General features: G+C 72.2%; 53 protein-coding genes (2 of these 53 only partly in view). 23 read left to right on the top strand and 30 right to left on the bottom strand.

Annotated elements, in window-relative coordinates; genetic code table 11:
- The 3 genes from ACFYWX_RS31010 to ACFYWX_RS31000 all read right to left on the bottom strand — a co-directional run.
- A protein-coding gene (locus ACFYWX_RS31010) for a BTAD domain-containing putative transcriptional regulator (RefSeq protein WP_389427816.1) crosses the window boundary here: on the bottom strand, window positions 1-2,521 show its 5' portion. It extends 389 nt beyond the left edge of the window; only the first 2,521 of its 2,910 coding nucleotides appear in the window; it begins with the start codon at window positions 2,519-2,521; its stop codon lies off the left edge, out of view.
- 171 nt (window positions 2,522-2,692) lie between these two features.
- Complete coding sequence (locus ACFYWX_RS31005; protein ID WP_389427700.1) at window positions 2,693-2,929, bottom strand: hypothetical protein; 237 nt, start codon at window positions 2,927-2,929, stop codon at window positions 2,693-2,695.
- Window positions 2,930-2,962: 33 nt separating this feature from the next.
- Window positions 2,963-3,769 (bottom strand): SDR family oxidoreductase, encoded by an 807-nt coding sequence (locus ACFYWX_RS31000; protein ID WP_389427814.1) that lies wholly within the window; start codon window positions 3,767-3,769, stop codon window positions 2,963-2,965.
- A 162-nt stretch (window positions 3,770-3,931) separates the two neighbouring features.
- Here ACFYWX_RS31000 and ACFYWX_RS30995 point away from each other — a divergent pair, with 162 nt between their 5' ends.
- The 5 genes from ACFYWX_RS30995 (at window position 3,932) to ACFYWX_RS30975 (ending at window position 9,290) form a co-directional block, all read left to right on the top strand.
- Window positions 3,932-4,969 (top strand): PHP domain-containing protein, encoded by a 1,038-nt coding sequence (locus ACFYWX_RS30995; RefSeq protein ID WP_389427699.1) that lies wholly within the window; start codon window positions 3,932-3,934, stop codon window positions 4,967-4,969.
- Between the two features lie 52 nt (window positions 4,970-5,021).
- Window positions 5,022-5,678: an HAD family hydrolase gene (locus tag ACFYWX_RS30990; protein ID WP_389427812.1), complete on the top strand. Its 657-nt coding sequence runs from the start codon at window positions 5,022-5,024 to the stop codon at window positions 5,676-5,678.
- A 30-nt stretch (window positions 5,679-5,708) separates the two neighbouring features.
- A complete protein-coding gene (locus tag ACFYWX_RS30985; protein WP_389427698.1) occupies window positions 5,709-6,890 on the top strand; it encodes an aromatic acid exporter family protein in 1,182 nt (393 codons plus the stop codon).
- 283 nt (window positions 6,891-7,173) lie between these two features.
- Window positions 7,174-8,157: an SDR family NAD(P)-dependent oxidoreductase gene (locus ACFYWX_RS30980; protein ID WP_389427697.1), complete on the top strand. Its 984-nt coding sequence runs from the start codon at window positions 7,174-7,176 to the stop codon at window positions 8,155-8,157.
- 104 nt (window positions 8,158-8,261) lie between these two features.
- Complete coding sequence (locus ACFYWX_RS30975; RefSeq protein ID WP_389427696.1) at window positions 8,262-9,290, top strand: SDR family oxidoreductase; 1,029 nt, start codon at window positions 8,262-8,264, stop codon at window positions 9,288-9,290.
- Between the two features lie 147 nt (window positions 9,291-9,437).
- Here the strand turns inward: ACFYWX_RS30975 and ACFYWX_RS30970 are convergent, their stop codons facing one another.
- The 3 genes from ACFYWX_RS30970 to ACFYWX_RS30960 all read right to left on the bottom strand — a co-directional run bounded on the left by ACFYWX_RS30970 (window position 9,438) and on the right by ACFYWX_RS30960 (window position 13,997).
- A complete protein-coding gene (locus ACFYWX_RS30970; RefSeq protein WP_389427694.1) occupies window positions 9,438-9,707 on the bottom strand; it encodes a hypothetical protein in 270 nt (89 codons plus the stop codon).
- 116 nt (window positions 9,708-9,823) lie between these two features.
- Complete coding sequence (locus tag ACFYWX_RS30965; protein WP_389427692.1) at window positions 9,824-10,786, bottom strand: phosphotransferase family protein; 963 nt, start codon at window positions 10,784-10,786, stop codon at window positions 9,824-9,826.
- 37 nt (window positions 10,787-10,823) lie between these two features.
- Entirely contained in the window at window positions 10,824-13,997 is a 3,174-nt protein-coding gene (locus ACFYWX_RS30960; protein ID WP_389427690.1) for a cytochrome P450, read from the bottom strand.
- A gap of 162 nt (window positions 13,998-14,159) precedes the next feature.
- On the opposite strand from ACFYWX_RS30960, the gene ACFYWX_RS30955 reads away from it, so the two are divergent.
- Both ACFYWX_RS30955 and ACFYWX_RS30950 read left to right on the top strand, forming a co-directional pair.
- Entirely contained in the window at window positions 14,160-14,756 is a 597-nt protein-coding gene (locus tag ACFYWX_RS30955) for an HD domain-containing protein (RefSeq protein ID WP_389427688.1), read from the top strand.
- Complete coding sequence (locus ACFYWX_RS30950; protein ID WP_389427686.1) at window positions 14,749-15,435, top strand: PAS domain S-box protein; 687 nt, start codon at window positions 14,749-14,751, stop codon at window positions 15,433-15,435. The genes ACFYWX_RS30955 and ACFYWX_RS30950 overlap by 8 nt, the downstream gene beginning before the upstream one ends.
- On the opposite strand, the gene ACFYWX_RS30945 is transcribed toward ACFYWX_RS30950, so the two are convergent.
- Window positions 15,357-16,289, bottom strand: a complete 933-nt coding sequence (locus ACFYWX_RS30945; protein WP_389427684.1) for a DUF3626 domain-containing protein — start codon at window positions 16,287-16,289, stop codon at window positions 15,357-15,359. The genes ACFYWX_RS30950 and ACFYWX_RS30945 overlap by 79 nt on opposite strands.
- 85 nt (window positions 16,290-16,374) lie before the next feature.
- On the opposite strand from ACFYWX_RS30945, the gene ACFYWX_RS30940 reads away from it, so the two are divergent.
- Window positions 16,375-16,869: an FBP domain-containing protein gene (locus tag ACFYWX_RS30940; RefSeq protein WP_389427682.1), complete on the top strand. Its 495-nt coding sequence runs from the start codon at window positions 16,375-16,377 to the stop codon at window positions 16,867-16,869.
- Window positions 16,870-16,879: 10 nt separating this feature from the next.
- On the opposite strand, the gene ACFYWX_RS30935 is transcribed toward ACFYWX_RS30940, so the two are convergent.
- Window positions 16,880-18,202: an erythromycin esterase family protein gene (locus tag ACFYWX_RS30935; protein ID WP_389427680.1), complete on the bottom strand. Its 1,323-nt coding sequence runs from the start codon at window positions 18,200-18,202 to the stop codon at window positions 16,880-16,882.
- Between the two features lie 164 nt (window positions 18,203-18,366).
- On the opposite strand from ACFYWX_RS30935, the gene ACFYWX_RS30930 reads away from it, so the two are divergent.
- From ACFYWX_RS30930 to ACFYWX_RS30920, 3 genes are all read left to right on the top strand, one after another.
- On the top strand, window positions 18,367-19,605 hold the full coding sequence (locus ACFYWX_RS30930) for an FUSC family protein (RefSeq protein WP_389427678.1): 1,239 nt from the start codon (window positions 18,367-18,369) through the stop codon (window positions 19,603-19,605).
- 62 nt (window positions 19,606-19,667) lie between these two features.
- Entirely contained in the window at window positions 19,668-20,708 is a 1,041-nt protein-coding gene (locus tag ACFYWX_RS30925) for a hypothetical protein (RefSeq protein ID WP_389427676.1), read from the top strand.
- A 113-nt stretch (window positions 20,709-20,821) separates the two neighbouring features.
- Window positions 20,822-22,054: a lactonase family protein gene (locus ACFYWX_RS30920; protein WP_389427674.1), complete on the top strand. Its 1,233-nt coding sequence runs from the start codon at window positions 20,822-20,824 to the stop codon at window positions 22,052-22,054.
- Here the strand turns inward: ACFYWX_RS30920 and ACFYWX_RS30915 are convergent.
- Together ACFYWX_RS30915 and ACFYWX_RS30910 are read right to left on the bottom strand one after the other, a co-directional pair.
- Complete coding sequence (locus ACFYWX_RS30915) at window positions 22,022-22,747, bottom strand: DUF2470 domain-containing protein (RefSeq protein ID WP_389427672.1); 726 nt, start codon at window positions 22,745-22,747, stop codon at window positions 22,022-22,024. The two genes, ACFYWX_RS30920 and ACFYWX_RS30915, sit on opposite strands and share 33 nt — an antisense overlap.
- 97 nt (window positions 22,748-22,844) lie before the next feature.
- Window positions 22,845-23,447 (bottom strand): TetR/AcrR family transcriptional regulator, encoded by a 603-nt coding sequence (locus ACFYWX_RS30910; protein WP_389427670.1) that lies wholly within the window; start codon window positions 23,445-23,447, stop codon window positions 22,845-22,847.
- A 143-nt stretch (window positions 23,448-23,590) separates the two neighbouring features.
- On the opposite strand from ACFYWX_RS30910, the gene ACFYWX_RS30905 reads away from it, so the two are divergent.
- On the top strand, window positions 23,591-25,108 hold the full coding sequence (locus tag ACFYWX_RS30905) for a cytochrome P450 (RefSeq protein WP_389427668.1): 1,518 nt from the start codon (window positions 23,591-23,593) through the stop codon (window positions 25,106-25,108).
- Here ACFYWX_RS30905 and ACFYWX_RS30900 read toward each other — a convergent pair.
- The 10 genes from ACFYWX_RS30900 to ACFYWX_RS30855 form a co-directional block, all read right to left on the bottom strand.
- Window positions 25,070-25,900, bottom strand: coding sequence for a pentapeptide repeat-containing protein (locus tag ACFYWX_RS30900; protein WP_389427666.1), 831 nt, complete (start codon window positions 25,898-25,900; stop codon window positions 25,070-25,072). The two genes, ACFYWX_RS30905 and ACFYWX_RS30900, sit on opposite strands and share 39 nt — an antisense overlap.
- 53 nt (window positions 25,901-25,953) lie before the next feature.
- Window positions 25,954-26,697 carry a PIG-L deacetylase family protein gene (locus ACFYWX_RS30895; RefSeq protein WP_389427665.1) on the bottom strand — a complete coding sequence of 248 codons (744 nt, stop codon included), beginning with the start codon at window positions 26,695-26,697 and terminating at the stop codon, window positions 25,954-25,956.
- A gap of 26 nt (window positions 26,698-26,723) precedes the next feature.
- A complete protein-coding gene (locus ACFYWX_RS30890) occupies window positions 26,724-28,025 on the bottom strand; it encodes an alpha/beta fold hydrolase (protein ID WP_389427663.1) in 1,302 nt (433 codons plus the stop codon).
- A 157-nt stretch (window positions 28,026-28,182) separates the two neighbouring features.
- A complete protein-coding gene (locus ACFYWX_RS30885) occupies window positions 28,183-29,217 on the bottom strand; it encodes a LacI family DNA-binding transcriptional regulator (protein ID WP_389427661.1) in 1,035 nt (344 codons plus the stop codon).
- A gap of 79 nt (window positions 29,218-29,296) precedes the next feature.
- A complete protein-coding gene (locus ACFYWX_RS30880; protein ID WP_389427659.1) occupies window positions 29,297-30,721 on the bottom strand; it encodes a BNR repeat-containing protein in 1,425 nt (474 codons plus the stop codon).
- A 16-nt stretch (window positions 30,722-30,737) separates the two neighbouring features.
- Window positions 30,738-31,058: an L-rhamnose mutarotase gene (locus ACFYWX_RS30875; RefSeq protein WP_389427657.1), complete on the bottom strand. Its 321-nt coding sequence runs from the start codon at window positions 31,056-31,058 to the stop codon at window positions 30,738-30,740.
- 17 nt (window positions 31,059-31,075) lie between these two features.
- Window positions 31,076-32,161, bottom strand: a complete 1,086-nt coding sequence (rhaS, locus tag ACFYWX_RS30870; protein ID WP_389427655.1) for a rhamnose ABC transporter substrate-binding protein — start codon at window positions 32,159-32,161, stop codon at window positions 31,076-31,078.
- A gap of 124 nt (window positions 32,162-32,285) precedes the next feature.
- Window positions 32,286-33,272: an ABC transporter permease gene (locus ACFYWX_RS30865; RefSeq protein WP_389427653.1), complete on the bottom strand. Its 987-nt coding sequence runs from the start codon at window positions 33,270-33,272 to the stop codon at window positions 32,286-32,288.
- Entirely contained in the window at window positions 33,265-34,305 is a 1,041-nt protein-coding gene (locus ACFYWX_RS30860; RefSeq protein ID WP_389427651.1) for an ABC transporter permease, read from the bottom strand. Before ACFYWX_RS30860 ends, ACFYWX_RS30865 begins: the two co-directional genes overlap by 8 nt.
- On the bottom strand, window positions 34,302-35,819 hold the full coding sequence (locus ACFYWX_RS30855) for a sugar ABC transporter ATP-binding protein (RefSeq protein WP_389427649.1): 1,518 nt from the start codon (window positions 35,817-35,819) through the stop codon (window positions 34,302-34,304). The genes ACFYWX_RS30860 and ACFYWX_RS30855 overlap by 4 nt, the downstream gene beginning before the upstream one ends.
- 261 nt (window positions 35,820-36,080) lie before the next feature.
- On the opposite strand from ACFYWX_RS30855, the gene rhaI reads away from it, so the two are divergent.
- The 6 genes from rhaI to ACFYWX_RS30825 all read left to right on the top strand — a co-directional run bounded on the left by rhaI (window position 36,081) and on the right by ACFYWX_RS30825 (window position 43,875).
- Window positions 36,081-37,241, top strand: coding sequence for an L-rhamnose isomerase (gene rhaI, locus ACFYWX_RS30850; RefSeq protein WP_389427647.1), 1,161 nt, complete (start codon window positions 36,081-36,083; stop codon window positions 37,239-37,241).
- Between the two features lie 143 nt (window positions 37,242-37,384).
- Window positions 37,385-39,424, top strand: a complete 2,040-nt coding sequence (locus ACFYWX_RS30845) for a bifunctional aldolase/short-chain dehydrogenase (protein ID WP_389427645.1) — start codon at window positions 37,385-37,387, stop codon at window positions 39,422-39,424.
- 5 nt (window positions 39,425-39,429) lie between these two features.
- Window positions 39,430-40,866: a rhamnulokinase family protein gene (locus tag ACFYWX_RS30840; protein ID WP_389427810.1), complete on the top strand. Its 1,437-nt coding sequence runs from the start codon at window positions 39,430-39,432 to the stop codon at window positions 40,864-40,866.
- Window positions 40,867-40,938: 72 nt separating this feature from the next.
- On the top strand, window positions 40,939-41,694 hold the full coding sequence (locus ACFYWX_RS30835) for a (Fe-S)-binding protein (RefSeq protein WP_389427643.1): 756 nt from the start codon (window positions 40,939-40,941) through the stop codon (window positions 41,692-41,694).
- A complete protein-coding gene (locus tag ACFYWX_RS30830; protein ID WP_389427641.1) occupies window positions 41,691-43,169 on the top strand; it encodes a LutB/LldF family L-lactate oxidation iron-sulfur protein in 1,479 nt (492 codons plus the stop codon). Before ACFYWX_RS30835 ends, ACFYWX_RS30830 begins: the two co-directional genes overlap by 4 nt.
- A gap of 58 nt (window positions 43,170-43,227) precedes the next feature.
- Window positions 43,228-43,875 (top strand): lactate utilization protein C, encoded by a 648-nt coding sequence (locus ACFYWX_RS30825; protein ID WP_389427639.1) that lies wholly within the window; start codon window positions 43,228-43,230, stop codon window positions 43,873-43,875.
- A gap of 24 nt (window positions 43,876-43,899) precedes the next feature.
- Here ACFYWX_RS30825 and ACFYWX_RS30820 read toward each other — a convergent pair whose 3' ends face one another.
- The gene (locus ACFYWX_RS30820; RefSeq protein ID WP_389427637.1) at window positions 43,900-44,280 is read right to left on the bottom strand and encodes a winged helix-turn-helix transcriptional regulator; all 381 of its coding nucleotides are present in this window, start codon (window positions 44,278-44,280) and stop codon (window positions 43,900-43,902) included.
- A 115-nt stretch (window positions 44,281-44,395) separates the two neighbouring features.
- Here ACFYWX_RS30820 and ACFYWX_RS30815 point away from each other — a divergent pair, with 115 nt between their 5' ends.
- The 3 genes from ACFYWX_RS30815 (at window position 44,396) to ACFYWX_RS30805 (ending at window position 47,615) form a co-directional block, all read left to right on the top strand.
- Window positions 44,396-45,268: an SDR family oxidoreductase gene (locus tag ACFYWX_RS30815; RefSeq protein ID WP_389427635.1), complete on the top strand. Its 873-nt coding sequence runs from the start codon at window positions 44,396-44,398 to the stop codon at window positions 45,266-45,268.
- A 122-nt stretch (window positions 45,269-45,390) separates the two neighbouring features.
- Window positions 45,391-46,248 carry an AAA family ATPase gene (locus tag ACFYWX_RS30810; protein WP_389427633.1) on the top strand — a complete coding sequence of 286 codons (858 nt, stop codon included), beginning with the start codon at window positions 45,391-45,393 and terminating at the stop codon, window positions 46,246-46,248.
- Window positions 46,245-47,615 (top strand): VWA domain-containing protein, encoded by a 1,371-nt coding sequence (locus ACFYWX_RS30805; RefSeq protein ID WP_389427631.1) that lies wholly within the window; start codon window positions 46,245-46,247, stop codon window positions 47,613-47,615. The genes ACFYWX_RS30810 and ACFYWX_RS30805 overlap by 4 nt, the downstream gene beginning before the upstream one ends.
- 64 nt (window positions 47,616-47,679) lie before the next feature.
- Here ACFYWX_RS30805 and ACFYWX_RS30800 read toward each other — a convergent pair whose 3' ends face one another.
- The 8 genes from ACFYWX_RS30800 to ACFYWX_RS30765 all read right to left on the bottom strand — a co-directional run bounded on the left by ACFYWX_RS30800 (window position 47,680) and on the right by ACFYWX_RS30765 (window position 52,974).
- The gene (locus ACFYWX_RS30800) at window positions 47,680-48,045 is read right to left on the bottom strand and encodes a cupin domain-containing protein (RefSeq protein WP_389427629.1); all 366 of its coding nucleotides are present in this window, start codon (window positions 48,043-48,045) and stop codon (window positions 47,680-47,682) included.
- A 139-nt stretch (window positions 48,046-48,184) separates the two neighbouring features.
- Window positions 48,185-49,162 (bottom strand): threo-3-hydroxy-L-aspartate ammonia-lyase, encoded by a 978-nt coding sequence (locus ACFYWX_RS30795; RefSeq protein ID WP_389427627.1) that lies wholly within the window; start codon window positions 49,160-49,162, stop codon window positions 48,185-48,187.
- Entirely contained in the window at window positions 49,159-49,851 is a 693-nt protein-coding gene (locus ACFYWX_RS30790; RefSeq protein ID WP_389427625.1) for a transcriptional regulator, read from the bottom strand. Before ACFYWX_RS30790 ends, ACFYWX_RS30795 begins: the two co-directional genes overlap by 4 nt.
- A 91-nt stretch (window positions 49,852-49,942) precedes the next feature.
- Entirely contained in the window at window positions 49,943-50,989 is a 1,047-nt protein-coding gene (locus ACFYWX_RS30785; RefSeq protein WP_389427623.1) for an iron-containing redox enzyme family protein, read from the bottom strand.
- A complete protein-coding gene (locus tag ACFYWX_RS30780) occupies window positions 50,989-51,264 on the bottom strand; it encodes a CDGSH iron-sulfur domain-containing protein (RefSeq protein WP_389427621.1) in 276 nt (91 codons plus the stop codon). The genes ACFYWX_RS30785 and ACFYWX_RS30780 overlap by 1 nt, the downstream gene beginning before the upstream one ends.
- A complete protein-coding gene (locus tag ACFYWX_RS30775; RefSeq protein WP_389427619.1) occupies window positions 51,248-51,925 on the bottom strand; it encodes a HemK2/MTQ2 family protein methyltransferase in 678 nt (225 codons plus the stop codon). Before ACFYWX_RS30775 ends, ACFYWX_RS30780 begins: the two co-directional genes overlap by 17 nt.
- A gap of 346 nt (window positions 51,926-52,271) precedes the next feature.
- A complete protein-coding gene (locus tag ACFYWX_RS30770) occupies window positions 52,272-52,451 on the bottom strand; it encodes a hypothetical protein (RefSeq protein ID WP_389427618.1) in 180 nt (59 codons plus the stop codon).
- A gap of 151 nt (window positions 52,452-52,602) precedes the next feature.
- Window positions 52,603-52,974 carry a DUF6479 family protein gene (locus tag ACFYWX_RS30765; protein ID WP_389427616.1) on the bottom strand — a complete coding sequence of 124 codons (372 nt, stop codon included), beginning with the start codon at window positions 52,972-52,974 and terminating at the stop codon, window positions 52,603-52,605.
- A gap of 166 nt (window positions 52,975-53,140) precedes the next feature.
- Between ACFYWX_RS30765 and ctaD the strand changes: the two genes are divergently transcribed.
- Window positions 53,141-54,820 carry a cytochrome c oxidase subunit I gene (gene ctaD / locus ACFYWX_RS30760; RefSeq protein ID WP_389427614.1) on the top strand — a complete coding sequence of 560 codons (1,680 nt, stop codon included), beginning with the start codon at window positions 53,141-53,143 and terminating at the stop codon, window positions 54,818-54,820.
- Window positions 54,810-55,214 carry a cytochrome c oxidase subunit 4 gene (locus ACFYWX_RS30755; RefSeq protein ID WP_389427612.1) on the top strand — a complete coding sequence of 135 codons (405 nt, stop codon included), beginning with the start codon at window positions 54,810-54,812 and terminating at the stop codon, window positions 55,212-55,214. The genes ctaD and ACFYWX_RS30755 overlap by 11 nt, the downstream gene beginning before the upstream one ends.
- On the opposite strand, the gene ACFYWX_RS30750 is transcribed toward ACFYWX_RS30755, so the two are convergent.
- A protein-coding gene (locus ACFYWX_RS30750) for a cytochrome bc complex cytochrome b subunit (protein WP_389427808.1) crosses the window boundary here: on the bottom strand, window positions 55,132-55,762 show its 3' portion. 803 nt of this gene lie beyond the right edge of the window; only the last 631 of its 1,434 coding nucleotides appear in the window; the start codon falls outside the window, past its right edge; its stop codon occupies window positions 55,132-55,134. The two genes, ACFYWX_RS30755 and ACFYWX_RS30750, sit on opposite strands and share 83 nt — an antisense overlap.

Below are 55,762 nucleotides of genomic sequence, written 5' to 3'. Positions count from 1 at the left end.
CCCCGAGCGTGGCGTGCGACCAGCCGACCGCGTTGAGGGCGGAGGCCTGCGCGGCTCGTCCGCCGACGGCTCGCAGCAGGTCGAGCGCCAGCTGGTCGTGCCGGAGCGCGCCGTGGAGGTCACCGCGCTGCTCGGATTCCCAGGCGAGGCTGCGGTGCACGGTGGCCCGCCCGACGTCGTCCCCCAGCTCGGTGAAGGCTTCCAGGGCCCGTTCGAGGTGGGCGGCGGCTTCGTCGTGCAGGCCCAGTCGGCCTTCCACCCGGGCGAGCCCGCGAAGGCCGTGGGCTTCCATGACGGGGTCGGACAGCCGCAGGGCGGCGTCGAGCGCGGTCCGCTGGGCGGCCGCCCAGTGGTGCCAGTGCCCCTGTCGGTCGAAGAACCGCTCCAGGGACGAGACGAGCAGGCAGGCGAGGCGGTCCCGGCCGGAGGTGGCGGCCGCGTCGACGACGGCGAGCAGCACGGCGTACTCGGCCGTGAGCCAGGCCAGAGCCCGCTCGTCGTCGGCGAGCGGCTGGGGGCAGGTCCCCTCCGGGGCCGGCGCGAGCGGCATCGCGTCCGCGTAGGGCGCGATCAGCAGACCGGCGGCGTGCGCCGTGTACAGGTAGTGGTCGAACAGCCGGTTGACGGCGTCACGGCGCTCGGCGTCGCCGTGCCGGCTGTGCGCCAGTTCGGCGGCGTGGGCGCGGAGCAGGTCGTGGAAGGCGTAGCGGCCGGGGACGTGCTCGTTGACGAGGTGGACGCCGGAGAGCTCCGTCAGCAGCAGTCTTGTCTCGCGTACCGCGAGCCCGGCGAGGGCGGCCGCGGCCGGTGCGGTGAAGTCCGGGCCCGGATGCAGGCCGAGCAGTCGGAAGAGGCGGGCGGCGGCGGGCGAGAGGGCGCGGGAGGTCCAGGAGAAGACGGCGCCGACGTCGGCGGAGGTGTCGGCCCTGGTGAACGCGTCGAGGCTGCCGTGGGCTTCGCGCAGTTCGGCCGCGATGGCCGACAGTGTGAAGTGCGGGTGGGTGGCCGCGCGGGCGGCGACGCAGGCAAGGGCCAGCGGCAGTCCGGCGCACAGTGCGGTGATCTCCGCGACCGCCTCCGGCTCGGCGGAGACCCGCTCGGCCCCCAGGCGGCGGACGAGGAGTTCTCGTGCCTCGGCGGTGCCGAGCTGACGCAGCGTGAGGGAGTGGGCCCCGTGGGCCGCCACCAGGCCGGGGAGCTGGTTGCGGCTGGTGACGATCGTGAGACAGCCGGGCGTGCCGTGCAGCAGCGGCCGTACGTGGTCGGCGTCCCGTGCGTTGTCGAGCAGGACGAGGAACCGGCGCCCGGCCAGCATGCTGCGGTAGAGCGCGGCCTGTGCGTCCAGTCCGCGTGGGACGCGTTCCGGCGGCACCCCCAGCGTGTCCAGGAATCCGCGGACGGCTTCGTCGGGGCTCATGACCGCGCCCGACGGGTCGAAGCCCCGCAGGTTGACGTAGAGCTGCCCGTCGGGGAACCGGTCGGCGACGCGGTGGGCCCAGTGCACGGCGAGCGTCGTCTTGCCGACCCCGGCCATGCCGCCGATGGCGCTGATCATCACTGTCTCGGCGGGTCGGGCGTCGCCCGACAGCAGCGCGAGCACCTCGTCCAGTTCGGCCCGCCGTCCGGTGAACGTCGGCAGGTCGTACGGCAGTTGCGTGGGGACGGGAAGCGAGGCCGCTCGCACGCCGGCGGGGTCCGCCGAACCGGGCAAGATCACCGGGGCCGCCGTGTCGCCCAGCACCGTCCGGTGGGCGTCGCGCAGCTCCGGGCCCGGATCGATGCCCAACTCGTCGGCGAGACGGGCCGACACGGCCTCGTACGTGCGCAGCGCCTCGGTCCCCCTGCCGGTGGCCGCGAGCGCGAGAATCAGCCTGGCCAGCAGCGGTTCGTCCAGCGGGCAGTTGACGGCTGCCTCCCGCAGCCGGGGCAGGGCCACGTCCGGGACGCCGGCGCGCAGCGCGACGTCGGCGCTCTCCTTCACGGCCGCGAGGCGTTCGTCGTCGAGTGAGCCGAACGCCGCGTGGGCGCGCGCCTGCGCGGGGATCTGGGAGGCGACCGGGCCCTGCCACAACGACAGCGCCTCGGTGAGGAGTTCCACGGCCCGTGCGGGCGCCCCGTCCGAGGCGGCACGCTGTGCCTCGTCCCGCAACGCGCGAAAGCGCAGCAGGTCCAGGGAGTCGCCGTCGGTCGCCAGCCGGTATCCGCCTCCGCCCCGCAGCAGCCAGTGGCCGGTCGCCCGGGTGGGCAGGCCGGGCTCCAGCAGGCGGCGCAGTGACCCGACGTGCCGACGGACCACGTTGACCGCGCTGTCCGGAGGACGCCGGCCCCACAGGACGTCGACGATCTCGCTCACGGCGACGGGTTGACCGGCCCGTACCAACAGCAGCGCCAGCAGGGCTCTTTCCTGCGGTCGTCCGAGTTCCAGCTCCGCCCCCGCCCGCCAGACCCGAACCGGTCCCAGGACCGCGAAGCGCACCGGCTCCGGCGCCACCGTTCCCCCTCTGGTCTCCCACCCCGGCATGCACCCTACGTCATGCGGCAAATGACCCTGGGTCACAAGGTCGCCGCCCTGTCCGCCGTACTCGACGGGTGTGGACCCGATGCCGGTGACGACGAGCGGCTCGGCGACCGGCGCACCGACCAGGAGCCTCACCCCGGCGAACGGCTCCCGGCTGCAGATTCGGACCGTCGGTCAGTGGCGGGTCCAGGTGAACTTGTCTCCGCCGACCCAGCGGACCACGTCCGGATCGTCCAGGTCGTGGACGGTGATGCCGAAGGCTGCGGCCGCCTCCAGCACGTCGGTGACGGCCTTCGCCTCACCGACCACCTGGCCGTCGATCTCCACGATCCGAAACGGCGGCGTGCCGGGCTGTACCCCGAGCACCAGGATCCGCGGGTTGGCGATGTACGGGCTGGCGATTTCGGTCATGAGTAGAGCGTAGAGCGCAAAGCGCGCGAGGGCTCAGGGGCGTCGCCAGTCGTCCCGTTCCAGGTGCGAGCCCGCCTGGGGGCCCATGCGCAGCATGCCGCCGTCGACGGACCAGGAGGCGCCGGTGACGTACGAGGCGTCGGGGCCGGCCAGGAAGGCGATCACGGCGGCAACCTCGCGGGCGTCCCCGGGGCGGCCGAGCGGCACGCCGGGGCGGGGCTTCGAATCCACGTCGACGTTCTCCTGTCCGGTCATGGGCGTGGCGATCTCGCCGGGCGCGACCGCGTTGACGGTGATGCCGTACTCGGCGAGCTCCAGGGCCATGACCTGGGTGAGCAGGCCGAGCCCGCCCTTGGCCGCGCAGTACGGGGCGGCGCCGACGCGCGGCTGATGCTCGTGGACGGAGGTGACGTTGACGATCCGGCCGCCGTCGCCCTGCGCGATCATGTGCCGCGCGGCCTTCTGCCCGCACAGGAAGGGGCCGACGAGGTCGACGTCGAGGACCTCGCGCACGGTGTCGAGCTCCAGGTCGACGAAGGGCGTCATGGTGCCCGTACCGGCGTTGTTGACGAGGACGTCGAGGCGGCCGAGGCGGTCGCACAGCTCGTCGACGGTGCCCGCGGCGACGGGCAGCCGGGTGAGGTCCATCTGGGCCACGACGGCCCGCTGACCGTGGGCGCGGACCTCGTCGGCGGTCTCCTCGGCGCCCTTGAGGTCGCGGTGCCAGGTGATACCCACGTCCATCCCCGCCCGGGCCAGTCGGACGGCGGTGGCGCGGCCGATGCCGGAGTCGGCTCCGGTGACCACGGCCACCTGGGTGCGTGCGGTGGGGACGGACACCGAGGACACGGCCTACCTCCTCATGGAGACACGGAAGGGGACGACGCTTCGCAGTACCCGAGTGCGTACCGGACAAACCGCGCGCTCGTCGTGCGTGCCGGGCGGGACTGGGGAACTCTGGAGCCTGAGGAGCGCCCGCTGAGATCGAAGTCGGAGGTGGCGATGGACCCCGTCCGGGCCCTGGACCGGATCGCCTTCCTGCTGGAGCGGTCCCTGGCGCCGACGTACCGCGTCCAGGCCTTCCGCACCGCGGCCCGCGTGCTGACGCGGCTGCCGGAGGGCGAGATGGAGGAGCGGGCGCGGGCAGGCACGCTGGAGTCGCTCAAGGGGGTCGGTCCGAAGACGGCGCAGGTGGTGCGCGAGGCGCTGGAGGGGCGGGTCCCCGCCTACCTGGAGAAGCTGGAGGGCGAGGCCGGGGGCCCGCTCGCGCAGGGCGGCGAGGAGCTGCGCGGGCTGCTGCGCGGGGACTGCCATCTGCACTCCGACTGGTCGGACGGCGGCAGCCCGATCGAGGAGATGGGCCGGGCGGCGGCCGCGCTCGGGCACGAGTGGGCGGTGCTGACCGACCACTCCCCGCGGCTGACGGTGGCCCGCGGCCTGTCGGCGGAGCGGCTGCGGGAGCAGCTGGACGTGGTGGAGCGGCTCAACGCGACCTGGGCGCCGTTCCGGCTGCTGACCGGCATCGAGTGCGACATCCTCGACGACGGCTCCCTCGACCAGGACCCGGAGCTGCTCGAACGGCTCGACGTCGTGGTGGTGTCGGTCCACTCCAAGCTGCGCATGGAGGCGCGGGCGATGACCCGCCGCATGGTGGCCGCCGTGCGCAATCCGCACGCCGACGTCCTCGGGCACTGCACGGGACGGCTGGTCAGCGGGCGGGGACGGCCCGAGTCGGAGTTCGACGCGGACGAGGTGTTCGCCGCGTGCGCCGAGTCGGGCACCGCCGTGGAGATCAACAGCCGCCCGGAGCGCCTCGACCCGCCGAAGCGGCTGCTGCGCCGGGCCGTGGCCGCGGGCGCGCTGTTCTCGGTCGACACCGACGCGCACGCGCCCGGCCAGCTGGACTGGCAGGTTCACGGGTGCGCGCGGGCCGAGGAGTGCGGGGTGCCGGCCGAGCGGGTGGTCACCACGTGGTCGGCGGACGAACTGCTGGCCTGGACACGGGACGGTCGTACACCGGCCGGAGTGACCGGGCACTGACGTGGTACTCGGCGGACGCGCGACAGGAAGGGGAACTTCGACCATGCCGACCATGCGGCGGGCCGCCGTGTTCGATGTCGACGGGACGCTCGTCGACACCAACCACCTCCATGTGACCACCTGGTGGGAGGCCTTCCGGCAGGCGGGCCACCGAGTGCCGATGCACGCCGTCCACCGGGCGGTGGGACTCGGCTCGACGGACCTGATCGCCCACCTGCTGGGCGACGACCGCGACGAGGACGGCGATGCGGAGCTCAGCGCCGCCCACAAGGCCCTCTACGGGCAGTACTTCGACCGGCTGCCCGCGCTGCGCGACGCCGGGCCGCTGCTGCGGCGCCTGCACAAGGACGGCTGGCAGGTGGTGCTGGCGACCTCCGCGAGCGGTGCGGAGCTGTCGGCGCTGCGGCGGGCCATCGACGCCGACGACGTCATCGCGGCGACGGCGAGCGCGGACGACGTCGAGCGGGGCAAACCCGCGCCGGAGCCCGTCGAGCACGCCCTGGAGCTGGCCGGGGTGCCCGCCGAGCGGGCCGTGTTCGTCGGCGACACCGTGTGGGACATGCGGGCCGGCCGCCGGGCCGGGGTGCGCTGCGTCGGCGTCCTGTGCGGTGGCATCCCGCGCGCCGACCTGGAGGAGGCCGGCGCGGAGGTGGTCTACGACGACCCCGCCCACCTGCTGGCGTCCCTGGCGGACAGCCCCCTCGCATGACCTACCGAAAGCTGGGGACACCGGCAGCCCATGACGCGTGTGAGTGATGAGGTACGGCTGTGGGGACGCCCCCTGAGCGGTTCCCGGCCGGTCGACTTCGTACGGCGGGAGGCACGCGCCGTCGGCCAGGCGGTCCGGTCCGCCTGGGCCGGGCCGGGCCGGGAGCGCGACCTGGTCGTGCAGTCGCTGAAGGCGTCGGGTGCCGCGCTGCTCGCCTGGTACGTGGCGGGCGTCCTGCTGGGCGACCCGCTGGCGCTGATGGCGCCCTGGGTCGCGCTGGTGCTGGTGCAGGCCACCGTGTACAGCTCGCTGCGGCAGGCGGCACAGCAGTTCACGGCGATCTGCGGCGGGGCGCTGCTCGCCTCGGCCGCTCAGGCGGTCGCCGGCGACACGATGGGCGCGCTGGCGCTGTGCGTACCGCCCCTGATGCTGCTGGCGAACTGGCACCGCTTCGGGGACCAGGGGGTCTACGCGGCGACCACGGCCGTGTTCACGCTCGCCTCGGGCACGGCGGTCACCACGTCCGCGGTGACGCACCGGGTGGGGCAGGCGCTGCTCGGCGCGGTGATCGGCATCGCCGTCAACGCGCTCGTCCTGCCGCCCGTGCACCTGCGGGACGTCCGGGAGAACCTGGCGGCGCTCGCCCGGGAGACCGGTGACGTGCTGCACACGGTCGCCGACGGGTTGCGGGAGGGCGAGTGGGACGCGGCGACGGCCGCCGACTGGTCGCGTGCGGCCTCCCGGCTGGAGCGCCGGCGCGACGGGCTGCGCTCGGCCCGCGCCTGGAGCCGGGAGAGCCTGCGTCTGACGGCGGTCCCGCTGCGCGCGTTGCACCGGGGGCCCCTGGATGTGCCGCCCGAGACGGAGGACGAGCGCTGGAGCCGTGTCACCGCCCAGGTGGCGGCGCTGACGCGCGCCCTCGCGGTCGGCGTCGACGACGACCGCTCCCCCGCCCTGCCCGACGGCCCGGCGCTGCGGGAGTACGCCCGTCTGCTGGAGCTGATCGGAGACGCCTGCCACGCGTCCGCCGAGAGTGGGCCGACGGCGGCGCTGGAGGAGCTGCGGGACCTGCACGGCCGTCTGCAGCGCACTCTGCGGCACCACGCCGGGCAGGAGCAGGGGGGCGCGGCCCGTACGGCGGTGCTGGGCACGCTGTTGCTGGAGGCGGAGAACATCTGGTCGGAGGTCGCTCCGCGGGGAAACGAGGGGTGACACGGATCACGGCACCGGGGCGGCAGGGCGAGGAACACGCATCAGTGGTTCTCCGTTGAACCAGCCGTGGGTACGGATGGGACAGTGTCCCCGGGCCTCACCTTTTGCCCACAGGGACGATCGTTCGGCTGAAGCCCTGTGGAGCCTTTCGCCGAGAGGCGACCGCCATCCGTACCCACCCTTGGCCGCCCCGACCGGAATCCCCCGTCCGGTCGGGGCTCTTTTCTGCCCCGGTCGGTCGGCCCTTGACTTGGAGAGCACTCCAATTCGTAGCGTTCCGGGCATGACCTACAGCACCACGGCACAGCACAAGATCGGCTCGGGCTTCGGCGCCCACAGCACCGCCGACGACGTCCTCGACGGCGTCGACCTCACCGGACGGCTCGCCCTCGTCACCGGCGGCTACTCCGGCCTCGGCCTGGAGACCACGCGCGCTCTGGTCGGGGCCGGCGCCCGGGTCGTCGTCCCCGCCCGCCGCCCGGACACCGCGACGCAGGCCCTGCAGGGCCTCACCGGTGTCGAGGTGGACGAACTCGACCTCGGCGACCTCGACAGCGTGCGCGCCTTCGCCGAGCGGTTCCTCGCCTCCGGCCGCACCCTCGACATCGTGATCAACAACGCCGGGATCATGGCATGCCCCGAGACCCGGGTCGGGCCCGGCTGGGAGGCGCAGTTCGCGACGAACCACCTCGGCCACTTCGCCCTGGTGAACCGCCTGTGGCCGGCGATCGAGCCGGGCGGCGCCCGCGTGGTCTCCGTCTCCTCCCGCGCCCACCACTTCTCCGGGGTCCGCTGGAACGACCTCGACCGGCGGGACGGCTACGACAAGTGGCAGGCGTACGGGCAGGCGAAGACGTCGAACGTCCTGTTCGCCGTCCATCTCGACCGGCTGGCCCAGGACCGTGGCGTACGGGCCTTCTCCCTCCACCCCGGCGGCATCATCACGCCGCTCCAGCGGCACCTGCCCAAGGAGGAGATGATCGAGCGCGGCTGGATCGACGAGGCGGGCAACGTGCTCAACCCCGGGGGCTTCAAGAGCCCGCAGGAGGGCGCCGCGACCCAGGTGTGGGCCGCGACCTCGCCCCAGCTGGCCGGCCTGGGCGGCGTCTACCTGGAGGACTGCGACATCGCCGAGACCGCCCTGTCCGACGACGCGACCACCGGCGTCAGGCCCTGGGCGATCGACCCGGACCAGGCGGCCCGCCTGTGGCAGCTGTCGGCCGAGCGGACGGGGGTCGACGCGTTCGGCGGCCGGAACGTGTCTTAGGGGTCCTTGCACTATGACCCCTCAGTGCGCGTCTGCGCGGTGGTTCGCCCGTGACCCGGGTACTCGGTCCGTTCCCCGAGCGGAGCTGCCGAGAGGAGTCGAAGGTGAGCAGCGAAACGGGCATGAGGATCGTCGTCACGGGCGCCACCGGCAACGTCGGCACCAGTGTGGTGCGCCTGCTCGCGGAGGATCTGGGGGTGGGGTCCGTGCTGGGCCTGGCCCGGCGGATTCCGGAGTGGACGCCGCCGGGGACGGAGTGGGCGGCGGTCGACCTGGCGTCCGAGCGGACCGACGCGGCCGAGTACTTCGAGGGGGCCGACGCCGTGATCCATCTGGCGTGGGCGTTCCAGCCGACGCACGATCCCGCGCGGACCTGGCGCACCAACGTCCTGGGCAGCATCAGGGTGTTCGAGGCGGTGGCGGCGACGGAGGTGCCGGTCCTGGTGCACGCGTCGTCGGTGGGCGCGTACTCACCGGGACCGAAGGACCGCGCCGTGGACGAGTCCTGGCCGACGCACGGCTGGCCGGACGCCGCGTACTGCCGCGAGAAGGCCTACCTGGAACGGGCGCTGGACACGTTCGAGCGCGACCATCCCACGATCCGGGTGGTGCGGATGCGGCCCGCGTTCCTCTTCAAGCGGGAGTCGGCGAGCGAGCAGCGCCGCATCTTCGGCGGGCGCTTCCTGCCGGGGCCGCTGGCGAGGCCGGAGCTGCTGCGCTTCCTGCCCGACGTGCCGGGGCTGCGGGTGCAGGCGCTGCACACGGACGACGCGGCCGAGGCGTACCGGCTCGCGGTGACCTCCGAGGTGCGCGGCGCCTTCAATTTGGCGGCCGATCCGCCGGTCGACGCGGAGCTGCTGGGCGAGATGTTCAACGCCCGCCCGGTCCGCCTGCCCCGTACGGCGGCCCGCTCGGCGATCGCCGCCGCGTGGGGGCTGCACCTGCTGCCGACCTCGCCGCACCTGTTCGACGCGGTGCTCAGGCTCCCGCTGATGGACGCCACGCGCGCGCGTACCGAGCTCGGCTGGCATCCGCAGCACACCTCTACCGAGGTCCTGGAGGAGTTCCTGCTGGGGATGCAGCGCGGCGAGGGCGCGGAGACGGAGCCGATGGAGGGCCGCAAGGTCGGCTGAGGCGCTGAGGGGCTGAGGCGCTGAGGCGCTGAGGGGTTGAGGGGTTGAGGGGTTGAGGGGCTGAGGGGCTGAGGGGCTGAGGGGCTGAGGGGCGCTGAGGCCGGGGCAGGCGCGAGCCCGCCCCGGCCTCAGCGCGTCGTCATGCCGTCATGCCGGCGGCTCGTCCGGTACGGGGTGCTCGGGGTGGACGGTGGCTCCCTGCGGGGCGCCCTGCCGGCCCGTGCCCGCCTCGTCCGTGTCGGGTACGCCCTCGGTGGAGCCGTCCGGCTCCTCGGCGTCGGCCGCCTCGGCTTCCGCGTCAGCGCGGGCGGGGTCGCCCTCCCAGGGGTCCTCGCCGTCGCGCGCCTGCTGGTCCGGCAGGTCCCGCGGCACGGGCCCGTCGCTCTGACCCTGTCCTTCGACGCGATGCTCGGTCATGGCGTACTCCTTCCCGTCATCGGGGTTCCCGTCGTCGAAAGACACGCGAGTACCTCCGCCGCGACCTGCGAAACCTCGGCGCGGGGATCGCGAGCCAGGAGCGAGCCAGGAGCGAGCTAGGAGCTCTGCAGGTTCTTGATCTCGGTCAGCGCGGCGAGGAGTTCGGGGTCGACCGCCTTGCGTACCCAGTCGGCGTGGTCCTCGCCGGCCGCCCGCGGGATCGTCTCGGTGATCATGATCAGGTAGAGGTAGGCACGGTAGAGGGCGAGCCGCAGTCGCGCGGGCCGGTCGAACTCGGCGCGGCCGCCGGCCTCCCGGTAGCCCGCGAGGAACGCCTCGTCCTTGGTGATGTCCCCGAGCAGCGCCAGGGAGACGAAGTCGGCGAGCGGGTCGCCCCAGAACATGCGCTCCCCGTCGATGAGCCCGCCGATGCGGGCCTCGCCCGCCGTGCGGTCGACCAGGATGTTGCCCCGCCACAGGTCGAAGTGGACGAGGCGGGGGACGGTGACCTCGTCGAGGGCGTCGTAGGCGGCCGCGGCGCAGCGGGCCACCTCGTCGGCCGGGAGGGGCAGCGGGGCGCGGTACTGGCGGGCGTCGTCGAGGACGGCGTCGAACATCGCGGTGAACGCCGTCCTCCAGTCGGGGGCGAGCGGCCCGAGGGCGCCGGACGGATAGCCGAAACCGGGCCCGGTCACCGTGTGCAGCCGGGCCACCTGCCGTCCCAGCTCCCCGCGCAAATCGGCCTGTTCGGCTTCCGTGAGCGAGCCGTCCCAGGGGGCGCCCGGGCACACCGTCATCAGCAGGTGCCGACCGTCGAGGGCCAGGACGTGCGGCGCGGGTACGTCCGCCTGGGCGGCCGCGCGGTAGAACTCCGCCTCGGAGACGAGCAGCCGGTTCTCGTGCCGCAGGCCCGCCGCGGTCGGCGCGGTCTTCAGCACGTAGCGGCTGCCGTCGGTGAGGCGGAGTTCGTCGACGGCGTTGTACGTTCCGCCGCCGAGCGGCGCGAGGTGGGCGAGGCGGTCGGGCCGCAGGCCCGCCTCCGCGAGGATCCGCCGGGCCTGTTCCCAGGAGTCCGCCACCGTGCGCCCACCTTCCCGTCGGTCAGCCCGCTGTCGCTCAGCCCGCCGCGTACACGTCCTCGACGTAGCGCCCGGCCGCGATCAGCCCGTCGAGCCACTGCTCGGCGTCCGCCTCGCCGGAGTCCGGCGTACGGTCCCGGTAGAGCATACGGAACGCGTCCCGCACACCGGGCGCCATCCGTGAACCGTCGCCGCAGACGTACACGCGGGCACCGGAGTTCAGCAGGTCCCAGACCTCGTCGGCTTCGGCGGCTATGCGGTGCTGCACGAAGGTCACCTCCCCCTCCGGGGCGGCGCTGAAGGCCGGGCGCAGGGAGACCGCGCCGACGGCTTCGGCGGCGCGCAACTCCTCGGCGTGCAGGAAGTCGGCGTCGGGGGCGTCGCAGCCGAAGTAGCAGAGGGCGGGGGCGAGTTCGGCGCCGGACGCGAGGGCCGCCGTACGGTCGGCGACGGCTCCGCGGAACGGGGCGAGACCGGTGCCCGCGGCGACCATGACCACCGGTGCGGTGCCGTCGATCCGGAAGGCCTCGCGGCACGGCTGGACGCGGGCGTGGATCGTGTCGCCGGGTTCGATGTCCACGAGGTGACCGGAGCCGGTACCCCGGTACACGCCGTTGCCCGAGCGGGCCGGGGCCTCCAGCAGCGACACCATCAGGTCCGCGTGGCCGGGGTCGACCGCCGGAGAGGAGGAGATCGAGTAGTGCCGGGGACGCAGCGGGGTGAGCAGGTCGAGCAGGTGCGGCCAGTCCAGGGCGCCGCGCAGCGCCGGGAAGTCCTCGATCACCTCGACGAGGGTGCGCGGGTCGCCGGTGAGGGCGGCCAGGGCCATGCGCTCCGGCGGGCAGGGGTTGGCGGCGGACAGCACGGCGAGCTGGGCCGCGGTCGGGCGCTCCTGCAACTCGACGTGGTGGGTGAGCAGCTGACGCGCCGTCAAGGGACGGTCGACGGCGAGTCCGTCCCGGCGGGGGCGGGTGGGCCGGATGTCCAGGACGGTGTCGAGGTCGACGCCGAGTGCGGTGGCGGCGCGCTCGACGAGGGCCGGGGCGTTGGCGGGCAGGACGGTGAGGTGGTCGGCGGTGCGGTAGGTGGTGCCCTCGGGCAGGGCGACGCGGACGAAGCGCTTGCGGCGCGGGTGGCCGGGGGCGGTGAGGTCGTACGCCTCGGTGACCGTCATGGGGACGAGTCCGTGCCGGTCGGCGAGGGCGTCGAGCGGGCCGCCGGTGAGCGCGCGGACCTCGTAGGCGGCCGTGGGCTCGTCGCCGGGGGCGGTGGCGTCCGGGTCGCCGTACTGCTCGAGGAGGGCGGTGCGCATCCGTGCCGTGAACGCACGGACCGCGCCGGTCAGGTCGCCGGAGGCGTCGGCGGCGGTGCGGTCGGTGAGGCGGGTGGCGCCGAGTTCGGCGAGGCGTTCGTCGACGTGGGTCGGGACGTGCTGGTAGGTGGCGGCCCAGTTGCGGTCGCCGACGCCCAGGACGGCGTAGGTCACCCCGGACAGGTCGTGGGTGTCCTCCAGCCAGGCCGCGAAGGCGGTGGCGTCGTCGGTGGGGCGGCCGTTGTAGGAGGCGGCCGTGATGACGACGGGGCGGTCGGTGGGCAGGCCTTCGGCGAAGTCGTCGAGGGCGGCGACCTGGGTTTCGCAGCCGATCGCGGCGGCCTCGTCGGCGAGTTGGGCGGCGAACTCGCGGCAGGTGCCGTAGTTGCTGCCGTGCAGGAAGAGGGCGCCGGTGCCGGGGCGGACGCGGGTGGGCAGGGCCGCGGTGTCGACCGACTCGCCGACCTGAACGGGGACGGCTCCCGGGAGGGGCGCGTGGGTGCGGTCGGCCGCGGTGCGCGGGGCAAGGGTCAGGGTGAAGCCCTCGGGCTTGAGGGTGAGGGTCTCCTTCACCGTGAGCCGGTAGTCGGCGTGGTCGCTGGGCCGGTAGCGGTGGACGAGCATCGCCAGCAGCATGGTCGCCTCGTGCAGCGCGAACTGCCGTCCGATGCAGGCGCGTTCACCGGTGCCGAAGGGCTTGAAGGCGTGCGCCGAGCGGGCCGCCTCCGCCTCCGGGGTGAAGCGGGAGGGGTCGAACAGCTCGGGGTTGTCGCCCCACACCGGCTGCCGGTGCAGCATCGGCGCGAGCACGGTGACGGCCTGCCCGGCGCTCAGCGGGATCCGCCCGCCGAGGAGGGTGTCCTGAAGGGCGTGGCGGCTGAAGGCGGCGGCCGTCGGCCACAGCCGCAGCGCCTCGTTGAGGACCTGCCGGGTGTAGGTGAGCCGGCCGACCTCGTCGTACGTCGGCTCGGGGTCGGCGGTGTCGCCCCACAGGGCGTCGACCTCGCGCTGGACGAGCCGGAGCGCGGTGGGGTGCTTGGCGAGGTGGTACAGGGCGAAGGACATCGCGCCGGAGGTCGTCTCGTGCCCGGCGATCAGGAAGGTGATGACCTGGTTGCGGATGTTGGCGGGGTCCAGCGTGGTGCCGTCGGCGGGGTGCTCGGCGCTGAGCATGAGGCCGAGGAGGTCCTCGGCGCCGCTCTGGTCGGTGCCGGTGCGGGAGGCGATGACGTCGTCGACGACCTGGGCGAGGTAGTCGGCGTCGGCGCGGAAGGACGCGTCGGCCGCCGAGTGGTCCTGGCCCGGGACACGGGCGAGGCGGGTCATGGCCCACTCCAGGCAGCGGACCATCGACTCGACGAAGGGGTGGGGTTCGTCGCGCTCGAAGGAGCCGAAGTCGTAGTCGAATCCGGCGAGTCCGATGGTGTCGAGGGTCATGCGGGTCATGTCGTCGGGCACGTTCACCGGCACCCCGGCACGGGCGGCGCGGTCCCAGGACTCGATGAGCCGGTGCGCCACCTTCAGCATCACGGGGTGGTAGGTGCGCATCGAGCCGAGCGCGAAGGCCGGCATGAGGATGTCGTGCGCCTTGGCCCAGTTGGGCTCGTCGTTGTAGGCGGTGAACAGGCCGTCGGTGGTGAACTCGCGGACGTTCTCCAGCGCGGGTCCGACGTGCTTGGCGAACCGCCGCTCGTCGGCGAGGTCGCTCACGAGGTCGAGGTCGGACACGAACAGGGCGTCCCGGCCGTGCAGCCGCCGCACGAGCACCGGGCCGTGCTCGCGCATCAGGTCCATGACCTGCTGGATCGGGGTGAGGCCGGGGCCGGTGGCGGAGATGTCGACGACGGGAACGCCGGGGAGGGTGTCTGCGGACTGCGGGTGCACTGCGGTGGGGGGCATGGCGCGACAACTGCCTTTCGCGGTACGGAAGTACTGCGATCCAGCGTGATCCACTCCGCGAGACGCCCAGGCCCTCGGGACTGCACGATCGTGTAGTCAAGAACGGACAAGGGGACTTGTGCACTCCGCTGCCATCCGCAAGACGCGGTCTACCCTGGCGCGATGACCACCGCGAACGTGCTGTCGATCGCTCTGGACGACACCGGGGACCCACCACTGCGGCCGCTTCCCGCGAGGGCGGCCGAGCTGCTGGGCCGGCTGGACGCTCCCCCGCGCCTCGTCGCCCATCTGCGGGCCGTCCACGATGTCGCCGCGCAGCTCGTCGACTGGGTGGAGCGGCACTGTCCCGCGCTGGCCGTGGACCGGGAGGCGGTGCTTTTCGGCGCCGCCACGCACGACGTGGGCAAGGCCCTGCACGTCGCGGAGCTCTCCGGGCCCGGTTCGGCGCACGAGGAGGCGGGGCGGGACCTCCTGCTGGCGCACGGCGTGGAGCCGCGGGCGGCCCGCTTCGCCGCCGGCCACGCCTCCTGGGGCGCCCCGGGCGCCGGCGTCGACGACCTGCTGGTGAGCCTCGCCGACAAGGTCTGGAAGAACAAGCGCGTGGCCGATCTGGAGGACCTCGTGGTGGCGGAGCTCTGCCGCGCCGGGGGCCGGCCGGTCTGGCAGGAGTTCATGGCCCTGGACGAGTTCCTGACCGGGGTCGGCGAGGGGGCCGACCGCAGGCTGGCCTACCAGAACGCCCACCCGGTGCATGGGTGATGATGGACGGCGGGAGGTGCTGGTGGAAGCGGGTCGGCGGGAGGCCGTGGTCTGGCGCAATCGTGCGCTGATGCTGTTCGACCGGGTCGCGGTGCCGGTCGCGGTGTGCGACGTGTACGGCGATGTCCTGCTCGCCAATCCGGCGATGGCGACGGAGTGCGGTACGACGCCGGGGCGGCTGCGGGGCCGGGACGTGCTGGAGCTGTTCCGTCCGCAGGAGGCGACGCAGGTCGAGCGGATCGCGCAGGCGCTGCGGCTGCGGCACCGGTCGCGCTACCAGGTGTCGGTGGTCTGGCGGGCGCCCGACGGCCGGGAGCGGTACGGGGAGCTGACCGCGGACCCGGTGAGCGACCGCGTGGAGGAGACGCCCGCCCTGCTGGTGATGCTGCGCGTCCTGGGAGAGCGCGAGCCCCGCCCCGAGGAGCCGACGGCGAAGGTCACGCCGGTCGAGGCCACCATCCTCGCGCTGCTCGCCGGGGGCGCGACCACGGCCCGCGCCGCCCGCGAGACCGGCCTCACCGGGGACGGCGTGACCTACCACCTGCGCCGCCTGTCCGCGCGCTGGGGCGCCGCGAACCGCACGGAACTGGTCGCCCGCGCCTACGCACTGGGCGTGCTGGCCACGGGGGTGTGGCCCCCTTCGGCCGCCGACGCCGCCGGCACCTCCACCGCCGAGTAGGCCGTGCCCGCGCCCTCCGGCGCCCCGAAGCGGGCGAGCGTGTGCCACACCATCTTCAGGTCCTGGATCTCGTGGCGGCCGCTGCGGGCGGCGTCGCCGATGACGCGGGGGTCGACGCGGCCGTCCTCGGCGATCCGGGCGCCCAGGTCGGTGTACTGCTCGCCCCGGTAGTCGGCGTGGCGCCGCAGCTCGGCCACGGTGAGCCGGTAGCCGGGGTGCCACTCGACGGGGACGGGCAGCAGGCGGGCCGCGGCCTCGACGGGGGTGCCCCTGTAGCTCGCGTCCAGGACGAGGGCCTCCACGTCCCGGGCGAGGTCGACGCCACCGTGGATCTGGGCCTCTATGTAGTCGTTGAGGGCGTCCTGCTCGTCGGCCTCGGCCAACGCGATGAGGGACATGCCGGCGGCCACGCCGAAGTCACCGGGCTCGGCGGCGCTGTCCGGGTAGCAGAATGTGGCTCGGCTGAGTGCCGCACTCGTCAGCCGGAAGTGGGAGGAGCCGAACCTGGGGGCGGCACCCACCACCTGGCGCCGGAAGTCGAGCGCACCGTACACCGGCCGCTCGTGCGCGGGTGCGTCGTCGTACGCCGCGCCGAAGATCCGGCTCTCCCAGCGCCAGCGGTCGCCGCCGGCGTGGGCGGTCAGGCCGCCGTTGCCGGTGCCGGTGACGAACTGCGAGTGGTACGAGCCGTCCCGGGCCAGCGCCCGGAGAATGGGCAGACCGCGGGCCGGCCGGTCCGGGTGGAAGTTCAGCGTGATCCGCAGGGCGGGGTCGACGGCCGGTCCCGCCGAACGGGCCGCGACATGGCGCAGCGCGGCCTGGGCACGTGGTGAGGCTACGTCACGGAAATCCACTGGCTCCCCCTCGCCGAGACTATTTACCCTAGGCCGAAACCTAGTCCCCCTAGGTTTCGAAACATCGACGCCCAGGAGGCACTCCATGAGATCACTCACCGAGCAGGACATCCGCAACTCATTCGTCAACTGCTCCAAGGGCGAGGCCAAACGCCTGGCTGTTCCGCGCGATCTCGACCAACGCCCCTGGGACGATCTGGACTTCCTCGGCTGGCGTGATCCGGGAGCGCCCGACCGCAGCTATCTGGTCACCGAACGGAAGGACGGGCTCGTCGGCGTGACCCTCCGTTTCCCGCCCTCGCAGCGCGGCTTCCTGCACCGCAGCATGTGCTCCCTGTGTCTGACCACCCACCCGGGCGGCGGTGTCTCCCTGATGACCGCCCGCAAGGCGGGCCCGGCCGGCCGCGAGGGCAACTCGGTCGGCCTGTACATGTGCACCGACCTGGCCTGTTCGCTGTACGTGCGCGGCAAGAAGTCCCCGGAGTCCGGGAGCCGCTTCGAGGAGAGCCTCACCCTGGAGGAGCAGATCGCCCGCACGACGGGCAATCTGACCTCCTTCCTCGACAAGCTGTACGTCTGAACCGGGGCACTCACCGGTCCCTCAGTCGCGCCTCCTCCACCTGGTGCAGGTGGATCAGGATGTCGTAGGTGCGGGCGAGGGCTATGTCGTACTCCCGGTCGGGGTGGACCGTGCCGATGTTGCGGGTCGGACGGGCCCGCTCCAGCCAGTCGCGGGCGGGTTCCGGCACGGTCCGCAGGTCGACGACGTAGTCCCGGAGACCGACGCGGTCGAGGGTGTGCTCGTTGAGGCCGTCACCGGCCGCGCCGACGGTGAAGCGCCGCACCTTGCCGTCCGGCCCGGTCGAGTTGAACGAGCCCCGGTCGAAGGTGAAGCCCACGCTCACGTAGGCGTCCTTCAGCCGGTCGCGCAGGAACGCGCCCTGCATCCTGGGGTAGTTGGCCGGGTCAGGGGTGTCGTAGCCGACGTGGGCGTTGTGCGCCGACAGCAGGACCTTGGTGCCCGTGTGCTCCTGCCACCAGGCCGTGTTGTCCGCCATGGCCTGGTCGCGGTAGCGCATGGCGTCCGCGTTCTGGGTCTGGTCGTCGAAGGAGTAGAAGCGCGCGACCTGGTCGATCGCCGTCGCGTTGCGCACCGCCCAGTCGTACGCCGTCCCCGTCGCCGACTGCTTGCGCAGCAGCTCCAGCGCTTCCCCGGTGCGGGCGGCCATCTCCCGGCGCTCGGCGAGCGGCCGGTTCATGTACTGCTCCATGTACGGGCCGGTCGGCACGGTGGGCCGCAGGCCGCGGTACAGCTCGGTGAAGCGGGCCAGCAGGTCGGGGTGGGCGCCGGCCACGTAGTCGGTGACCTTGTCGTACAGCTCGGGTCCGGCCCAGCCGAGGTCGTCGCCCATGAAGCGGACGGGATCGTTCGGGTGCTGCCGGTTGTGGGCGCGCATCCACTCGACGAGCGCCAGGTAGTCGGTGTTGTTCCACCAGAGGTAGGTGCCCTGGAACTCCTCCCGCATGATGCGGCGCGGGTCCCCCTTCCCGTACAGGACGTAGTCGTTGAGGCGCAGGCCGGTGCTCCAGCTGCCCTCCAGGCCGAAGGTGCGGAAGCCCTTCTCCTCGACGAGGTGGCGGAAGACGCGATGCTTCATCGCGAAGAAGTCGTGCGAGCTGTGCGTGGCCTCACCGACACCGACGACCTTCGCGTCACCGATCATCCGGTCGAGGGCGCGCAGGTCGCGGGTGTCGGCGCCGGGCTCGACGGTGCGTAACGGCTGGGCGGCGCGGTCGAGGGCGGCCACGACGGAGCCCTCCGCGGTGGCGGTGGCGGTCTGCGGCACCGTCAGCGCCGCGCCGGCGAGGCCGATGATCAGGGTGAGGACGATTTTGGTGCGATGCGTTTTCATGGTCCAAGGCTCGCGTCCCGCACGGGCGTCGCCCATCCGGCCGACCTCCGCGTCCGGCCGCGGAAAACCACTGGTCGAGACGGGGGTTTCCCATACCCCTAGGACAGTTACAGTCCCCCCCTGAGCACGTTCGATGCGCCTCAGGAAGGGGAACAGGCCAGAAGATGCAAGACGTACGTGAGTGGCGGTCGTCCCTCGTGGGGTTGGTGAAGCGGCACCGGGACCCCGTGGTCGTCCAGACGCTGCGGTCGGCGGGCGCCGCGACGATCGCCTACGTCATCGCGCTGCGCCTGAGCCCCGAGCCAGCGCCGCTGACCGCTCCCCTGACCGCGCTGCTGGTCGTCCAGGTCACCCTGTACGCCACGCTCACCAACGGCATCCGCCGGGTGAACGCCGTGGTGGCGGGGGTGCTGGTCGCCATCGCCTTCAGTCTGCTGGTGGGTCTGACGTGGTGGAGCCTCGCCCTGCTGATCGTGGCCGCACTGGCGGTCGGGCGGCTGGTGCGGGTGGACGAGTACGTACCCGAGGTGGCGATCAGCGCCATGCTGGTGCTGGGCGTGACCACGGTCGGGGACACGGCCTGGGCGCGGGTGGTGGAGACCCTGATCGGCGCGGTGGTGGGGCTGGGCTTCAATCTGCTGCTCGCCCCGCCGGTGTGGGTGGGCGAGGCGGGTGAGTCGATCGAGGGGCTGGCACGCCGGGTACGGCAGTTGATGCTGCGCGTCGGCGAGGAGGCGGCCGGCCGCACTCCCGTGGAGGAGGCGGTGGCGCGGCTGCACGAGGCACGTCGGCTCGACCACGACATCGTGGAGGTGGACGCGGCCCTGCGGCAGGCCGAGGACAGCCTGCGGCTGAATCCGCGGGTGCGGGAGGGGCTGCTGCACCGGGTGGTGCTGCGCACCGGACTCGACACGCTGGAGATCTGCACGGTGGTCCTGCGCGTCCTGGCGCGCACGCTCACCGACCTGGCCAAGGCCCGCGAGCCGAAGCCGCTGTTCGCGTCGGAGACGGGCGCCGCGGTGGAGCAGTTGCTGTCCGAGATCGCCGACGCCGTGGTGAGCTTCGCGGTGCTGGTGACCACCCACCTCAGCGAGAGCGCCGAGTCGGCGGAGGCGCGGCTGACCGCGGAGCTGCGCACGGCCGCGGGCACGCGCGACAAGCTGGCCCTGCTGCTGCGCGAGGAGTCCGCACACGAGAGCCGGCACTGGCAGCTGCTCGGCGCCGTCCTGACGGAGGTGGACCGGATCCTCGACGAGCTCGACACCGAGCACCGCTCGCGCCGTCTGCTGGAGGAACTGGACCGCGTGTCGCGGGAACAGCGCGAACGGATGCCGCGCCTGACCCGGCTGCGCGAGCGCCTGGGCGTTCAGGAGCAGCTGTGGCGGAACCGTACGGGGATCTGAGGGCGTTCTCTCGTGGGGAGCGCCGGGACAGGGCCGGCGCGGGAACGAGGGGGAGCGCGCCGATGGCCGACACGACTGTACGGATCGACGGGAACACCTTGCGGCTGCCGGGCGCAGTGGCGGTGCGGTTCGTGCGCACACTGCGGCTGCCCGAGACCGGCACGCACCCGCTGCCGCCCGGCCTCGGCGAGTTCCCGGTCCGCCGGGTCGCCGACCACCCGGACACCGTGCCGGAGCAGTGGCTGGCGCGCGGCGGCGTGATGCTCCCGGTGTACCTGCGCGAGGCGATGTGGCTGAGCTTCACGGGCACGACCGAGCCCGCCGCCCTCCAGGTCGGGGTGGGCAAGGTGTGCGCGGTCTCGGGAAAGCCGTGGAGCGACCGGCTCTCCCGGAAACCCCAGAACTACGTCGTGCTGCCCCGCCAGCCCTGGCTGGACGGCATCAACTCGGGCAAGGGCACCGTCCGCCAGTTCGTGGCGGTGCCGCTGGGCCTGGGCGCGACCGTGGAGGGCCAGGTCACGGGCGAGGAGGTCTGGGGCGGCGTACAGCTGCAGTCCTTCCCGCTGAGGGACGAGGCGCTGGCCGTGTGGCGCGAGGAGGAGCGGCGCAGGGCTGAGCGGACGCGGTCCGTGAAGACGGCCGGGGGCTACGGGACCGCGATGCCCATGGCCGCCCCGATGGCGCCGGGCGCCGCCCCCGCGGCCGCTCCGGCGGGCCGGCCGCGGGCCGCCGCGGCCATGGGCCTCGGGGTCGGCGGTTCGATGCGCCAGGAGGTCTACCGGGACGAGCGGCCGGCGACGGACTGGGCCGAGCGGCCCGCCGGGCGGGTCTTCGTCCATCTGGTGACGCCTCCGGAGTGGCGCCGCATCACCGGCGAGGCGCCCCCGCCGTCGCCGGTGGACCGCGCGGCGTACACGCGCGCGGGTCTGCCCTGGTACGACTACTACGACGCGGACGCCGACGATCTCGCCCCCACGGACTCCCTCGGGGCGGTCAAGCCGGTCGGCGACTGGCTCGGCGACGACCTCGACGCCTGGCAGGAGCCCGCGCCCTCCCAGGTGCAGCAGCTCAAGGGCGAGCCGGTCGAGGACGGCGACTGGTAGCCACCGTACGCGTTGCGCCCCGCGCAACACGCCGCGCTTCTTTTGCACCGGACGGGTGATGCACGCGAAGGTGGCTGTGACGACCGGGGCAACCGAAGACCTGAGGTGCGGACATGGGCAGTGGTACGGAAGCGTCGCACGGCTACTGGAGCAGGCGCCGTTTCGTGGCCGCCCTCGGCGGGGCGGCCACGCTCCCCGTCCTCGCCGCCTGCGGGAACTCCTCGGATTCGAACACCGCACGGCCGCAGGAGGCCGGCACCTCACCGGTGCCCGAGGGCGCCACCGCACCCTCGCCGCCACCGACCCCCAAGCCCTCCGGCCCCCGACCGCTCTACATCGGCACGTACACCTCGGTCGAGGGCGGCGGCACCGGCATCGGCGTGGCCGCCTACGACCCCGGCACCGGCCGTGTCACCGGCGGCGACACCGTCACCGGCGTCGCCGACCCGTCGTATCTCGCGGTGCACCCGGACGGGCGGACGCTGTACGCGGTGAACGAGCGCGAGCGGGGAACCGTGACCGCCGTGCGGCTCGCCGACCGGAAGGTCCTGGGCAGCCGTCCCACGGGCGGCGCGCAGCCCTGCCATCTGTCGGTCCATCCGAGCGGGCGGTGGCTGCTGAGCGCCGACTACGGCTCGGGCAGTGTGGCCGTGCACCCGATCGAGGCGTCCGGCGGCCTCGGCGAGCGCACGGACGAGGTCACCCACACGAAGCCCTCCCCGGGGCCGGGCCAGGAGGGCCCGCACGCCCATCAGTTCATCACCGCTCCGGGCGGCGGCCATGTCCTCGCCGTCGACCTCGGCACGGACACCGTGTACACCTACCGCCTGGACGACAAGGCGGGCACGCTCACCGAGACCGCGCAGGCGCACACCCGGCCGGGCGCCGGGCCGCGCCACCTCACCTTCCATCCCGGCGGCCGGTACGCCTACCTGGCCAACGAGGCCGACGACACCGTCGCGGTCTGCTCCTACGATCCCCCGAGCGGCCGCCTGACCATCGGCGAGCCGCAGTCCACCGGGAGCGGGAAGGGCACCAACTACCCGGCGCAGATCCTGGTGACGTCCAACGGCGCGTACGCGTTCCTCGCCAACCGGGGCGACAACAGCATCGCGCGGTACGCGGTGGAGGCGGACGGCGCCCGGCTGCGGCTGCTCGGCACGGTGCCGGTGGAAGGGGACTTCCCCCGGCAGATCGCCTTCTCGCCGGACGGCGGGCTGCTGTTCGCGGCGAACCAGAGGTCGAGCACGGTCAGCGTCTTCCACGTGGACGCGAGGAGCGGCGAACTGCGCCTCGCGGGCAGGCCGTTGGCCTCACCCGTCGCCGTCTGTGCGCTGCCGCTGTAGGGCGCGCGGGCAGGAGGCCGCGCTCGCCTGCGCCAGCAGGACGTGCACCCGCTCGGTGAGCTGCGAGACGTCGTCCGCGGGCGTGTGGAACGGCAGGCGTACGTCGCCGTGGGCGCGGGCGCGTTCGATGCGCAGCGTCATCCCGTGCCGGTCGACGGCAAGCGGCTGGACGCGGACGGCACCGTGCAGGCTGTCGGGTTCGACGAGCCGGGTGAGCCGCTCGACGGCGTCGGCGTGGCAGTCGGCGAGGTGGGTCAGCAGCCGCGCCTCCGCGGTGGCCAGCGGGTCGGGCTCGGCGGCGGCGAACTCGTCGAGGTCGACGACCACCGCGGCGGACGGCTCTTTGAGGACGATGCGGGTGGCCGTGAAGGCGAGGTGTCCGTCGTCGGGGGCGAACCAGCCGGCGAGCCAGAGCCGGGCACGGATCCGGCTGCGCATGGGGACGGGCGCGACGTCGGCGAACTCCAGCACGGCGGACGGCTCGCCGCGCGGCGCGCAGATCGCGGCCGTGAGCAGGGCACTGTCCTCGGGCACGTGCAGCAGCACCCGGCCGTCGTCGGCGACACTGTGCGCGCCGACGAACTCCTCGCGCCCGCCGTCCGCGGTCACCGCGCAGGACCAAGCGGTGGCGAGCATCGAACGCGCCCGCTGTGCCGCGGCGGGCGCGGCCGTCCAGCTCTGACTGTCACGCATCCCAAACCTCCTTAGGTAAGCCTTGCCTAACCTATCGAAGATCGGGGCGAACGCCAACCACCGGCCCCCGCTCTTCGGGGGAAGTCCACGACGATGTTCAGAGGACGCCCAGCAACGCCCGGGCGCACAACTCCCGCACCTGCTGACGCGACAGGTCCGAACGACGCAGCCACTCCAGGCAGACCGCCGTGATGAACGCCAGCCAGCCCCGCACCGCCAGGCCCACCTCGGGGCGCTCCTCGAAGGCCGGGCCGAACTCGGGGTCCGCCGCGAGGGCGGCCAGGATCTGGCGCTCCTGCGCGGCCAGGGCCCGCCGGTAGACCCGGCGCACGGTCTGGTCTCCGGCCGCGTCGGCGCGATGGAAGGCGCGGTAGCCGTGGGCGTGCGTGCGCACGTACTCCAGGTAGGTGTCGAGGCCGGCGGTGAGCTGTTCGCGCACCGGGACACCGGGCACGGCCGCCGTCATCCGCAGCATCCGCTCGCTCTCCCGCTCGACCACCGCGGCGAAGAAGTCCCGCTTGGTCGGGAAGTAGTGATACAGCAGCCCCCGGGAGACCCCGGCGATCTCGGCGACCTGCTCGATCCACACGTCGTCGTACGGGCTCTCCGAGAACAGCCGCGCCCCCACCGACAGCAGTTGTTCCCGGCGCTCCGAGGTGCTGAGCCGACGGCGTGTGCGCGCTCCGTGGTTCGCGGCCATCCCCGCACCTTACTTGACGCCGGTTCAACAACGGGTCGAGACTGACCGCGTTATTGACCTCACGTACAACACGCAGTCCCACACGCACGTCACGCGCACGTCCTACACGCTCAACCTGCCGCTGACTCAAGGGAGATCGCGTCATGGCGACGACGACGGGGGCCGTACCGACGAAGGGGCCGCGCGGCGCCGCGCAGGGCTGGCCCGAGCTGCACCGCATTCCGCATCCGCCGTACCGGCTGCCCTGGCTCGGCGACCTCGTGGGCGTCAGCAAGGACACGCCCCTGCAGGACAACATCCGGTTCGCCCGCCGACTGGGCCCGATCTTCCGGCGCAAGGGGTTCGGCAGGGAGTTCGTGTTCGTGGGAGGTGCCGACCTCGCCGCCGACCTCGCGGACGAGGCCCGCTTCGCCAAACACGTCGGGCTCGGCATAGCCAACCTGCGGCCCGTCGCCGGGGACGCGCTGTTCACGGCGTACAACCACGAGCCCAACTGGCAGCTGGCGCACGACGTCCTGGCGCCGGGCTTCAGCCGGGAGGCCATGGCGGCCTACCACCCGATGATGCTGGCCGTGGCCGAGCAGCTCACCGCCCACTGGGACCGGGCGCAGGCGGCGGGCCGGTCCGTCGACGTGCCCGGCGACATGACGAAGCTGACGCTGGAGACCATCGCGCGCACCGGGTTCGGGCACGACTTCGGCTCCTTCGAGCGCACCCGCCCCCACCCCTTCGTCTCCGCGATGGTGGGCACCCTCACCTACGCGCTGCTCCTCGACACCGTGCCGTCACGGCTGCTGCTGCGGCGCGCCGCGCGCCGCAACGAGGCCGACATCGCCTACCTCAGCCGCACCGTCGACGGCCTCGTGCACGCCCGCCGCGGCTCGAGCGGGAACGGCGACCTGCTGGACCGGATGCTGGAGACCGCCCACCCGGAGACCGGCGAACGGCTGTCCGCGGAGAACGTGCGCCAACAGGTCATCACCTTCCTGATCGCCGGTCACGAGACGACGTCGGGCGCGCTCTCCTTCGCCCTGCACTACCTCTCCCGGCACCCCGACATCGCGGCCCGCGCCCGCGCCGAGGTCGACCGGGTGTGGGGCGACGCCGCCGTCCCGGCCTACGACCAGGTGGCCAGGCTGCGGTACGTGCGCCGGGTGCTGGACGAGGCACTGCGGCTGTGGCCGACCGCGCCGGCCTTCGCCCGCGAGGCCCTTGAGGACACGGAGCTGGCCGGCGACCATCCCATGCGGCGGGGCGCCTGGGCCCTGGTGCTCACCCCGATGCTGCACCGGGACCCCGCGGTGTGGGGCGCCGACGCCGACCGGTTCGACCCGGACCGCTTCGACGCCCAGGCGGTACGCGCGCGTGCCCCGCACACCTACAAGCCGTGGGGAACCGGGGCGCGGGCGTGCATCGGCCGCCAGTTCGCGCTCCACGAGTCCATGCTGGTCCTCGGGCTGCTGCTGCGCCGTTACGAGCTGGTCCCGGACCCGGCCTACCGGCTGCGCGTCACCGAGCGACTGACCCTGATGCCGGACGGCCTGCGCCTGCACCTGAAACGGCGCCACGCCACCGCCTCCCCCGCGGCCCCGGTCGACGTCGACGTCGACGAGGAGCCCTCGTCAGAGCCGCGCTGCCCAGTGCACGGGGTGGGTGACTGAGTCCGGCAGACGGGTACCGGTGCTGCCGCGGGCGGCGTTGAGCTGGGGCTGGGTCAGGAAGAGCGCGCCGGTCAGATCGGCGTCGGTGAGGTCGGTGTCGCGGAGGTCGGCGCCTATCAGGTCGGCGCCGCGCAGGTCGGCGCCGGTCAGGTCGGCGGCGATCAGATAGGCGCCCCTCAGGTTGGCTCCGCGCAGGTCGGCGCCCTTGAGGCGGGCGCCCATCAGGTCGGCGCCCCGGCGGTCCTTCCTGCGGCCGCGCGTGCCGGCCCGGGCCAGTTCGCTGGTCCTGAGCAGCAGCACGTTGACCTCCTGGCGGTGGGCGCCCACGTCCAGCGCGGCGAGTTCCTCGGGGGTCTGCCGGGTGAGCCGCTCGGTCCGCTCCAGGGCCCGGCGCAGGTCGGGGTGGATCGGGCGGGCGGCGGGCAGGGAGAGGGCCTCGGTGAGGTACCAGAGCAGCTCATGCAGGTGCCGGACGACCGGGAACACGTCGACCATGCGGCGGGCGTGCTCGCGCGACCCGGTGCGCCAGTCCTGGCCGCCGAAGACGACCTGCGAGACCTTCTGTCCGGCGCCGAAGCAGTCGTAGACCGTGCAGCCGCTGAACCCCTTCTGACGCAGCTTCGCGTGGATGCCGCACCGGTGGTCGCCCTGGAGGTTGGGGCAGGGTTTGCCCGCGTCCTTGTCGAGGGCGAAGTCCGCGGAGGCGGCGAAGGGCAGGGCCACGCAGCACAGGCCGAAGCACTGCGCGCAGTCACCGCGCAGCGCGGCCCGGTCGGCTGTTCGATCTGACATACGACCAGCCTACGTGCGCCCCGGGACCGCCCCTGCCCTTGCCGTCGCCGCCGCTACCTGCTGAACAGCTCGAACGACACGGCCGGCCGCCCGCCGAACCGCTCCCCCGTGGCGTTCGCGCTGCGCGCCAGGAACTCCCGTACGTGCGTCTCCGGGTCCTCGTCCGTCAACGCCTCGATGTACGTGCGGTGTTCGAGCAGCGAGCGCACCGCGCGCTCCAGGCCCGGCGTGGCGTCCACGGCGTGGGTGGGCGAGGCGGATCCGGCGACGGCGACCCAGCGCACGCCGTTCCAGGGCTGCAGGCCCTCCTCGACGAGCTCCGGGAAGATCCACCGGTTGCCCGCGTCCCCGGCCGCGTCCAGCGTGGCGCGCCCCACCGCGACATGGTCGGGGGTGTTCCAGGCGACGCCGCCCCAGGTGTCCCGGTGGTTGAGGGTGATCAGCAGCTCGGGGCGGTGCCGGCGGATCGCGGCGGCGATGTCGCGGCGCAGGGCGGTGCCGTACTCGACGACACCGTCCCGGTGGTCGAGGAACTCCACCGCCGACACGCCCACCACCGCCGCGCTCGCCCGCTGCTCCCGCTCCCGCAGCGGACCGCACTGCTCGGGCTCCAGCGTGTCGATGCCCGCCTCGCCGCGGGTCGCGAGCACGTAGGCGACCTCCCGGCCGCCGTCGGTCCAGGCGGCGATCGCCGCCGAGCAGCCGTACTCGAGGTCGTCCGGGTGGGCGACGACGGCGAGGGCACGGTGCCAGTCGTCCGGCATGGGCTGGAGCTGCGTGTTCGTCGGCTCGGTCATGGGGCCAGCGTATGCACCCGGCGCCCTCAGACCTCGTCGCGCGCCAACGCGAGGAGCCGGTCCAGGACACGGGGGCCACCCGCGCGGACGCCGTCGTGTTCGAACTCGTCGGTGACCCAGGTGCGCAGGCCGCGGACGGCGCGGGCGGTGTCGAGGGAGTGGGCCGTGTCGACGTACATGTCGTCGTGGTAGACGGCCGCAGCGACCGGTACCTCGTTGGCGGCGAGGCGGGCCCGGTCGTACAGGGGCCGCCAGTCGGTGCGGGCGGCGAGCAGCTCGGCGGTCTCGCGCAGGGGGCGCAGCGCGGGGTCGCACTCGAACATCCAGGGGTGGATGGTCTCGCCCGTGAACAGCAGCGGTCCGTCGCCCGCGAGGGTCTTCGCCGGGTCGAACTGCGGGAACTCGGCGCGGACGCGTTCGGCCGACCAGGCGGTGGGGCGGGTGTCCTGGCCGTAGATCGCCTCGTGGACGAGGGCGTACAGGGGGTGACCGCCGTACGACAGGAGGCCCTGGACCTCCTCCTGGAAGGCGTCGGACAGCTCCGGGCCCTGCGGGGTGCGGACGAAGGCGTGTTCCAGGAGGTGATGCAGCCGGTGGCTGCCCTCGCTGCCGCCGAGGAGGATGCCGAGGGACTGGAACGCCTCGACGGTGAGCCGGTAGCCGCCTGGGAGAACCACCGCGTGCTGCGCCAGGTGCTCGGCGATGCGCCGCGCGCGTTCGACGTCCTGCGGGTAGCGGGCGTAGTGCGCGCTCACCTTGCGTTCGATGCGCGGGTAGGCGGCGCGGTAGACGTCGTCGGCGTGGGCGTCCAGTGAGGGCAGGCCGCCGGTGATGACGGCGGCGCTCAGGCCCTCGGGGGCCGTGGAGAGGTAGTTCACCGTGCAGAAGCCGCCGAAGCTCTGGCCGAGAACGGTCCAGGGGGCGCCGCCGGTGACGGTCGGTCGGATCGCCTCGCAGTCACGGACGATGGCGTCGGCGCGGAAGTGCGTGAGGTAGTCGGCCTGTTCGGCGGGGCCGCCGCGCAGCGGGAGCGTCTGGCGGTTGGCCGGGGTGGAGTGGCCGGTGCCGCGCTGGTCGAGGAGGAGGACGCGGTACTCCTCCAGGGCGCGGGCGAGCCACGCCTGCCTGCCGATGAAGCGCTGGGCGCCGAAGCCGGGACCGCCCTGGAGGTAGACCAGCCACGGCAGGTCACGGTGCGCCTTGTCGCTCGCGACGACCTCGCGGGCGTAGAGCTCGATCGTCTCCCCGGCCGGGTCGTCGTGGTCGAGCGGCACGGTGAAGTGGCGGTCGGTGAGCACGAGTCCGGGCTGGCGGTAGCTGGCGGTCAACGGGTCTCCAGGGACGGTCGGGGTGGGCCGCGTCCCAGTTCAGCACATGTCCGGCCGGCCGCGGGAGCCCCGGGGATCAAGGTCGGCTACCGAGTCGGCTACTGAACGCAGGCTCAGCGCGCCGACAGACGGCATGGGTGAGCTACTGAACCGCCGCTCAGCGGGCCGACAGGCTGGAGCGACGGACCACCAGTTCCGGTTGGAGCACCACACGCCGGTGCTCGTGTGCCCTGGCCGGGGCGCCGGTCGCGGTCTCCTCCGTCTCCTCCAGGAGCAGCTCGGCGGCCAGGGCGCCCATCGTGACGGCGGGCTGGCGCACCGAGGTGAGCGGTACGGCCGCGGCGGCCGCGAACTCGATGTCGTCGTAGCCGACGATCGCGAGGTCGTCGGGGACGTCGACACCGGCGGCGTACATGGCCTGCAGGACGCCGAGGGCCAGCAGGTCGTTGGCGCAGAACACGGCGGTGGGGCGGTCGGCGAGCCCGAGCAGGCGGGCCCCGGCGTCGCGGCCCGCGGCGACGTCGAGCCGCTCGGTGGGCAGCTCACGCAGACAGTCCGGAGCGAGCCCGGCCTCCTCCAGCGCGTTCAGCGCGCCGGTGCGGCGGTCGCGGACCTGGTTGAAGCCGGGCGGGCCGCTGACATACGCGATGGAGCGGTGTCCGGCGTCGATGAGGTGCCGCACGGCGAGCGCGCCGCCCGCCACGTCGTCCACGGAGACGGAGCACTCGGTGGTGCCCTCGGCGACCCGGTCCACCAGGACGAAGGGGATGCCGTGCCGACGGAACGACTCGATGTTGCGGCCGGTCGCGTCCGCCGGGGTGAGCAGCACGCCCCGCACCCGCTGTTCCGCGAAGAGCGACAGGTACTCGGCCTCCTCGCTGACGCTCTCGGCGCTGTTGCAGACCATCACACCGAGCCCGGCGTCCCGGGCGGCCCGCTCGGCGCCGCGCGCGACGTCGACGAAGAAGGGGTTGCCCATGTCGAGGACGAGCAGCCCCATGATCCGGCTGCGGCCCGCGCGCAGCTGTCGCGCGGACTCGCTGCGGACGTAGCCGAGCCGCTCTATGGCGGACTGGACGCGCGCCCGGGTCTCGGTGGCGACGCTGTCCGGCCGGTTGATGACGTTCGACACCGTGCCGACGGAGACTCCGGCGGCACGGGCGACGTCCTTGATACCCACCGACTGGGCCATCAGGCGGGGACCTCCAGAAATACGAGGGGCGGCGGGTACGCCTGCACACTATCGTTACGGTGGCGCCCGCCGGTCCCTCTCATGCGGGCAGGGCGAAGTCGACGACGTGCAGCGCCGACGGGGTCGTACCTCTGGACTTCTCCTGGTACATGAACGACAGCACGTTGTCCGTTCTGACACGCATCTCGTCGATGACGACCTCGCCGAAGGCGTTGAGGCCGCTGCCGTCGAACAGGAGCTTCCAGTCGGTGTAGCCGGAGGCCTTCGACGCGCCGGCGATGCGTCCGAAGGGGAAGATCGCGTAGGCGTTGTCGTACTTGTCGAGGATCAGCTTGGTGCGCTGACTGGAGTTGAGGGGGACCGGTATCTCGGTCTTCTGCCAGGTGCCGGAGGAGTTCTTGCGGAGGTGGAAGGCGCGGCCGTTGGCTGTGCGGTCGGCGACGTAGTTGGTGGTGCACTGCCCGAAGCGGCCGGGGACGTAGCTGATGACGGCGTGCGGCAGGCCGGTGGAGTCGGTGGACTGGCTCTCCTGGTTCATCAGGGAGTGGTCCGGGTTCAGCGGGTCGACGACCAGGCCGCCGTCCGTGACCGCCACCTTGTCGGAGCCGCCGGTGGTGCCGACGACGGTGCCCGCGTTGTTGCGCCAGGTGCGGCCGCGGTCGGTGGAGTAGACGTAGCCGGTGTCGTGGTTGGTGATGCCGCCGCCGTTGCACATCACGGCGCCGTTCTGCTCGCGCCAGGTGAAGAAGGCGTGCAGTCGGCCGTTGACGTCGTAGTCGATGCCGTGGAGGTACATGTTGCGGGCCGTCGAGGAGCCGTGCTCGCTGGTGTAGGTGCCGGTGGAGCTGGACCACTCGCCGAGGTTGGTCCAGGTCGAGCCGTCGTACTCGGCGAGGGCGTTGCGGCCGTTGCCGGAGATGGCGACGCGGTAGCTCAGCTGCAGCTTGCCGTCGGGGGTGGAGACGAACTGCGGGTAGGTGAACTGCGAGGTGAGCGCCAGCCCGTCGAGCGTGGACTGCGGCGCGCCGAAACGGCTCGTGGTCCAGCTCAGCCCGGCCGGATTGTCCATGAGGCCGGCCACCGACTTGACGTAGGTGAAGCCGTCGCTGTGGGAGTCCATGTTGAGGTGGAGACGGCCGTCGGCCTTGGAGACGCCCATGGAGATGACGTTGTGGGAGTCGTCGGCCTTGAGGGTGTGACCGACCTTGACCGTGGACCAGGTGCTCCCGCCGAGGACGCGGCGGCCGACGACGGCACTCCGGTCGGCGGTGTACCAGGCGGCGTACTGGTAGCCCTTGTAGGTCAGCAGACCGTTCTTCTGGAACGAGTTGTTGTTGACCAGGCCGTCGTACGACACGAAGAAGACGGCCTGGGTGTCCAGGGTGGTGGTGCCGGTGCGGCTGACCGAGGGGCCGGGGTCGGCGGCGCGGGCGGTGCCGGCGGCGAGGGCGGGGCTCGCCACGGCACTGGCGAGGGCGGCGCCCAGCAGGGTGCGTCTGTTCATCTCGGGGACTCCGTTGTCAGGCGAGGTGGAACACTTCGGTGAGCGGTTTCATGGCCTCGTCGGGCCGGGCGCCGTCCAGTGACTCGAAGAACGGCGCCATCTCCGCCTGCCAGCGGGCGTTGACGTCGGTGGCCTCCATACCGGCCACGGCGGCCTGGAAGTCCTCGGTCTCCAGATAGCCGACGAGGAGGCCGTCGTCACGCAGGAAGAGGGAGTAGTTGTGCCAGCCGGTGGCCGAGAGCGCTTCAAGCATCTCCGGCCACACGGCGGCGTGACGTTCGCGGTACTCGGCGATCCGGTCCTCGCGGACCTTGAGCAGGAAACAGACGCGCTGCATGAAGTACCGCTGCCTTCCTAGAAGTTGAACTGGTCGATGTTCTTCTTGTCGAACACGGTCGGCTTGCCGAGGCTGATCACGCCGTCCTTGCCGATGGTGTACGAGCCCATGTCGCCGGCCTTGAAGGTCTCGCCCTCCTTGCCGGTGATCTGTCCCGACACCAGCGCCACGGCCGTGCGCGCGGCCAGCTCGCCGAGCTTCGCCGGGTCCCACAGCTCGAAGCCGTCGACGGTGCCGTTCTTGACGTACTTGCGCATGTCGTTGGGGGTGCCGAGGCCGGTCAGCTTGACCTTGCCCTTGTACTTGGAGCCCGACAGGTACTGGGCGGCCGCCTTGATGCCGACGGTGGTCGGGGAGATGATCCCCTTCAGGTTCGGGTACTCCTGGAGCAGGCCCTGGGTCTGCTGGAAGGACTGCTGGGCGTCGTCGTTGCCGTAGGCGACCTTGACCAGCTTGACGTCCTTGTACTTCGGGTCCTTCAGCTCCTCCTTCATGAAGCCGATCCAGGTGTTCTGGTTGGTCGCCGTCTGCGCGGCCGACAGGACCGCGATCTCGCCCTTGTAGCCGATCTGCTCGGCGAGCAGCTGCACCTCGGTGCGGCCGAGGTCCTCGGCGCTGGCCTGCGAGACGAAGGCGTTGCGGCAGTCGGCGGTGGTGTCGGAGTCGTAGGTGACGACCTTGATGTCGTTCTTCATGGCCTGCTTGAGGGAGGGGCACAGCGCGCCCGGGTCCTGCGCGGAGACGGCCATCGCGTCGACGCGCTGCTGGGTGAGCGTGTTGACGTAGTTGACCTGACCGGAGGTGTCGGTGGCGCTGGACGGGCCGACCTCCTTGTAGCTGGAGCCCAGCTCCTTCAGGGCCGCCTCGCCGCCCTTGTCGGCGGAGGTGAAGTACGGGTTGTTGACCTGCTTGGGCAGGAACCCGACGGTCAGCCCCTTCTTCAGGGCCGCGTTCGGGTCGGCCTTGGCGCCCGAGGCCGCGGCACCGGTGCTCTCGTTCTTCACGTCCTCCTTGGTGGTGCCGCCACAGGCGGTGAGGGCGAGAGCGAGGGAGGAGACAGCGGCGACGGCCACACTGGCACGACGGAGGGATGACTTGCGCATGAGGGAGTCCTTTTAACAGAGGGTTGGTGCGGCGCGCCCCACAGGGGCGCGGGGCTGTTACTGATATGCGGCTCCGCCGCGTGGGCGCGACCAGCCACAGACGGCCGCAACTTCGAAAGACGACCTATCCAGTGGAGCTGGCCGCCGCCCGAGCAACGGAAATCTGCCGCGCGACCCGAGGTCCAAGCACGGACACGACAAGCAGCACACCGGTCACGACGATCTGAGACTGCGCGGAGACATCCTGAAGGCTCATCACGTTCTGCAGCACGCCGAGCAGGAAGACCCCCGCGATCGCGCCGCCGAGCGTGCCCTTGCCGCCGTCGAAGTCGATACCACCGAGCAACACGGCGGCGATGACGGACAGTTCCAACCCCGTCGCGTTGTCGTACCGGGCACTCGCGTAGTGCAGCGCCCAGAACACCCCGGTGAGGGAGGCCATCAGCCCCGTCACCGTGAACAGGATCAGCTTCTGCCGCTTGACCCGGACACCCGCGAACCGCGCCGCCTCCTCGCTCGCGCCGATCGCGAACAGCGACCGCCCGAACGGGGTGGCGTGCAGGACTACCACGGCGATCGCCAGGAGCACCAGGAAGGGCAGGAGGGCGTACGGGATGAACGTGTCGCCGATGCGTCCGGCCGCGAAGTCCAGGTACTGCGTGGGGAAGTCGGTCACCGCGTCGGAGCCGAGCACGATCTGCGCGATACCCCGGTAGGCGGCCATGGTGCCGATGGTGACGGCGAGCGAGGGCAGTCCGAGCCGGGTCACGAGCAGACCGTTGACCAGCCCGCAGACCACGCCGATGAGCAGGCAGATCGGGATGATCGTCTCGATGGTCATGCCCTGGTTCCACAGGGCGCCCATCACCGCGCCGGAGAGCCCCGCCGTGGAGGCGACCGACAGGTCGATCTCGCCCGAGACCACGAGCAGCGTCATCGGCAGCGCGACCAGCGCGACCGGCAGGGCGCTGCCGATCAGGAACGACAGGTTGAAGGCGTTGCCGAAGCCGTCGACGAAGGAGAAGGACATCAGGAGCAGGACGATGAGGAGGGCGCCGACGACCGTGTCCCAGCGGATCGCGCGGTTCACCAGAGATCCGGACTCAGGCATGGCGGGCGTTCCTCTTCTTCAGGGCCGACGCCACCCGCAGCGCGACCACCCGGTCCACGGCGATGGCGAGGAGCAGCAGGATGCCGTTGATGGCGAGCACCCAGACGGAGCTGACGCCGAGGGCGGGCAGCACACCGTTGATGGAGGTCAGCAGCAGCGCGCCGAGCGCGGCGCCGTAGACGCTGCCGGAGCCTCCGGTGAAGACGACACCGCCGACCACGACCGCGCTGACGACGGTGAGTTCGTAGCCGTTGCCGGTGCCGGAGTCGACGTTGCCGAACCGGGCCAGGTACAGCGCGCCCGCGAGGCCGGCGAGGGCGCCGCAGAAGGTGTAGGCGACGAGGATCCGCTTGCGCACCGGGATGCCGGCGAGGCGGGCGGCCTCCGGGTTGGAGCCGAGCGCGTACAGCTCGCGGCCGCTGCCGAAGTGCTTGAGGTAGTACGCGGTGGCGACCACGACGGCGACGGCGATCAGCGCGAGATACGGCACGGCGGAGATGCCGCCGGAGCCGAAGTCGACGAATCCGCCGGACAGGTCGGCCGCGGTGATCTGCCGGGAGCCGACCCAGATGGAGTCGATTCCGCGGATGATGTAGAGGGTGCCGAGGGTGACGACGAGCGCGGGCACCTGGCCGAGGCTGACGAGCAGGCCGTTGAGGAGCCCGAAGCCGATGCCGAGCAGGACCGCCAGCGCGATCGCGACGACCGGGTTGCCGCCGCCCTGCAGATAGGTGCCGGCGGCGAAGGCGGTGATGCCGAGCGTGGAGCCGACGGACAGGTCGACGTTGCGGGTGATGACCACCAGCGACTGTCCGGTGGCGACCAGGACGAGGATGGTCGCGTTCAGCAGCAGGTCCTTGATGCCCTGCTCGGAGAGGAACTCGCTGTTGCCGGCCTGGGTGATCGCGATCATCACCAGGAAGACGACCAGGATGGCGAGTTCCCGCATCTTGAAGACGCGGTCGACCAGCCGGGTGCCGCTGGACTTGGACGCCTCGGCGGCGGGGGCGGGCGTGGGTGCGGTCACCGTCATGCGGCGGCCCTCCCCGTGGCTGCGGCCATCACGGTTTCCTCGGTGGCTTCGGAGCGGGGGATCTCTGCGGTGAGCCGGCCCTCGTGCATCACCAGCACGCGGTCGGCCATGCCGAGTACCTCCGGCAGGTCGGAGGAGATCATCAGGACGGCGACCCCGTCGGCGGCCAGCTGGGACAGCAGCCGGTGGACCTCGGCCTTGGTGCCGACGTCGATGCCGCGCGTGGGCTCGTCGACGATGAGCACCTTGGGGCCGGTGGCCAGCCACTTGGCGAGGACGACCTTCTGCTGGTTGCCGCCGGAGAGGGTGTTGACGGTGTCGGCGATCCGGGCGTACTTGACCTGGAGCTTGACGGCCCAGTCGAGGGACCGGCTGCGCTCGGCGCCGCGGTCCATCAGCCCGGCCTTCACGGTCGTACGGAGTCCGGTCAGGCCGATGTTGCGCTCGATGGACATGTCCATCACCAGGCCCTGGGCGCGCCGGTCCTCAGGGACCAGGGCGAGGCCGGCGGCCATGGCGGTCGAGGGCGCGCCGTTCGTCAGCCGGCGCCCTTGGACCTCCACTTCGCCGGCGTCCCAGCGGTCGATGCCGAAGACCGCCCGGGCGACCTCGGTGCGGCCGGCGCCGACCAGCCCTGCGAGGCCGACGATCTCGCCGTGCCGGACCTCGAAGGAGACGTCGGTGAAGACGCCCTCGCGGGTCAGGCGGCGGACGCTGAGGGCGACCTCGCCGGGCTTGACGTCCTGCTTCGGGTAGAGCTCGTCGAGGTCGCGGCCGACCATGCGGCGTACCAGGTCGTCCTCGGTCATGCCCTCGACCGGCTCGCTGGCGATCCAGGCGCCGTCGCGCAGCGTGGTGACCCGCTGGCAGATCTCGAAGATCTCCTCCAGGCGGTGCGAGATGAACAGCACCGCGGCGCCCTGTTCGCGCAGGGTGCGCACGACGCCGAAGAGGCGGGCGACCTCGCTGGCGGTCAGGGCGGCGGTCGGCTCGTCCATGATCAGGACGCGGGCGTCGAAGGAGAGGGCCTTGGCGATCTCGACGATCTGCTGGTCCGCGATGGACAGTCCGCGGGCGGGCCGGTCGGGGTCGAGTTCGACGCCGAGGCGCGTCATCAGGGCGGCCGTGGCCGCGTGGGTGGCCTTGTGGTCGATGCGGCCGAGGGCGCGGCGCGGCTGGCGGCCCATGAAGATGTTCTCGGCGATCGACAGGTCGGGGAAGAGCGTGGGCTCCTGGTAGATCACGGCGATACCCGCGTCGCGGGCGTCGCCGGGTCCGTGGAAGACGACGGGCTCACCGTCGAGCAGCACCTGGCCGGCATCCGGACGGTGCACCCCGGCGAGCGTCTTGATCAGGGTCGACTTGCCCGCACCGTTCTCACCGGCGAGTGCGTGCACTTCGCCGGGGAACAGCTCCAGGGAGACGGCCCGCAGGGCGCGTACGGCGCCGAAGGACTTGGAGATGTCCTTCAGCGCCAGCACCGGGGCCGGTCCCGTGTCGGACGGGTGGGTCATGGGTGGCTCCTCGACGACGCCGGCGGGAGGCCGCCACGGCGTCGTGAAAGGTTTCAACTGGGTTGCCGGGACGTTAGGCATGGCAGCCATGTCACGTCAATGGGTCCGCCTCGAAAAAGTTGCGATAGCCGAAGGTCACGTGCCGGTCACGGAGAAGAGGGCTGGAGAGAGGGGTTGACAGCCCTTCGGAGGGCTCATAACTTCCCCTTCTGAATCGTTTCATACAGAAGCCCGCCAACCCGATGTCACAGGAGCCCTGAAGTGACCGAGCTCGCCGCGGTGAAGGCCGCGCTGAAGACCCAGGCCATCGAGACGCCGTCGTGGGCGTACGGGAACTCGGGGACCCGTTTCAAGGTGTTCGCCCAGCAGGGCGTGCCGCGCACCCCCCAGGAGAAGCTTCAGGACGCGGCCCAGGTGCACGCGTTCACCGGGGTGGCGCCGACCGTGGCCCTGCACATTCCGTGGGACAAGGTCGAGGACTACGCGGCTCTGGCGAAGTTCGCCGAGGAGCGGGGCGTGAAGCTCGGCGCCATCAACTCCAACACCTTCCAGGACGACGACTACAAGCTCGGCAGCATCTGCCATCCGGATGCGAAGGTGCGGCGGAAGGCCGTCGATCACCTGCTGGAGTGCGTCGACATCATGGACGCGACGGGCTCCGCCGATCTGAAGCTGTGGTTCGCGGACGGGACGAACTATCCCGGGCAGGACGATGTGCGGGGGCGGCAGGACCGGCTGGCCGAGGGCCTCTCCGAGGTGTACGCACGGCTGGGAGACGGGCAGCGTCTGTTGCTCGAGTACAAGTTCTTCGAGCCCGCGTTTTATACGACCGACGTTCCGGACTGGGGTACGGCGTACGCGCACTGCCTCAAGCTCGGCCCGAAGGCGCAGGTCGTGGTCGACACGGGGCATCACGCGCCGGGGACCAACATCGAGTTCATCGTCGCCACGCTGCTGCGGGAGGGGAAGCTCGGTGGGTTCGACTTCAACTCGCGGTTCTACGCGGACGACGACCTGATGGTGGGGGCGGCGGATCCGTTCCAGCTGTTCCGGATCATGTACGAGGTCGTGCGTGGGGGTGGGTTCACCTCCGAGGTCGCGTTCATGCTGGATCAGTGCCACAACATCGAGGCGAAGATCCCGGCGATCATCCGTTCCGTGATGAACGTGCAGGAGGCCACGGCGAAGGCGCTGCTGGTCGACCGGACGGCGTTGGCTGCTGCGCAGGCTTCGGGGGACGTGCTTGAGGCGAACGCCGTGCTGATGGATGCGTACAACACGGATGTGCGGCCGTTGCTTCGGGAAGTGCGGGGGGAGATGGGGTTGGACCCCGACCCCATTGCTGCGTACAAGGCGTCCGGGTGGGCCGAGAAGATCGTTGCCGAGCGGGTGGGAGGGGAGCAGGCCGGCTGGGGCGCGTGAGCGTCTGCCGGGTTCTCTTCTTCGCGGGCTGCGGGCCGTTTGTGGCTGGTCGCGCCCACGCGGCGGAGCCGCAAATCGTTACAGCCCCGCGCCCCTTTGGGGCGCGTTCCTCTCGCGTTCGTTCAAGAAGTTAGGAACTTTGCGTGACCATCCATCCTGAAGCCGCTGCGCTGCTTGCTCGGTCCCGTCGGCTCGGCGCTGATCCTCGGAACACGAACTACGCCGGCGGCAACGCCTCCGCCAAGGGCACCGACACCGATCCTGTCACCGGCGGTGACGTCGAGCTGATGTGGGTGAAGGGGTCCGGTGGGGATCTGGGGACCCTGACCGAGGCGGGGCTGGCGGTGCTGCGGCTGGACCGGATGCGGGCGCTCGTCGACGTGTATCCGGGGGTGGAGCGCGAGGACGAGATGGTTGCCGCGTTCGACTACTGCCTGCACGGCAAGGGGGGCGCCGCGCCGTCCATCGACACCGCGATGCACGGGCTCGTCGACGCCGCCCACGTCGATCATCTGCACCCGGACTCCGGGATCGCGCTCGCGTGTGCGGCGGACGGGGAGAAGCTGACCGCCGAATGCTTCGGGGACAGTGTGGTGTGGGTGCCGTGGCGGCGGCCCGGCTTCCAGCTCGGACTGGACATCGCGGCGGTGAAGGAGGCGAACCCGCAGGCCATCGGGTGTGTGCTCGGCGGGCACGGGATCACCGCCTGGGGTGACACCGCTGAGGAGTGCGAGCGCAACTCGCTGCACATCATCCGGACCGCCGAGGCGTTCCTGGAGGAGAAGGGGAGGCCGGAGCCCCTCGGGGCCGTCGTACCGGGGTACGAGGCGCTGCCCGAGGGTGAGCGGCGGGAGCGGGCGGCGGCGCTGGCACCGTACGTGCGTGCCGTCGCCTCGCAGGACAGGCCGCACATCGGGCATTTCACCGACTCCGAGGTCGTCCTGGACTTCGTGGCGCGGGCCGAGCACCCGCGGCTCGCCGCGCTGGGGACGTCGTGCCCCGACCACTTCCTGCGGACCAAGGTGCGGCCGCTCGTGCTGGACCTCCCGCCGACCGCCCCGCTGGAGGAGGCCGTCGCGCGGCTCAAGGAACTGCACGCCGAGTACCGCGATGAATACGCCGCCTACTACAAGTGCCATGCTCTGCCCGACTCCCCCGCGATGCGCGGTGCCGACCCGGCGATCGTGCTCGTGCCGGGCGTGGGCATGTTCTCCTTCGGCAAGGACAAGCAGACCGCGCGGGTGGCCGGCGAGTTCTACGTCAACGCGATCAACGTGATGCGGGGCGCCGAGGCGGTGTCGACGTACGCGCCGATCGAGGAGTCGGAGAAGTTCCGCATCGAGTACTGGGCGCTGGAGGAGGCCAAGCTTCAGCGGATGCCGAAGCCGAAGGCGCTCGCCACGCGTGTCGCGCTCGTCACCGGGGCCGGCAGCGGCATCGGCAAGGCCATCGCGCATCGGCTGGTCGCCGAGGGTGCCTGTGTCGTCGTCGCCGATCTGAACGCCGAGAACGCGGCCGCCGTCGCCGAGGAGCTCGGTGGGGCCGACAAGGCCGTCGCCGTGGCCGTCGACGTGACGTCCGAGGAGCAGATCGCCGACGCCTTCAAGGCCGCCGTGCTGGCCTTCGGCGGGGTGGACCTCGTCGTCAACAACGCCGGCATCTCCATCTCCAAGCCGCTCCTGGAGACGTCGGCGAAGGACTGGGACCTCCAGCACGACATCATGGCCCGCGGGTCGTTCCTCGTCTCGCGTGAGGCGGCCCGGGCGATGATCGCGCAGGGGCTGGGCGGCGACATCGTCTACATCGCCTCCAAGAACGCCGTCTTCGCCGGGCCGAACAACATCGCCTACTCCGCGACCAAGGCCGACCAGGCGCACCAGGTGCGGTTGCTGGCCGCCGAGCTCGGTGAGCACGGCATTCGCGTCAACGGGGTCAACCCCGATGGTGTGGTGCGCGGCTCGGGCATCTTCGCCGGTGGCTGGGGTGCCAAGAGGGCGGCCGTGTACGGGGTCGAGGAGGAGAAGCTGGGCGAGTTCTACGCGCAGCGGACCATCCTCAAGCGGGAGGTGCTGCCCGAGCACGTCGCGAATGCCGTGTTCGCGCTGACGGGCGGGGAGCTCACCCACACCACCGGGCTGCATGTGCCCGTCGACGCGGGTGTGGCGGCCGCGTTCCTCCGATGACGGCCGTGCGGTCGTACGCCGCGGTCGACCTCGGCGCGTCCAGCGGGCGTGTGATGGTCGGCCGCGTGAGCCCGGACTCGCTGGAGCTGGTGGAGGCGCACCGCTTCCCCAACCGGCCGGTCCGGGTGCCGGAGGGGCTGCTCTGGGACGTGCTGTCGCTGTACGCGGGGGTGCTGGACGGGCTGCGGGCGGCTGGGCAGGTCGACTCGGTCGGCATCGACAGCTGGGCCGTGGACTACGGCCTGCTGGACGCCGACGGGGCGCTGCTCGGCAACCCGGTCCACTACCGCGACACCCGCACGGAGGGCGTCGCGGAGAAGGTATGGGCGACCGTGCCCGCCGCCGAGCTGTACGCGGCGACGGGGATCCAGTACGCGCCGTTCAACACGCTGTACCAGTTGACGGCTGCGGCCGGTTCGGCCCAACTCGCGCAGGCGCGGCGGTTGTTGCTCATTCCCGATCTGCTGGCGTACTGGCTGACGGGCGAGCAGGGCACCGAGCTGACCAACGCCTCGACGACCCAGCTCGTCGATCCCCGGACGCGGGAGTGGTCGTACGACCTGGCCGCCCGGCTGGGGATCGACCTGAGCCTGTTCGCGCCGCTGCGGCAGCCGGGGGACGCAGCGGGTGTGCTGCGGGCGGAGGTGCTGGAGGAGACGGGGCTGACGGGGCCGGTGCCGGTGACGGCGGTCGGCTCGCACGACACGGCGTCCGCGGTCGCGGCGGTCCCGGCGACGAGCGAGCGGTTCGCGTACATCTGCACCGGGACCTGGTCGCTGGTCGGTCTGGAGCTGGACGCGCCCGTGCTGACCGAGGAGAGCCGCGCCGCCAATTTCACCAACGAGCTGGGGCTGGACGGCACGGTCCGCTATCTGCGCAACATCATGGGGCTGTGGCTGCTCCAGGAGTGCGTACGGGCCTGGGGCGACCCGGACCTCGGTGTGCTGCTGCGCGAGGCGGCCGCGGTGCCGGCGCTCAGGTCGGTGGTGGACGCGGGGGACGCGGCGTTCCTGGCGCCGGGCCGGATGCCGGAGCGGATCGCCGAGGCGTGCCGGGAGTCCGGGCAGCCCGTGCCGGAGAGCCGGGCCGAGGTCACGCGGTGCATCCTCGACTCGCTCGCGCTCGCCCACCGGCGGGCGATCCAGGAGGCGCAGCGGCTGGCCGACCACCCGGTCGACGTCGTGCACATCGTCGGCGGCGGCACGCGCAACGCGCTGCTGTGCCAGCTCACCGCCGACGCCTGCGGGCTGCCGGTGGTGGTCGGCCCGACCGAGGCGGCCGCCCTCGGCAACGTGCTCGTACAGGCGCGGGCGCACGGGCTCGTCGGCGACCGCGCCGACATGCGACGCCTGCTCGCCCGTACGCAGCCGCTCACGCGGTTCGAGCCGCTCGGCGGCACCGAACGCTGGCGTGACGCGGAGGCCCGGCTCACCGCACGGTGAGTCGGGGCCTCCCCCGGCCCTCGCCTCCCTACTAGGCTTCACTCATCCGATGATCGACCCCAAGGAGCCGCGATGCGTGTCGCACTGTTCCTGACCTGTGTCAACGACACGCTCTATCCGGACACCGGCCGCGCCGTGGTGAAACTGCTGACCAGACTGGGCGTCGAGGTCGACTTCCCGATGGCCCAGACGTGCTGCGGGCAGGCCCACTACAACACCGGCTATCGGCACGAGGCCGAGCCACTCGCCCGGCACTTCTCCGATGTCTTCGGGGAGTACGAGGCGATCGTGACGCCGTCCGGGTCCTGCGGGGCGATGGTGCGGGAGCTGTATCCGCGGATGGGTGAGCGGGCGCGGGCGGAGGGTCGCGGGGACACTCTCGCGGCCACGCTGGCGCCGGTCGTGCCGAAGACGTTCGAGCTCACGGAGTTCCTGGTGGACGTGCTGGGGGTGACGGACGTGGGGGCGTACTACCCGCACAAGGTGACCTATCACCCGACCTGTCACGGGCTGCGCGGGCTGGGTCTCGGCGACCGGCCCCGGCGGCTGCTCCAGGCCGTCAAGGGGCTGGAGCTGGTGGAGCTGCCGGGCGCCGACGAGTGCTGCGGGTTCGGCGGCACGTTCGCGCTGAAGAACTCCGACGTCTCGGCGGCGATGGGCGCGGACAAGGTGCGCAACGCCGAGTCGACGGGCGCCGAGGTGCTGTGCGCGGCCGACAACTCCTGTCTGATGCACATCGGCGGAACCATGGCGCGGCTGAGCACGGGCATGCGGCCGGTGCACATCGCGGAGATCCTGGCGAGCACGGAGGAGGAACCGGCCGTATGAGCGGGACGTTCGTCGGCATGCCGGCGTTTCCCAAGGCCGCGCACGAGGCCCTCGGCAACGAGACCCTGCGCGCCAATCTGCGCCACGCCACGCACACCATCCGCGCCAAGCGGGCGAAGGCCGTGACGGAGGTGTCCGACTGGGCCGAGCTGCGCGAGGCCGGCAAGCGGATCAAGGACCACACGCTGCGTCATCTCGACCACTACCTGGTCCAGTTGGAGGAGTCGGTCACCGCGGCGGGCGGCACGGTCCACTGGGCGGCGGACGCCGACGAGGCCAACCGGATCGTGACGCGACTGGTCAAGGAGACCGGGGAGTCGGAGGTCGTCAAGGTCAAGTCGATGGCCACGCAGGAGATCGGGCTCAACGAGGCCCTCGAAGCCGAGGGCATCCACGCCTACGAGACCGATCTCGCCGAGCTGATCGTGCAGTTGGGCAAGGACCGGCCCTCGCACATCCTGGTCCCCGCCATCCACCGCAACCGGGGCGAGATCCGGGACATCTTCGCCCGCGAGATGGGCGAGTGGGGCCGCCCGGCCCCCGAGGGCCTCACCGACACGCCCGCCGAGCTGGCCGAGGCGGCCCGGCTGCACCTGCGGGAGAAGTTCCTGCGCGCCAAGGTGGGCGTCTCCGGGGCGAACTTCATGGTCGCCGAGACCGGCACGCTGGTCGTCGTGGAGTCCGAGGGCAACGGCCGGATGTGTCTGACGCTGCCCGAGACGCTGATCTCGGTCGTCGGCATCGAGAAGATCGTGCCGAGCTGGCGGGACCTGGAGGTGTTCCTCCAGACACTCCCCCGTTCCTCCACCGCCGAGCGCATGAACCCGTACACGTCGACGTGGACCGGGACGACCGACGGGGACGGGCCGAGGACCTTCCATCTGGTGCTGCTCGACAACGGCCGCACCGACACCCTCGCCGACGAGGTCGGCCGCCAGGCCCTGCGCTGCATCCGCTGCTCGGCGTGCCTGAACGTGTGCCCGGTGTACGAGCGGGCCGGGGGCCACGCGTACGGCTCGGTGTACCCGGGCCCGATCGGCGCCATCCTGAGCCCCCAACTGCGGGGCACCCAGAGCGAGATCGATGCCTCGCTGCCGTACGCCTCGTCGCTGTGCGGGGCCTGCTACGAGGTGTGCCCGGTCGCCATCGACATCCCCGAGGTGCTGGTGCACCTGCGCGAACGGGTCGTCGAGGGCGGCCCGGTGACGCGCGAGGGCAACAAGGTGGTCCTCAAGCCGGCGAAGGGGCACGCCGCCGAGCGGGCGGCCATGCGGGCGGCGCGCTGGGCGTTCAGCCGCCCGGGCGCGCTGCGCACCGGCCAGCGGCTGGCCTCCCGCACCCGCCGGCTCCATCCGCGCTCGCTGCCGGGCCCCGGCAAGGCGTGGAGCGGCACGCGGGACCTGCCGCCGGTGCCGGCGGAGCCGTTCCGCGACTGGTGGCAGCGCACGCGGGGTGGAAGGGACGGGGCCAAGTGAGCAGCAGGGAACGGGCCATGGGCCTGCCGCGTACGCGAGGCACGAAGGACGGGGCGAAGTGAGCAGCAGGGAACGGATCCTGGGCCGGGTGCGGCGCGCGCTGGCCGACGTGGAGCCGGGCGAAAACCCGGACGCGTCGGCCGTCGACCGCGGCTATCTGCGCGAGCACGGCGACCGGAGCGTCGAGCAGACCGTGGACCTGCTCGCGGAGAACCTGGCGGACTACCGTGCGATCGTGCACCGCTGCACCACCGCCGACCTCGCGGCGACCGTCGCGGGGATCCTGGCCGCGCGGGGCACGAGGACGCTCCTCGTCCCGCCGGGTCTGGAGGCTCGGTGGCTCACGGCGGCGGAGGCCGAGCGGGTCGCGGACCGGGCGGAGAGCACCCCGCACGAGCTGGACCAGGTCGACAGCGTGGTCACGGCGTGCGCGGTGGCGATCGCCGAGACCGGCACGATCGTCCTGGACGGCGGCCCCGACCAGGGCCGCCGCCGCATCACACTCGTCCCCGACCACCACGTGTGCGTCGTGCGCGTGCCGGACCAGGTGGTCTCCTCCGTCCCGCAGGCCCTCGAACGCCTCGACCCCGCCCGCCCGTTGACATGGATCTCCGGTCCGTCGGCGACCAGCGACATCGAGCTGGACCGGGTGGAGGGGGTGCACGGTCCGCGCACCCTGGAGGTGGTGCTGGTGAGCGAGGACTGACCGAGGTGCACCCGGATCGGCTCCCTAGTGGGCGGGGTCGCCGTCGTAGGCCTCGCGGGCCTTCTCGACCCTGGCGAGGTTGTCGCCGGCCCACTCGGCGAGGTGGGCGAAGAGCGGGGCGAGGCTGAGGCCGAGGTCGCTGATCTCGTACTCGACCCGAGGGGGTACCTCCGGGTGGTACGTGCGCACGACGAGTCCGTCGCGTTCCAGCTGCCGCAGCCGCTGGGTGAGCACTTTCGGCGTGATCCCGGTGATCCGCCGCTCCAGCTGGACGAACCGCTGGCGGCCGTGCGTGTGGAGACTCCACAGGATCGGTGTGGTCCACCGGCTGAACACGATGTCCACGACCGGGCTGACCGGACAGGCGCGTTCGGGGTCGGTCCCGGCGGTGGCCGGTCCGCTCATGTCTCCGCCCATGCACATCCCTCCAGGGAAGTCACTTTCCTCTAGGTACCTACTATATCGACGCTGTTAGCGTCGCTCTCGTCCTCAACCACACAGCTACAGTTGGGAGTTGCTCATGATCGTGGTGACGGGTGCGACCGGGAACGTCGGCGTGGAACTCGTACGGGTTCTCGCGGAGTCCGGGGAGCGGGTGACGGCGGTGTCCCGGGGGATCTCGGGGGCGGACGTACCGGAAGGGGCCCGGCACCGCAGGGCCGACCTGGCGGACCCTGAGAGTCTGCGTCCCGCCTTCGACGCCGCTCAGGCGTTGTTCCTGCACGACGGTGGGGCCGGCGCCCACCTGTTGAGCCCGCGGGACATCCTCGACGTGGCCAAGGGGGCCGGCGTCGAACGGGTGGTGCTGCTGTCCTCGCTGGGCGTCGTGACCCGGCCGGAGTCGGCCTCGCACGGGGGCACGGGCCGCGCGATCGAAGACGCCGTAAGACAGTCCGGCCTGAACTGGACGATCCTGCGGCCCGGCGGCTTCCACTCCAACGCGTTCGCGTGGGCGGAGTCGGTGCGCACCCGGCGGACCGTCGCCGCGCCGTTCGGTGACGTCGGCCTGCCCACGGTCGACCCGGCCGACATCGCCGCGGTCGCCGCCGTGGCGCTGCGCGAGGACGGCCACAGCGGCGCGGTCCACGAGCTGACCGGCCCCGCGCCCACCACGCCCCGCGAGCGAGCCGAGGCGATCGGTGCCGCGCTCGGCGAACCGGTCCGCTTCGTCGAACAGAGCCGCGACGAGGCCCGGGCACAGCTACTGGCGTTCATGCCCGAGCCGGTCGTCGAGACCACTCTGGACATCCTCGGCGAACCGACCCCCGCCGAGCGACGCGTCAGCCCCGACGTGCAGCGGATCCTCGGCCGCGCACCCCGCGGCTTCACCGACTGGGCCCTCCGCCATGTCGCCGTGTTCCGCGGGGAGCCGGAGGTGGTCGGTCAGCGGTAGACGCGGCTCGGCACGCCGGCGGCGGGACCATGGCCCCGTGACAGAGTCCCGTGACAGAACGACTGAACAAGCGCTTAGATAGGTGCCCGGACACCGATTCGCCCGCGACCGCCGGAGGCCCCTTGTTCACGTCCGTCGACGAAGTCTCCGCCCGCCTCGCCGAGACCGGCTACCTGGCCTCCCCGGCGGTCGCCACCACCGTGTTCCTCGCCGACCGTCTCGGCAAGCCACTCCTCGTGGAGGGCCCGGCCGGGGTCGGCAAGACGGAACTCGCGAAGGCGGTGGCCCAGGTGGCGGGGGCCCGGCTGGTGCGGCTGCAGTGCTACGAGGGCGTCGACGAGGCGCGGGCCCTGTACGAGTGGAACCACGCCAAACAGCTCCTGCGCATCAGCGCGGGCCGGGACGAGTCGTGGGACGACACCCGCACGGACATCTTCAGCGAGGAGTTCCTGCTGGCGCGCCCGCTGCTGACCGCGATCCGCGGCGACGACCCCAAGGTGCTGCTGATCGACGAGACCGACAAGGCCGACGTCGAGGTGGAGGGCCTGCTCCTGGAGGTGCTCAGCGACTTCCAGGTGACCGTGCCCGAGCTGGGCACCATCACCGCGACGCGCCGCCCCTTCGTCGTCCTCACCTCCAACGCGAGCCGCGAACTGTCGGAGGCACTGCGCCGACGCTGCCTGTTCCTGCACATCGGCTTCCCCGAGGAGGAACTGGAGCGGCGGATCGTCCGGCTGAAGGTGCCCGGGATCGACGAGGCGCTGGCCGCGTCGGTGGTGCGGGTGGTGGGCGCCCTGCGCGCGATGGACCTGCGGAAGGTGCCGTCGGTCGCCGAGACCCTCGACTGGGCGCGCACCCTGCTCGCGCTCGGCGCCGACACCCTCGACGAGACCGTCGTACGCGACACCCTGGGCGTGATCCTCAAGCACCAGGACGACATCCTCAAGGCGGCCGCCAAGCTCGACCTGGACGCGCTGTGACGACGGACGCGACCGTGCCGCCGGACGTGACGGCGCGGCTGACCGGGCTGGTCGCGGCGCTCCGCTCGCACGGTATCCGCATCGGCACCGGCGAGACCGTCGACGCCGGGCACGCGGTCACCGCGCTGGGCCTCGCGGACCGCGGGCTGCTGCGCGAGGGGCTGGCCGCGACACTGCTGCACACACCGGGCCAACGGCCGGTGTTCGACGCGGTCTTCGACCTGTACTTCCCGCGGAGCGTCGGCGCTCCGGACGGCGTCCCGGCAGACCGCGAGGACCTGCGCGACCGCCTCGCGGCGGCACTCACCGCCAACGACTCCGCCCTGCTCGGGCAGTTGGCGGTGGAGGCGGTCGACGGCTTCGGCGGGTACGGGAGTTCACCGGGGTCGGACGGCTGGTCGTCGTACCAGACCCTCGACCGTGTCAGGCCGCAGACGCTGCTCGCCCGCGTCCGCGACGGCGTGCGCGCACAGTCAAGTGGGCCGGGGTTCGCCGACCGGCTCCTGGAGGACGAGATCCGGCGACGCATCGAGGCCTTCCGCGCCCTGGTGGCGGCGGAGGCGCGACGCCGGGTCGCCGAGCGGCGAGACCGCGACGAGATCGCACGGCGGGCGGTGGCCCCGACCGCCGACCGGGTCGACTTCCTGTACGCCGGGAGGGACCGGCTGGCCGAACTGCGCCGCACCGTCCAGCCGTTGGCCCGCAAGCTGGCCACGCGCCTGGCCGCCCGCCGCCGGCGCGCCGCCCGCGGCACGATCGACCTGCGGCGCACGCTGCGCGGTTCGCTGTCGACGGGTGGGGTGCCGATCCGGCCCGTGCTGCGCCGCCGCCGGCCCGCCCGCCCCGAACTGGTGCTGCTGTGCGACGTGTCGGGCTCGGTGTCCGGCTTCTCCGACTTCACGATGCTGCTGGTGCAGGCGCTGCACGACCAGTTCAGCAAGGTGCGGGTGTTCGCCTTCGTCAACCGCATCGACGAGGTGACCGGCCTCCTCGCGCACGGCACGGCCGACCCGGAGGGCCTCGGCGCCCGCATCCGCGCCGAGGCCACCCTCACGGGCTGGCACGGCAGCAGCGACTACGGCGTCGCCCTGGGCGAGTTCGCGGAACGGTACGACGCCGCGATCAGCCCCCGTACGACGGTCTTCGTGCTCGGCGACGCCCGCACCAACATGAGCGACCCGAACCTGCCCGCCGTACGCCACCTCACCCAGCGGGCCCGCCGCACCTACTGGTTGAACCCCGAACCCCGGGCCCAGTGGGGCACGGGCGACTCCGCCGCCCTCGCCTACGCGGACCTCATCGAGATGCACGAGTGCCGCAACGCTCGCCAACTCAACACGCTGGTGGGGCGGTTGCTGCCGGTTTGAGCGAATGCCTTGCACTGTGCGCGGCGGGCGAGGCAAGGACCTTTGCCACTGGTCTCGACGACGCTCAGCCCTTCTTGGCCTTCGCGTAGCCCGTGGCCATCTCTCCCGCGAAGTCGTACACCACGCACTGTTCGTCGCCCACGACCCAGGCGTCGTGTCCGGGCGTGACCACGAAGACGTCGCCGGGACCGACCTCGGTCTCGCCGCCTTCGTCCATGGTGACGTGCATGCGTCCCTGGACCACGTAGCCGTTGTGGTGGACCTGGCAGCTGTCGGTGCCCGCGATCGGTGCCACGGACTCGGTCCAGCGCCAGCCGGGCTCGAAGGTCGCCACGGCGAAGTCGAGGCCCGTCATGTGGACTGCTTCGAGGTGGCCGCGGGGGAAATCGCGCCGCTCGTCCGGCTTGTCGAGCGTCTTCACTTCCAGCATGACGCTCCTCCCTTCCGGCCGCGGCTCACCACGGCCGGGGCCCGTCTCCCCGGCGGCCCTGGTCGTCACCGGTGGGGACCGAGCCCCACCACTCCATCGTCCGCCCCTCCACTCGGGGCCGCCAATCGGGGGAACCGGGTCAGTCCGCGTCGCCGCAGAGGGAGGCGAAGCGGGCCGTGTCGATGTTGCCGCCCGAGACGATCACGCCGACGCGGCGCGGGAGGGGGCCGGCGCGGCCGCTGAGCAGGGCGGCCAGCGGGGTGGCGCCGCTCGGCTCGACGACGATCTTCAGGCGCTCGAAGGCGAACCGCATGGCCCGGCGGATCTCGTCGTCGGAGACCAGGGCGATGTCGTCGACGAGCCGCCGGTTCACGGAGAAGGTCAGTTCGCCCGGGATGTGCAGGGCCTGGCCGTCGGCGATGGTGCGGGGCACGGGGATCTCGACGCGCCGGCCCGCCTCCAGGGAGCGCTTGGTGTCGTCGCCCGCCTCCGGTTCGACGCCGATCACGCGGATGTCCGGGTGCAGGGCTTTGGCCGCCGTGGCGCTGCCGGCGATCAGTCCGCCGCCGCCGACCGGTGTCAGCAGGGCGTCCAACTCCCCGACCTCCTCCAGGAGTTCCAGGGCCGCGGTGCCCTGGCCTGCCATGACGTGCGGGTGCTCGTAGGGCGGGATGAGCGTCAGGCCCCGTTCGGCGGCCAGGGCTTCGGCGATGGCGACGCGGTCTGCGGCGTAGCGGTCGTAGGTGACGATCTCGGCGCCGTAGCCGGCGGTGGCCTCGCGCTTGGAGCGCGGGGCGTCCTCGGGCATGACGATCACGGCGGTGGTGCCGAGTTCGCGAGCGGCCAGGGCTACGGCCTGGGCGTGGTTGCCGGAGGAGTAGGCGGCTATGCCCCGGGCGAGCTGCTCGGGGGTGAGCCGGGAGGCGGCGTTGTAGGCGCCGCGGAACTTGAACGCGCCCACCCGCTGGAAGTTCTCGCACTTGAGGAGGATTTCGGCGCCCACGAGCGCGTCGAGGGTACGGGAGCGCAGCACCGGCGTGCGGTGGGCGACGCCCTTGAGTCTCGCGGCGGCGTCGCGGACGTCGTCGAGGGTGATCGGCGGGGGTGCGGTCGTCACGTGGGGTCTCCCTCGGGGGTCTGATCGGTGGCTCTGGCCTGCGAGAGGTAGCTGTAGGCGGAGGCACGGGAGATGCCCAGGCGCACCGCCACCTGCTCGATCGCGCGGCGCACGGCGAACACGCCCCGCTCGTCGAGGCTGCGGAACAGCTCAAGTCGCCGTGCGCGGTCGAGGCCGGCCCAGGTCTGGCTCTGCCGCAGCAGATGGGCGTCGACGAGGGCGTCCACGACGGAGTCGATGTCGTTGCCGAAGGTGGTCACCGGCGGCTCGGTGCCGGCGCCGGGCCCGGCGTGTCCGGCGAGCGCGCCGAGCAGGGTCCGGGCCTGGTTGACGGCGGTGACGTCCAGGTTGACGCACAGGGCACCGAAGACCACGCCCGTGGAGTCGCGCAGCACCATCGTCGAGGACTTCACCAACTGTCCGCCGCCGGTCCTGGTGAGGTAGTTCAGCTCGTCACCGGCCTCGTCGCCGCGGGCCAGGACGCGCATGCCGATCTCGCTCATCGCTCCGCCCACCGCGCGTCCGGTCACCGCACCGGCGACGGCGACGACCGACTTCTCCGGGCTCCGGTAGTCGTGGATCACCACCTCGCACACAGGGCCGAACGTCGCAGCGATCCCGTCGGCGACCGGGCCCAGCGCGGCGATGATCGCGTCCCGCTCGCGCTCCAGGGACTGATCGGATGCCATGCGCCCCCTCTCGGACGGGGCCGGCCGGCCCCTGCGCATGCCATATTAGACGTGCAGTCCAGACTCTGTACAGACAGTCCAGAGCTTGCGCCTACCGGGCCGTCTGCGTCTCCCGCCGCCGTGAGCCATGGCCAGGGGCGTCCAGCAGCGCGCTGCCGCCGCGCCGCCACGCGTCGAGGAGGCGGGCGGCCAGGCGGTCCTCCAGCAGGTTCGTCGCCTGGATACCGAGGACGACGTCGGCCTCCAGTTCGGGCTCGCTCTCCAGCAGCCCGCCGATCACGTCGTGCCGCACGACCTGTTCGTGCACGGCGTCCGCCTCCACGTGTTCGTCGTAGAAGCGCACGGCCGCGGGGCCGGCCCCGACCCGGCGCAGCGCCTTGGCCAGTCGGCGGGAGCCCGGGGACGACGTCACCTCGACCGTGGCGAAGTGCCCCACGAGGGCTCCGCGCAGGGCGCGGTGCAGGCCGAGCAGGGAGGCGAGGTTGACGGTGGCGAGGAGCTCGGCGGGCGCGGCGTCCACGTAGTGGCCGTAGGCCGTCTCGAGCCCCAGGTCCTCCATCAGGTCGGCGAACAGCCGCGCGTGGATCTCCTCGGCCCGGCCGGCGCCGAACTCGTCGAACTCGACGGCGACCATCGCGGCCTTGGCCCGGCCGTGCAGGCGGGGGATGACCCAGGCGTGCGGGTCGGCCTCCTTGAGGTGGTAGAGCGACCTGAGGGCCGCGTACTCCCTGAGGTGGCGCAGTTCGCCCTCGTCGCGCAGGAAGTGGGTCACGCCGGCGGCCTCGGGGCCGACGGGCTCGGTCTGCAGGTCGTCCAGGGCCTGCCGTGCCGTCGCGCCACCGAGGACGTCGGCGCGCAGTGCCGCGAGGAACCGGTGCTCCAGGGCGCGGCGGACGCGCAGGAGGGCGGGGTCCCACTCCCGGTCGTCGTCGACGCCGTCGAAGCCCTGGTAGTGCAGCTCGTAGAGGACGTACAGGGCGAGCTGGAGGTCGTCGCCGTACGGGTCGGCGTCCTCCACGGACCACAGGGACGGCTGGTGGCACGGGTCGCGCAGGGCCCCGAGCACGGCGTTGGAGAGCCGGCCCCGCGCGGTGGGCAGCCGCGGGCTCCGCTCCCGCGGTTCGCGACCGATGGGCATCAGCCGGCTCCCTTCGTCTCCGACGTACCGTCCTTGGCCGAGGACGTACCGTCCTTTGCCGAGGTGCGTTCCCCCTCACCCCTCCTGCGTCGCCGATGGCTGGTGTCGCACCACGGGTAGATGCCGCTCCGGCGGCACGTGCAGATGGCCACGGTGAAGCGGCTGGAGGTGACGACCTCGCCGTCGTCGCCGACGATCTCGACCGGGCCCTCGACGAGCAGCGGCCCGTCGCGCTCGGCGCGGATACGGCACGGACGCTCATTCCTTCGTGGCACGGATCACCACCAGCTCCTCCCTCAGGCCGACGGCGGGCAGACCGCGCCGGCGCAGCCAGGCCAGCCTGGAGCGCAGCACCGGGCCGAACGGGACCGACGTCCGGTCCGTGACCCCCGCGCTGAGCCCGGCGCCGCGCAGCCGGGTCAGCGTGTCCTCCACCCCGCACAGACCGGAGTGCACCAGCAGCAGGGCACCGGCGGGGCGCAGCACCTCCGGCGCCTCGGCGCACACCCGGTCCAGCAGGGCGCGCCCGTCCTGCCCGGCGTCCCAGGCGCGCGCGGCTCCCCGCGGCGGCCATCGGCCGGGGGACGGCACGTACGGTGGATTGCTGATCACCAGGTCGAAGGAGCGGTGTCGGACGGCGGCCGTCAGATCGCCGTGGTGGACGCTGACGCGCTGCCGGAAGCCCCACGTGTTGAGGCGGGCGGTCAGGACGGCCCGCCAGGAGATGTCCACCGCGGTGACCCTGGCGCCGAGCCGCGCGGCCTCCAGCGCGAGAGCCCCGCTGCCCGTTCCCATGTCCAGGACGTCCGCGCCGGGCCGGATGCCCTCACGGCGCAGCGCGTCGGCCAGCAGAGCGGTGTCGTGCTGCGGCTCGTACACCCCGGGCGGGGTCCGCAGCCGCAGCGGAACGGGCGGCGTGGTGGTTTCGGTGGTCATCGGGCTCCTCGCCGTGCCCTGACGGCACTCGGATGGTCAGATCTCCGTCGCTGCTCCCGGGTCCCCCACCTGCGCGTGCGCCACACCTGATCGGTGCGCCTCTCGCGCTCCCGGGCATCCGGGCATCCGGGCATCCGGGCATCCGGGCATCCGGGCATCCGGGCATCCGGGCATCCGGGCATCCGGCGGACGATCACGCCGGACGACCTCGAGGAAGGCTGCATCGACGGGCCGCACGAACGATCTCCTGGTCCTGTGCTCCTCAGCAACGGAGACAGCAACGAAAACGCCCGCGCCGACGACCGATGAGTCGTCGGCGCGGGCGGGGCGCCTCACAGGGATCCGGTCAGTCCTCGCCGCGGACGATGTTCCACTCGGGGCCGGTGCGGTCGGCGGACGACGCGGCGGTTCGGCCGTCGACGGCCGAGATCCAGGTGCGTACGCTCTTGCCCCGCAGGCGCTGGGCCCTCGCCCAGCCCGTCTCGGGCCTTCGGACAACCGGGTTCTCCATGGCGTGCGCGGTCACGGTTGCTTCATCTTCCTTCTACGGTCGCTTCGTCCCCACATGTCGGCGGGGGTACGTCCCCATGTGTCGGGTGTACGGACCGAGTCCCCGTTCGCGCCACGGCCAAACTCCCGCGCCCCGCGTACCCGGGAAGCCGGGCCCGTCGGCCCGCTCACCTCCCGCCGACACCGCCGCTGCCGAACGAGCCGCTGGAGCCCTCGTCCCAGCGCGGGGGCGTCTGGTCCTCGCTGCGCCTGCTGCCGGAGTTCCTGAGTTCGTGCGGGGTGAGGCGTTCGCTCCCGTCGGCCGCGCGGGGCACCTCGTCGGGCTCGCGGACCTCCCGGGCCTCGCGGACCGGCCCGTCCTCCGGAAGGCGGGGATGGCTCTCACCGGGCCTCAGATGCGCCTGCTCGCGCCCGCGCACCTTGATGCCGAGCCGGACGGCCCACACCAACGCGCCGGTGATGATCAGGCCGCCGACGAGGATGACGACGAATCCGAAGGTGGTGCCGGCCCCGGCTGCTTCGTAGTGGATGGTGTCCATTGTCCCCGGGTACCCTCCGCCGCCGGAATACGCGCGGGTGCCGCAGACCCCTCCGACGGCGCAACGCGAGGCGTGGCGTGAGCGGCCGCGCCGGGTCGCGGCAGTAGCGTCGGGCTGCCGCTCGCGAGGCGCGCATTCCAGGAGGACGAGGAGGACGAGGAGGACGATGACCGAACTCTCGGACCGCACCGCCGGGCCCCGGCGCCCTGCCGCCCCCCGGAAATCCTTCGGCGGTACGGTGCTGCGCTGGACGACCACGACCGATCACAAGGTGATCGGCCGCCTGTACATGGTCACGGCCTTCTGCTTCTTCCTCCTCGCCGGGCTGCTCGCGATGGCGATGCGGGCCGAACTCGCCCGCCCCGGGCTCCAGTTCCTCAGCGAGGACGGCTACAACCAGCTGTTCACCATCCACGGCACGATCATGATGCTGCTCTTCGCGACCCCGATGTTCGCCGGGTTCGCGAACGCCGTGATGCCGCTGCAGATCGGCGCGCCGGACGTGGCCTTCCCCCGGCTGAACGCCCTGTCGTACTGGATGTACCTCTTCGGTGGCCTCATGGTCGTCTCGGGCTTCGTCGTGCCGAGCGGGGCGGCGGCGTTCGGCTGGTTCGCGTACGCGCCGTTGAACAGCGCCTACCACTCCCCCGGCGCGGGCGGTGACCTGTGGGTGATGGGGCTGGTGGTCACCGGCGTGTCGACCACCCTGGGCGCGGTCAACTTCATCGCCACGATCATGTGTCTGCGCGCTCCGGGACTGACGATGTTCCGGATGCCGATCTTCACCTGGAACGTGCTGTTCACATCGATCCTGGTACTGCCCGCGTTCCCGGTGCTGACGGCGACGCTGCTGGCGCTGGAGTCGGACCGGAAGTTCGGCTCGCACATCTTCGACGCGACGAACGGCGGGGCGATCCTGTGGCAGCACCTGTTCTGGTTCTTCGGGCATCCCGAGGTGTACATCGTGGCGCTGCCGTTCTTCGGGATCGTCTCGGAGATCATCCCGGTGTTCTCGCGCAAGCCGCTGTTCGGGTACCTGCCGTTGGTCGGCGCGACGATCACGATCACCATGCTGTCCGCGGTGGTGTGGGCGCACCACATGTTCGCCACCGGAGCGGTGCTGCTGCCGTTCTTCTCGCTGATGTCGTTCCTGATCGCAGTGCCGACCGGCATCAAGTTCTTCGCGTGGATCGGCACGATGCGCCACGGCTCGCTGTCGTTCGAGACACCCATGCTGTGGGCGATGGGCTTTTTGGTGTCGTTCCTGCTGGGCGGGCTGAGCGGGGTACTCATCGCGTCGCCGCCGCTCGACTTCCACCTCACCGACTCGTACTTCATCGTCGCGCACCTGCACTACGTGCTGTTCGGCACCGTGGTCTTCGCGATGTTCGCCGGGTTCTACTTCTGGTGGCCCAAGTTCACCGGCCGGATGCTGGACGAGCGCCTGGGCAAGCTGCACTTCTGGCTGCTGTTCCCGGCGTTCCAGCTGACCTTCCTGGTGCAGCACTGGCTCGGTGAGGAGGGCATGCCCCGCCGGTACGCCGACTACCTCCCCTCGGACGGCTTCACGCTGCTGAACACCCTGTCGTCGGTGGGCGCGTTCCTGCTGGGCGTCTCCACCCTCCCCTTCCTCTACAACGTGTGGCACACCTCCCGGCACGGCCGCCGCGTCACCGAGGACGACCCCTGGGGCTACGGGCGGGGACTGGAGTGGGCGACGTCCTGTCCGCCGCCCCGGCACAACTTCGTCGCCCTGCCCCGGGTGCGCTCGGAGTCCCCGGCCTTCGATCTGCACCATCCGGCCATCGAACAGCGGAAACAGGAGCACATGCCCCATGAGGACTGAGGCGTTGCTGTTCGGCGTTGTCGCCCTCTTCTTCGCGGGCACCGCGGTGCTCTACGGCATCTGGTCGCACGCCGATCCGGCCGGCACGGCGGCGCTGATCGTCTCGTGTCTCATGGCCTCGGTGATCTCGTTCTTCTGCGCGATGAACCACCGGCGCAGGGGACGCCGCCCCCAGGACCGCTCCGACGCCGAGGTGGCCGACGGCGCCGGGCCGCTGGAGTTCTTCCCTCCGGAGAGCCGCTGGCCGATCCTCACCGCCGCCGGGTTCGCGGTCGCCGCCACCGGGGTGGTGTACGGGCTGTGGCTCTTCCTCATCGGCGTCGGCGTCCTGGGAGCCGGGGTGTTCGGAATGGTGTTCCAGTACGCCGACCGGGACTCCGGCCGGCCGGGCTGACCGGCGTTCTGGGGGCGCCGGGCCGGAACCTCTCCACCGGCCGGTGATCGCTCTCGTAGCCCCCGGCGACGGACTGACGCACCTCACCGGTCCCTTCGCCCCCGGTGAGGCGTTCGCGCTCCGACTCCAGCAGGGCGTGGCACAGGCGCCGGGTGACCATGAAGGCCAGGAACGGGCCCACGACGAGGGCGACGCGCAGGATCCAGGTGAGGGCGTTCACGGAGATGCGGAACGTCTGGGCGATGATGTCGTTGCCGCCGGCCAGCAGCAGGACGCCGTAGAAGACGATGCCGGCGACGCCGAGTCCACTGCGGACGGGGCGTTCGCGCGGGCGGTCGCACAGATGGTGCTCCTGCTCCCACTCCCCCGTCAGCCGCTGCTCGACGAACGGATACAGGTACAGGACGAGGAAGAAGAGCCCGGGAAGGACGACGGCCGGCAGGAGCACGTTCCACATGACGGTGTGCCCGGCGAGGTTGGTCTCCCAGGGCGGTACGAGCCGTAGCGCGCCCTCCAGGAAGCCGACGTAGAAGTCGGGCTGGGAGCCG

The sequence above is a fragment of the Streptomyces sp. NPDC002888 genome (assembly GCF_042888465.1).
Taxonomy (GTDB): Bacteria; Actinomycetota; Actinomycetes; order Streptomycetales; family Streptomycetaceae; genus Streptomyces.
This window is presented reverse-complemented; position numbering and strand designations above follow the sequence as displayed.

Bases quoted from the DNA above. Each gene is read 5' to 3' on its own strand.
- ACFYWX_RS31005 (WP_389427700.1), bottom strand. From the start codon at position 2,929: ATGACCGAAATCGCCAGCCCGTACATCGCCAACCCGCGGATCCTGGTG.
- ACFYWX_RS30995 (WP_389427699.1), top strand. From the start codon at position 3,932: ATGGACCCCGTCCGGGCCCTGGACCGGATCGCCTTCCTGCTGGAGCGG.
- ACFYWX_RS30990 (WP_389427812.1), top strand. From the start codon at position 5,022: ATGCGGCGGGCCGCCGTGTTCGATGTCGACGGGACGCTCGTCGACACC.
- ACFYWX_RS30985 (WP_389427698.1), top strand. From the start codon at position 5,709: ATGACGCGTGTGAGTGATGAGGTACGGCTGTGGGGACGCCCCCTGAGC.
- ACFYWX_RS30980 (WP_389427697.1), top strand. From the start codon at position 7,174: ATGACCTACAGCACCACGGCACAGCACAAGATCGGCTCGGGCTTCGGC.
- ACFYWX_RS30970 (WP_389427694.1), bottom strand. From the start codon at position 9,707: ATGACCGAGCATCGCGTCGAAGGACAGGGTCAGAGCGACGGGCCCGTG.
- ACFYWX_RS30960 (WP_389427690.1), bottom strand. From the start codon at position 13,997: ATGCCCCCCACCGCAGTGCACCCGCAGTCCGCAGACACCCTCCCCGGC.
- ACFYWX_RS30955 (WP_389427688.1), top strand. From the start codon at position 14,160: ATGACCACCGCGAACGTGCTGTCGATCGCTCTGGACGACACCGGGGAC.
- ACFYWX_RS30950 (WP_389427686.1), top strand. From the start codon at position 14,749: ATGGGTGATGATGGACGGCGGGAGGTGCTGGTGGAAGCGGGTCGGCGG.
- ACFYWX_RS30940 (WP_389427682.1), top strand. From the start codon at position 16,375: ATGAGATCACTCACCGAGCAGGACATCCGCAACTCATTCGTCAACTGC.
- ACFYWX_RS30935 (WP_389427680.1), bottom strand. From the start codon at position 18,202: ATGAAAACGCATCGCACCAAAATCGTCCTCACCCTGATCATCGGCCTC.
- ACFYWX_RS30930 (WP_389427678.1), top strand. From the start codon at position 18,367: ATGCAAGACGTACGTGAGTGGCGGTCGTCCCTCGTGGGGTTGGTGAAG.
- ACFYWX_RS30925 (WP_389427676.1), top strand. From the start codon at position 19,668: ATGGCCGACACGACTGTACGGATCGACGGGAACACCTTGCGGCTGCCG.
- ACFYWX_RS30920 (WP_389427674.1), top strand. From the start codon at position 20,822: ATGGGCAGTGGTACGGAAGCGTCGCACGGCTACTGGAGCAGGCGCCGT.
- ACFYWX_RS30915 (WP_389427672.1), bottom strand. From the start codon at position 22,747: ATGCGTGACAGTCAGAGCTGGACGGCCGCGCCCGCCGCGGCACAGCGG.
- ACFYWX_RS30910 (WP_389427670.1), bottom strand. From the start codon at position 23,447: ATGGCCGCGAACCACGGAGCGCGCACACGCCGTCGGCTCAGCACCTCG.
- ACFYWX_RS30905 (WP_389427668.1), top strand. From the start codon at position 23,591: ATGGCGACGACGACGGGGGCCGTACCGACGAAGGGGCCGCGCGGCGCC.
- ACFYWX_RS30900 (WP_389427666.1), bottom strand. From the start codon at position 25,900: ATGTCAGATCGAACAGCCGACCGGGCCGCGCTGCGCGGTGACTGCGCG.
- ACFYWX_RS30895 (WP_389427665.1), bottom strand. From the start codon at position 26,697: ATGACCGAGCCGACGAACACGCAGCTCCAGCCCATGCCGGACGACTGG.
- ACFYWX_RS30885 (WP_389427661.1), bottom strand. From the start codon at position 29,217: ATGGCCCAGTCGGTGGGTATCAAGGACGTCGCCCGTGCCGCCGGAGTC.
- ACFYWX_RS30880 (WP_389427659.1), bottom strand. From the start codon at position 30,721: ATGAACAGACGCACCCTGCTGGGCGCCGCCCTCGCCAGTGCCGTGGCG.
- ACFYWX_RS30875 (WP_389427657.1), bottom strand. From the start codon at position 31,058: ATGCAGCGCGTCTGTTTCCTGCTCAAGGTCCGCGAGGACCGGATCGCC.
- rhaS (WP_389427655.1), bottom strand. From the start codon at position 32,161: ATGCGCAAGTCATCCCTCCGTCGTGCCAGTGTGGCCGTCGCCGCTGTC.
- ACFYWX_RS30865 (WP_389427653.1), bottom strand. From the start codon at position 33,272: ATGCCTGAGTCCGGATCTCTGGTGAACCGCGCGATCCGCTGGGACACG.
- ACFYWX_RS30860 (WP_389427651.1), bottom strand. From the start codon at position 34,305: ATGACGGTGACCGCACCCACGCCCGCCCCCGCCGCCGAGGCGTCCAAG.
- ACFYWX_RS30855 (WP_389427649.1), bottom strand. From the start codon at position 35,819: ATGACCCACCCGTCCGACACGGGACCGGCCCCGGTGCTGGCGCTGAAG.
- ACFYWX_RS30835 (WP_389427643.1), top strand. From the start codon at position 40,939: ATGCGTGTCGCACTGTTCCTGACCTGTGTCAACGACACGCTCTATCCG.
- ACFYWX_RS30830 (WP_389427641.1), top strand. From the start codon at position 41,691: ATGAGCGGGACGTTCGTCGGCATGCCGGCGTTTCCCAAGGCCGCGCAC.
- ACFYWX_RS30820 (WP_389427637.1), bottom strand. From the start codon at position 44,280: ATGAGCGGACCGGCCACCGCCGGGACCGACCCCGAACGCGCCTGTCCG.
- ACFYWX_RS30815 (WP_389427635.1), top strand. From the start codon at position 44,396: ATGATCGTGGTGACGGGTGCGACCGGGAACGTCGGCGTGGAACTCGTA.
- ACFYWX_RS30800 (WP_389427629.1), bottom strand. From the start codon at position 48,045: ATGCTGGAAGTGAAGACGCTCGACAAGCCGGACGAGCGGCGCGATTTC.
- ACFYWX_RS30790 (WP_389427625.1), bottom strand. From the start codon at position 49,851: ATGGCATCCGATCAGTCCCTGGAGCGCGAGCGGGACGCGATCATCGCC.
- ACFYWX_RS30785 (WP_389427623.1), bottom strand. From the start codon at position 50,989: ATGCCCATCGGTCGCGAACCGCGGGAGCGGAGCCCGCGGCTGCCCACC.
- ACFYWX_RS30775 (WP_389427619.1), bottom strand. From the start codon at position 51,925: ATGACCACCGAAACCACCACGCCGCCCGTTCCGCTGCGGCTGCGGACC.
- ACFYWX_RS30765 (WP_389427616.1), bottom strand. From the start codon at position 52,974: ATGGACACCATCCACTACGAAGCAGCCGGGGCCGGCACCACCTTCGGA.
- ctaD (WP_389427614.1), top strand. From the start codon at position 53,141: ATGACCGAACTCTCGGACCGCACCGCCGGGCCCCGGCGCCCTGCCGCC.
- ACFYWX_RS30755 (WP_389427612.1), top strand. From the start codon at position 54,810: ATGAGGACTGAGGCGTTGCTGTTCGGCGTTGTCGCCCTCTTCTTCGCG.